This window comes from Streptomyces roseifaciens (genome assembly GCF_001445655.1).
GTDB lineage: Bacteria > Actinomycetota > Actinomycetes > Streptomycetales > Streptomycetaceae > Streptomyces > Streptomyces aureoversilis.
The window spans coordinates 282,779-340,449 of sequence record NZ_LNBE01000004.1; the positions used below are offsets into that span (position 1 = coordinate 282,779).

41 protein-coding genes and 4 pseudogenes (2 of these 45 running past the window's edge) are annotated in these 57,671 nt (G+C 73.5%); 18 read left to right on the plus strand and 27 right to left on the minus strand.

Going from position 1 to position 57,671, the window contains the following annotated elements:
- From AS857_RS37835 to AS857_RS18400, 6 genes are all read left to right on the plus strand, one after another.
- Positions 1-1,985, plus strand: the 3' portion of a protein-coding gene (locus AS857_RS37835) for a GTPase (RefSeq protein ID WP_245700287.1). Its footprint begins 241 nt before the window's first position; only the last 1,985 of its 2,226 coding nucleotides appear in the window; its start codon lies off the left edge, out of view; the stop codon is at positions 1,983-1,985.
- Between the two features lie 180 nt (positions 1,986-2,165).
- Positions 2,166-2,636 carry a single-stranded DNA-binding protein gene (locus AS857_RS18380; protein WP_058044398.1) on the plus strand — a complete coding sequence of 157 codons (471 nt, stop codon included), beginning with the start codon at positions 2,166-2,168 and terminating at the stop codon, positions 2,634-2,636.
- 268 nt (positions 2,637-2,904) lie between these two features.
- Positions 2,905-4,440, plus strand: a complete 1,536-nt coding sequence (locus AS857_RS18385) for a Cys-Gln thioester bond-forming surface protein (protein ID WP_058044399.1) — start codon at positions 2,905-2,907, stop codon at positions 4,438-4,440.
- A gap of 169 nt (positions 4,441-4,609) precedes the next feature.
- On the plus strand, positions 4,610-6,274 hold the full coding sequence (gene ettA, locus AS857_RS18390; protein WP_058044400.1) for an energy-dependent translational throttle protein EttA: 1,665 nt from the start codon (positions 4,610-4,612) through the stop codon (positions 6,272-6,274).
- 2 nt (positions 6,275-6,276) lie between these two features.
- Positions 6,277-6,738 carry an acyl-CoA thioesterase gene (locus tag AS857_RS18395; protein WP_058044401.1) on the plus strand — a complete coding sequence of 154 codons (462 nt, stop codon included), beginning with the start codon at positions 6,277-6,279 and terminating at the stop codon, positions 6,736-6,738.
- On the plus strand, positions 6,735-7,499 hold the full coding sequence (locus AS857_RS18400) for a DUF8010 domain-containing protein (RefSeq protein ID WP_058044402.1): 765 nt from the start codon (positions 6,735-6,737) through the stop codon (positions 7,497-7,499). Before AS857_RS18395 ends, AS857_RS18400 begins: the two co-directional genes overlap by 4 nt.
- Before the next feature lie 34 nt (positions 7,500-7,533).
- On the opposite strand, the gene AS857_RS18405 is transcribed toward AS857_RS18400, so the two are convergent.
- A complete protein-coding gene (locus AS857_RS18405; protein WP_058044403.1) occupies positions 7,534-7,938 on the minus strand; it encodes a globin in 405 nt (134 codons plus the stop codon).
- Positions 7,939-8,022: 84 nt separating this feature from the next.
- Between AS857_RS18405 and AS857_RS18410 the strand changes: the two genes are divergently transcribed.
- Positions 8,023-9,006 carry a methyltransferase domain-containing protein gene (locus AS857_RS18410; protein WP_058044404.1) on the plus strand — a complete coding sequence of 328 codons (984 nt, stop codon included), beginning with the start codon at positions 8,023-8,025 and terminating at the stop codon, positions 9,004-9,006.
- 29 nt (positions 9,007-9,035) lie between these two features.
- Here the strand turns inward: AS857_RS18410 and AS857_RS18415 are convergent, their stop codons facing one another.
- From AS857_RS18415 to AS857_RS18430, 4 genes and pseudogenes are all read right to left on the minus strand, one after another.
- Positions 9,036-10,094 carry an FHA domain-containing protein gene (locus AS857_RS18415; RefSeq protein ID WP_058044405.1) on the minus strand — a complete coding sequence of 353 codons (1,059 nt, stop codon included), beginning with the start codon at positions 10,092-10,094 and terminating at the stop codon, positions 9,036-9,038.
- Between the two features lie 136 nt (positions 10,095-10,230).
- A complete protein-coding gene (locus AS857_RS18420; RefSeq protein WP_058044406.1) occupies positions 10,231-11,610 on the minus strand; it encodes a vWA domain-containing protein in 1,380 nt (459 codons plus the stop codon).
- Positions 11,611-11,737: 127 nt separating this feature from the next.
- Positions 11,738-13,054, minus strand: coding sequence for a PP2C family protein-serine/threonine phosphatase (locus AS857_RS18425; protein WP_058044407.1), 1,317 nt, complete (start codon positions 13,052-13,054; stop codon positions 11,738-11,740).
- Positions 13,055-13,057: 3 nt separating this feature from the next.
- A pseudogene (locus tag AS857_RS18430) lies at positions 13,058-15,315 on the minus strand (serine/threonine-protein kinase).
- Here AS857_RS18430 and AS857_RS42395 point away from each other — a divergent pair.
- The gene (locus AS857_RS42395; protein WP_144440880.1) at positions 15,251-15,625 is read left to right on the plus strand and encodes a hypothetical protein; all 375 of its coding nucleotides are present in this window, start codon (positions 15,251-15,253) and stop codon (positions 15,623-15,625) included. The pseudogene AS857_RS18430 and the gene AS857_RS42395 sit on opposite strands and share 65 nt — an antisense overlap.
- A 10-nt stretch (positions 15,626-15,635) precedes the next feature.
- Here AS857_RS42395 and AS857_RS18440 read toward each other — a convergent pair whose 3' ends face one another.
- Positions 15,636-16,982 (minus strand): hypothetical protein, encoded by a 1,347-nt coding sequence (locus tag AS857_RS18440; protein ID WP_058044409.1) that lies wholly within the window; start codon positions 16,980-16,982, stop codon positions 15,636-15,638.
- A 71-nt stretch (positions 16,983-17,053) separates the two neighbouring features.
- Positions 17,054-17,968: pseudogene (locus tag AS857_RS37840) on the minus strand (glutamate ABC transporter substrate-binding protein); the annotation flags it as partial.
- Here AS857_RS37840 and AS857_RS42400 point away from each other — a divergent pair.
- Entirely contained in the window at positions 17,966-18,475 is a 510-nt protein-coding gene (locus tag AS857_RS42400; RefSeq protein WP_420823985.1) for a transporter substrate-binding domain-containing protein, read from the plus strand. The pseudogene AS857_RS37840 and the gene AS857_RS42400 overlap by 3 nt on opposite strands.
- Here AS857_RS42400 and AS857_RS18450 read toward each other — a convergent pair.
- From AS857_RS18450 to AS857_RS18480, 7 genes and pseudogenes are all read right to left on the minus strand, one after another.
- Positions 18,450-18,995, minus strand: a pseudogene (locus AS857_RS18450) (transporter substrate-binding domain-containing protein); the annotation flags it as partial. The gene AS857_RS42400 and the pseudogene AS857_RS18450 overlap by 26 nt on opposite strands.
- Before the next feature lie 214 nt (positions 18,996-19,209).
- Complete coding sequence (locus tag AS857_RS18455) at positions 19,210-20,601, minus strand: hypothetical protein (RefSeq protein ID WP_420823950.1); 1,392 nt, start codon at positions 20,599-20,601, stop codon at positions 19,210-19,212.
- Positions 20,602-20,836: 235 nt separating this feature from the next.
- The gene (gene melC2, locus AS857_RS18460; RefSeq protein WP_058044412.1) at positions 20,837-21,658 is read right to left on the minus strand and encodes a tyrosinase MelC2; all 822 of its coding nucleotides are present in this window, start codon (positions 21,656-21,658) and stop codon (positions 20,837-20,839) included.
- Between the two features lie 61 nt (positions 21,659-21,719).
- Complete coding sequence (melC1, locus tag AS857_RS18465) at positions 21,720-22,118, minus strand: apotyrosinase chaperone MelC1 (RefSeq protein ID WP_058044413.1); 399 nt, start codon at positions 22,116-22,118, stop codon at positions 21,720-21,722.
- A 522-nt stretch (positions 22,119-22,640) separates the two neighbouring features.
- Positions 22,641-23,633, minus strand: coding sequence for an N-acetylglucosamine kinase (locus AS857_RS18470; protein ID WP_058044414.1), 993 nt, complete (start codon positions 23,631-23,633; stop codon positions 22,641-22,643).
- On the minus strand, positions 23,624-24,877 hold the full coding sequence (locus AS857_RS18475; RefSeq protein WP_058044415.1) for a 6-phospho-beta-glucosidase: 1,254 nt from the start codon (positions 24,875-24,877) through the stop codon (positions 23,624-23,626). Before AS857_RS18475 ends, AS857_RS18470 begins: the two co-directional genes overlap by 10 nt.
- A gap of 65 nt (positions 24,878-24,942) precedes the next feature.
- The gene (locus AS857_RS18480; protein WP_058044416.1) at positions 24,943-26,124 is read right to left on the minus strand and encodes an ROK family transcriptional regulator; all 1,182 of its coding nucleotides are present in this window, start codon (positions 26,122-26,124) and stop codon (positions 24,943-24,945) included.
- A 159-nt stretch (positions 26,125-26,283) separates the two neighbouring features.
- Between AS857_RS18480 and AS857_RS18485 the strand changes: the two genes are divergently transcribed.
- The gene (locus AS857_RS18485) at positions 26,284-26,784 is read left to right on the plus strand and encodes an FBP domain-containing protein (protein WP_058044417.1); all 501 of its coding nucleotides are present in this window, start codon (positions 26,284-26,286) and stop codon (positions 26,782-26,784) included.
- A 78-nt stretch (positions 26,785-26,862) separates the two neighbouring features.
- On the opposite strand, the gene AS857_RS18490 is transcribed toward AS857_RS18485, so the two are convergent.
- Positions 26,863-27,939 carry a mechanosensitive ion channel family protein gene (locus tag AS857_RS18490; protein WP_058044418.1) on the minus strand — a complete coding sequence of 359 codons (1,077 nt, stop codon included), beginning with the start codon at positions 27,937-27,939 and terminating at the stop codon, positions 26,863-26,865.
- Positions 27,940-28,193: 254 nt separating this feature from the next.
- Between AS857_RS18490 and AS857_RS18495 the strand changes: the two genes are divergently transcribed.
- Positions 28,194-28,730: an HNH endonuclease gene (locus AS857_RS18495; protein WP_030366446.1), complete on the plus strand. Its 537-nt coding sequence runs from the start codon at positions 28,194-28,196 to the stop codon at positions 28,728-28,730.
- A gap of 87 nt (positions 28,731-28,817) precedes the next feature.
- On the opposite strand, the gene AS857_RS18500 is transcribed toward AS857_RS18495, so the two are convergent.
- The gene (locus AS857_RS18500; protein ID WP_245700304.1) at positions 28,818-31,754 is read right to left on the minus strand and encodes a glycoside hydrolase family 84 protein; all 2,937 of its coding nucleotides are present in this window, start codon (positions 31,752-31,754) and stop codon (positions 28,818-28,820) included.
- Between the two features lie 222 nt (positions 31,755-31,976).
- On the opposite strand from AS857_RS18500, the gene malQ reads away from it, so the two are divergent.
- The 3 genes from malQ to AS857_RS18515 all read left to right on the plus strand — a co-directional run bounded on the left by malQ (position 31,977) and on the right by AS857_RS18515 (position 35,548).
- A complete protein-coding gene (gene malQ, locus AS857_RS18505; RefSeq protein WP_058046890.1) occupies positions 31,977-34,058 on the plus strand; it encodes a 4-alpha-glucanotransferase in 2,082 nt (693 codons plus the stop codon).
- 109 nt (positions 34,059-34,167) lie between these two features.
- Positions 34,168-34,374: a hypothetical protein gene (locus AS857_RS18510; RefSeq protein ID WP_079110802.1), complete on the plus strand. Its 207-nt coding sequence runs from the start codon at positions 34,168-34,170 to the stop codon at positions 34,372-34,374.
- Between the two features lie 199 nt (positions 34,375-34,573).
- On the plus strand, positions 34,574-35,548 hold the full coding sequence (locus tag AS857_RS18515) for an acyl-ACP desaturase (protein WP_058044420.1): 975 nt from the start codon (positions 34,574-34,576) through the stop codon (positions 35,546-35,548).
- A 389-nt stretch (positions 35,549-35,937) separates the two neighbouring features.
- Here AS857_RS18515 and pepN (AS857_RS18520) read toward each other — a convergent pair whose 3' ends face one another.
- The 5 genes from pepN (AS857_RS18520) to AS857_RS18540 all read right to left on the minus strand — a co-directional run bounded on the left by pepN (AS857_RS18520) (position 35,938) and on the right by AS857_RS18540 (position 44,598).
- Positions 35,938-38,511 (minus strand): aminopeptidase N, encoded by a 2,574-nt coding sequence (gene pepN, locus AS857_RS18520; protein WP_058044421.1) that lies wholly within the window; start codon positions 38,509-38,511, stop codon positions 35,938-35,940.
- A gap of 146 nt (positions 38,512-38,657) precedes the next feature.
- Positions 38,658-39,686: an aspartate-semialdehyde dehydrogenase gene (locus tag AS857_RS18525; protein ID WP_058044422.1), complete on the minus strand. Its 1,029-nt coding sequence runs from the start codon at positions 39,684-39,686 to the stop codon at positions 38,658-38,660.
- Between the two features lie 155 nt (positions 39,687-39,841).
- A complete protein-coding gene (locus AS857_RS18530) occupies positions 39,842-40,129 on the minus strand; it encodes a carboxypeptidase-like regulatory domain-containing protein (protein ID WP_058044423.1) in 288 nt (95 codons plus the stop codon).
- Positions 40,130-40,180: 51 nt separating this feature from the next.
- Positions 40,181-41,098, minus strand: coding sequence for a trypsin-like serine peptidase (locus AS857_RS18535; RefSeq protein WP_058044424.1), 918 nt, complete (start codon positions 41,096-41,098; stop codon positions 40,181-40,183).
- A 194-nt stretch (positions 41,099-41,292) separates the two neighbouring features.
- Positions 41,293-44,598: a S8 family serine peptidase gene (locus AS857_RS18540; RefSeq protein WP_058044425.1), complete on the minus strand. Its 3,306-nt coding sequence runs from the start codon at positions 44,596-44,598 to the stop codon at positions 41,293-41,295.
- Between the two features lie 493 nt (positions 44,599-45,091).
- On the opposite strand from AS857_RS18540, the gene AS857_RS18545 reads away from it, so the two are divergent.
- The gene (locus AS857_RS18545; protein WP_058044426.1) at positions 45,092-46,840 is read left to right on the plus strand and encodes a TIGR03767 family metallophosphoesterase; all 1,749 of its coding nucleotides are present in this window, start codon (positions 45,092-45,094) and stop codon (positions 46,838-46,840) included.
- A gap of 4 nt (positions 46,841-46,844) precedes the next feature.
- On the opposite strand, the gene AS857_RS18550 is transcribed toward AS857_RS18545, so the two are convergent.
- Positions 46,845-47,900, minus strand: a complete 1,056-nt coding sequence (locus tag AS857_RS18550) for a hypothetical protein (protein WP_058044427.1) — start codon at positions 47,898-47,900, stop codon at positions 46,845-46,847.
- A 221-nt stretch (positions 47,901-48,121) separates the two neighbouring features.
- The gene (pepN, locus tag AS857_RS18555; protein WP_058044428.1) at positions 48,122-50,713 is read right to left on the minus strand and encodes an aminopeptidase N; all 2,592 of its coding nucleotides are present in this window, start codon (positions 50,711-50,713) and stop codon (positions 48,122-48,124) included.
- Between the two features lie 106 nt (positions 50,714-50,819).
- On the opposite strand from pepN (AS857_RS18555), the gene AS857_RS18560 reads away from it, so the two are divergent.
- The gene (locus AS857_RS18560; protein ID WP_058044429.1) at positions 50,820-51,458 is read left to right on the plus strand and encodes a DsbA family oxidoreductase; all 639 of its coding nucleotides are present in this window, start codon (positions 50,820-50,822) and stop codon (positions 51,456-51,458) included.
- 45 nt (positions 51,459-51,503) lie between these two features.
- A complete protein-coding gene (locus AS857_RS18565; protein WP_058044430.1) occupies positions 51,504-52,097 on the plus strand; it encodes a hypothetical protein in 594 nt (197 codons plus the stop codon).
- A gap of 102 nt (positions 52,098-52,199) precedes the next feature.
- Here the strand turns inward: AS857_RS18565 and AS857_RS18570 are convergent, their stop codons facing one another.
- The 3 genes from AS857_RS18570 to AS857_RS18580 form a co-directional block, all read right to left on the minus strand.
- Positions 52,200-52,838 carry a superoxide dismutase gene (locus AS857_RS18570; protein WP_058044431.1) on the minus strand — a complete coding sequence of 213 codons (639 nt, stop codon included), beginning with the start codon at positions 52,836-52,838 and terminating at the stop codon, positions 52,200-52,202.
- Positions 52,839-53,027: 189 nt separating this feature from the next.
- Positions 53,028-54,440 carry an amino acid permease gene (locus AS857_RS18575; RefSeq protein ID WP_058044432.1) on the minus strand — a complete coding sequence of 471 codons (1,413 nt, stop codon included), beginning with the start codon at positions 54,438-54,440 and terminating at the stop codon, positions 53,028-53,030.
- Between the two features lie 182 nt (positions 54,441-54,622).
- Complete coding sequence (locus AS857_RS18580; protein WP_058044433.1) at positions 54,623-56,017, minus strand: amino acid permease; 1,395 nt, start codon at positions 56,015-56,017, stop codon at positions 54,623-54,625.
- A gap of 281 nt (positions 56,018-56,298) precedes the next feature.
- Here AS857_RS18580 and AS857_RS37850 point away from each other — a divergent pair.
- A pseudogene (locus tag AS857_RS37850) lies at positions 56,299-56,802 on the plus strand (biotin transporter BioY); the annotation flags it as partial.
- A gap of 19 nt (positions 56,803-56,821) precedes the next feature.
- Here AS857_RS37850 and AS857_RS18585 read toward each other — a convergent pair.
- Positions 56,822-57,671 carry the 3' portion of an amino acid permease gene (locus AS857_RS18585; protein ID WP_058044434.1) on the minus strand. The gene runs 593 nt beyond the window's last position, so only the last 850 of its 1,443 coding nucleotides appear in the window; the start codon falls outside the window, past its right edge; its stop codon occupies positions 56,822-56,824.

Here is a 57,671-nt window from a genome sequence, read left to right on the forward strand (position 1 = left end):
CGCGCCCTCCCGCCGTACCCGTGCCGCACCCCGGCGCGGCCGTCCTGCGCCCCCGCCTGGACGCCCTGCGCGAGCTCGTCGGGCTCTCCCGGGCGCGGCTGGACCGGCGCACGCTCGCCGAGGCCGGGCGGGTCCTGGACGAGGCCGTCGCCCGGCAGCGCCACCCGCTCGACCTCACCGTCGTGGCCATCGCCGGAGCCTCCGGAAGCGGCAAGTCCACCCTGTTCAACGCGCTGGCCCGGGCCCAGCTGTCGGAGGCGGGCGTGCGCCGCCCCACCACCGCCGCGCCCGTGGCCTGCGTGTGGACGGAGGAGCCCGAGCGCGCGGACGGCGTCCTCGACCGGCTCGGCATCCCCGCCCGCTCGCGGAGGCAGCCCGTCCGCCCCTACGACCCGGCCCTGAACGGGCTCGTCCTGCTCGACCTGCCCGACCACGACTCGGCCAGCCCCGGCCACCGCGAGCAGGTGGACCGGCTCCTCGGGCTCGTCGACGCGGTGATCTGGGTCGTGGACCCGGAGAAGTACGCGGACGCGGTCCTCCACGAGCGCTACCTGCGGCCCCTCGCGGGCTACGCCGAGGTGTCGTTCATCGTCCTCAACCAGGTCGACCGGCTGGGCACGGACGCCGCCGACCAGGTCCTCGACGACCTGCGCCGCCTCCTGGACGACGACGGCATCGCCCTCGGCGAGCACGGCGAGCCCGGCGCCGAGGTCCTGGCCCTGTCGGCCCTCACGGGCGACGGCGTCGGGGAACTGCGCGAGATCCTCGGCAAGTTCACGGCGTCGCGGGGCGCGGCGCTGCGGCGCCTGACGGCCGACGTGGACGGGGTCTCGGCGCGGCTGCGCGGCGCGTACGTGGCGGACGGGCGGCCGGGGCTGACGGAGTCGGCGCGGCACGAGTTCGAGGACCGGCTGGCCGAGGCGGTGGGCGCCCAGGCGGCGGGGCTGGCCGCGGAACGCGCCTGGCTGCGGGACGCCGGACGGGCCTGCGGGACGCCGTGGACGCGGGCCCGGCAGTGGTGCGTACGCGGCCGCGCGGCGAGGAAGGCCGCGGGAGGGGCTGCGGCCGGGGCTGGCGGTACGAGTACGGGCACGAGGACGGGCACAGGCAGGGGTTCGGTCGCGGGTGCGGGTTCGGGCGCGGATCCGAAGGCGGGGGCGGAGGGGAAGTCCGGCGCGGCTGTCCCTGCGCCCGCATCCCCGTCCCTCTCCCTCCCCGCGGCTGCAGGGGCGGGCACGGACGCTGCCGGATCCGCCGCGCCCCCCTCCCGCGCCGTGTCCCGCCCGCTCGTGGAACAGGCCGTACGCGCCCTGGCCTACGAGGCGTCCGCGGGGCTCCCCGACCCCTGGGCCCTGGCCGTGCGCGAGGCGGCCCGGCGCGGGGCCGAGGGGCTGGCGGAGGCCCTGGACGCGGCGTCCGCCGCCGCTGCGGCCGCGATGGCCGGCGCCGGGGCGCCCGGGCGGCCGGGGATGTGGCGCACGGGCGCCCGCCGGGCGAGCGCGTGGTGCACGGGCGTGGGCCGCCCGGTCGCCCCGCCGGCGGCCGGCGGGGATTCCTCCGGGCGGACCGGTTGGCGCACCGGCGGGCGGCTCGTCGGCGGGCGGCGTGCACGCGGAGGCGGTGCGGCCCGGCCGATCCGGCCCGGGTGGTGGGCCGTGGCAGCCGCGGTGCAGTGGGTGCTGTCGGCGCTGCAGGCCGTCGCCGCGGCATGGCTGCTCGGGGTGCTGACCGGCAGCTGGGGCGGCGACTGGTGGGTGCCGGGGCCGCTGCTGGCGGGCGGCGTCGCGGGCGGGCCGGCCCTGGCCTGGTGCTGCCGCGCGATGGCGCGCGGGCCGGCGCGCCGGTACGGGCTGGAGACGGAGCGGCGGCTGCGCAACGCGGCCGCTGGCTGCGGGCGGGAGCGGGTGCTGGAGCCCGTGGCGGCGGAGCTGCTGCGGTATCAGGAGGTGCGCGCCCAGTACGTGATCGCGGCGGGCGAGGCGTGAGGGAGGCGGAGTTCTCCGTGTGAGCCCGTGAGGGTGACCCGGTTCTCCACAACCGGCTCCTGATCCACAGCCCCCGGCGGGATGCCGCGTGCGCAGGCAGCATGGCCTCACGAAGCACCGAGCACGAAGCACAAGGTGTGAGGCACGAAGCAGGTTCCGGAACGGGGGAGGGCGGTCCGTATGAACGAGACGCTGGTGACGGTCGTGGGAAACGTCGCGACGGAGCCGGACTACCGGGAGGCGGCGAACGGCTCGCCGTCCTCGCGGTTCCGCCTGGCGGCGACGGTGCGCCGCTGGGACCGGTCCAAGGAGGAGTGGACGGACGCGTACACGAGCTTCTACACCGTGTGGGCGTGGCGCGCGCTCGCGGCCAACGTGGTGGCGTCGCTGGACGTGGGGGAACCGGTCGTGGTGCAGGGCAAGTTGCGCATCCGCGAGGAGGAGCGCGAGGGGAAGCGGTGGCTGTCGGCGGAGATTGACGCGGTGTCGGTCGGCCACGACCTGAGCCGCGGGACGTCGGTGTTCCGCAGGGTGTCGCCGGCGAGGGCGCTGCCGGCGGAGCCGTCCGCTCCGGCATCCGCTCCGTCACCCGCTCCGGCCGTTCCGGATCCGGCGGCCGTCCCCGCCGGTGCGGAGCCGCCGCCCTTCTGAAATGGTCGGTTTGTCCCGGTGATTTATCGATATTGCCAGGTCAGGCCGCGTTTCCCGGTAACGATTCCGATTCGGATCGATTGAGCGGCCCCTCCCATGGGGATGGTGTCGCGCTCGCTCTTTAAGATCACGTTCACAGCAACGTGCCACGGGGGGCCGCGGCGGCGTCACTACGGCCGCGCGCGACGGCGTGCAACGGGGGCTTCTGAGTCGTGAGTTCGGTGGCGAGGCGCGCCGACTTGTTCTGCGTTCGCCCGGAAGGAAGTCGATGATTTCTGTCAGGAGGCGGGGAGCCGCCCGCCTTGCCGCAGCCGCCCTGGCGACGGGACTGGCCGCGGTGGGCACGATAGCCGCGGCGGGCCCCGCCGCCGCGGACGACGCGCCGCAGAACCCGGGGGGCGTCGCGGCCACGCTCGGCGGCATCACCGCCGGCTCGGGCGCCGTGGTGCACGACCGGCGCAAGACGGGCGAGGTCCCCGCGGGCCTGTTCGAGATGAAGGTCGACGGGGGCGGGACGCTGCAGACGTACTGCATCGACATCCTCACCAACCGGGTGGACGGCGCGCGCTACCGCGAGGTCGGCTGGGGCGAGTCGTCCCTGCACGCCAACAAGGACGCGGGGAAGATCCGCTGGATCCTCCAGCACTCCTACCCGCAGGTGAACGACCTCGCCGCGCTCGCCAAGGACGCCGGCACGGGCCCCCTCGACGCGAACACCGCCGCCGCGGGCACCCAGGTGGCCATCTGGCGGTACTCGGACGGCGCCCAGGTCGACGCCAAGGACCCGGCCGCCGAGAAGCTCGCCGACTACCTCTACAAGAGCGCGAAGGACGTCGACGAGCCCGAGGCGTCCCTGACCCTGACGCCGCCGGCGCTCTCCGGCAAGCCCGGCCGGAAGCTCGGCCCGGTCGCCGTGCGGACCACGGCGAGCAGTGTCACCATCACTCCTTCAGGTGATGCCGTGGCCCGGGGCGTGAAGATCGTCGACAAGGACGGCAAGCCCGTCGCCTCCACCGGCAACGGCGGCGAGTTCTACGTGGACGTCCCCGCGGGCGCCCCCGACGGCTCCATGTCGCTGAAGGCCACGGGCGCCGCCAAGGTCCCGGTCGGCCGGGTCCTCATCGGCGACCACACCACGACCCAGACGCAGATCCTGGCCGGCTCCAGCGAGAGCGCCGTCTCCGCGGGCGCCACCGCGCACTGGACGGGCAAGGGCGCCGCCCCGGCCCTGTCCGCCCGGAAGAACTGCGCCAAGGGCGGCGTCGACGTCACCGCCGACAACCAGGGCGACGCCCCCTTCACCTACGAGCTGGCCGGCAGGAAGCACACCGTCGCGCCCGGCAGGTCGGAGACCACCCTGGTGAAGGTCGGCGAGGACCGCGCGTACCGGTTCACGATCACGGGCCCGGGCGGCCTGTCCAGGACCTTCGCCGGGATCATGGACTGTGCGACCTCCGCCGCCACCGCGGCCGCGGCCCCCGCGGGCGGCACCGCGGGACCCGGCCCGGAGTCCGGTCCGGTGTCCGGCGCCGCGGGCGGCGGCGACGGCGGGGGCGGGGGCGCCGGGGACGACGGCGGCACCGCGGACGACGGCACCAAGGCCACCCTGGCCTCCCGCATGAGCCCGGCGTCGACGGGCGGGGGCTCCGGCAAGGCGACCGCCGTCCGGGCCGACGGGGACCTGGCCGCGACCGGCGGCAGCCACACGACGCCCACGATCGCGGGCATGGCGATCGCCCTGATAGTCGCAGGCAGCGGCGCGGTCTACCTCCTGCGCCGCGAACGGGCGGCCTCCGGGGACTGAGCGACCGGCGGGGCGCCGCGGGGCCTCAGGGCCCCGTGGTGTCCGCCCGGGATCGGGCCGCGTCCATATCGGGTTTCCGCCCCGGGCGTCCGGTGCGGCAAGATGGGTGTATCTGCCCTCACGCGGCGGAGCCGCACATTGGCCCTTCTCGATTGCCGGACGGTTTCTCTTGGCTGAGTACATCTACACCATGCGCAAGACGCGCAAGGCGCACGGCGACAAGGTCATCCTCGATGACGTGACGCTGAGCTTCCTGCCCGGTGCGAAGATCGGTGTGGTCGGCCCCAACGGTGCCGGTAAGTCCACCGTCCTCAAGATCATGGCGGGCCTGGAGCAGCCGTCCAACGGCGACGCGTTCCTCTCGCCCGGCTACAGCGTCGGCATCCTGATGCAGGAGCCGAAGCTGGACGAGTCCAAGACGGTCCTGGAGAACGTCGAGGACGGCGTCGCGGAGGTCAAGGGCAAGCTCAACCGCTTCAACGAGATCGCCGAGCTCATGGCGACCGACTACTCGGACGCCCTGCTCGATGAGATGGGCAAGCTCCAGGAGGAGCTCGACCACGCCAACGCCTGGGACCTCGACGCCCAGCTGGAGCAGGCCATGGACGCGCTGGGCTGCCCGCCCGCCGACTGGCCGGTCGTCAACCTCTCCGGTGGCGAGAAGCGCCGCGTCGCGCTCTGCAAGCTGCTGCTCGAGGCCCCCGACCTGCTGCTCCTCGACGAGCCCACCAACCACCTCGACGCCGAGTCGGTGAACTGGCTGGAGCAGCACCTGGCCAAGTACGCGGGCACCGTCGTGGCGATCACCCACGACCGGTACTTCCTCGACAACGTCGCCGAGTGGATCCTCGAGCTCGACCGCGGCCGCGCGATCCCCTACGAGGGCAACTACTCCACCTACCTGGAGAACAAGGCCTCCCGTCTGAAGGTCGAGGGCCAGAAGGACGCGAAGCGCCAGAAGCGCCTCAAGGAAGAGCTGGAGTGGGTCCGCTCCAACGCCAAGGGCCGTCAGGCCAAGTCCAAGGCGCGCCTCGCCCGTTACGAGGAGATGGCCGCCGAGGCCGACAAGATGCGGAAGCTGGACTTCGAGGAGATCCAGATTCCGCCGGGCCCGCGCCTGGGCTCCATCGTCGTCGAGGTCAACAACCTCTCCAAGGCCTTCGGCGAGAAGGTTCTCATCGACGACCTGTCCTTCACCCTGCCGCGCAACGGCATCGTGGGCGTCATCGGCCCGAACGGCGCCGGCAAGACCACGCTGTTCAAGATGATCCAGGGCCTGGAGACCCCGGACTCCGGTTCGATCAAGGTCGGCGAGACCGTCAAGATCTCGTACGTCGACCAGAGCCGCGCCAACATCGACCCCAAGAAGACGCTGTGGGCCGTCGTCTCCGACGAGCTGGACTACATCAACGTCGGCCACGTCGAGATGCCCTCGCGCGCCTACGTCTCCGCGTTCGGCTTCAAGGGCCCGGACCAGCAGAAGCCGGCCGGCGTGCTCTCCGGCGGTGAGCGCAACCGCCTCAACCTGGCGCTGACCCTCAAGCAGGGCGGCAACCTGCTGCTCCTCGACGAGCCGACCAACGACCTCGACGTCGAGACCCTCTCCTCCCTGGAGAACGCCCTGCTCGACTTCCCGGGCGCCGCTGTGGTCGTCTCCCACGACCGCTGGTTCCTGGACCGGGTGGCCACGCACATCCTGGCCTACGAGGGCGACTCGAAGTGGTTCTGGTTCGAGGGCAACTTCGAGTCCTACGAGAAGAACAAGATCGAGCGCCTCGGCCCGGACGCGGCCCGTCCGCACCGCGCCACCTACAAGAAGCTCACCCGGGGCTGATCGTGGCGCGTCACCTCTACTCCTGCCCCCTGCGCTGGTCGGACATGGACGCCTTCGGCCATGTGAACAACGCGGTCTTCATCCGTTACCTCGAAGAGGCGCGGATCGACTTCATGTTCCGCCTGGCGCCGGGGGAGGGGAGCACGTCGTTCCAGGGCGGGTCCGTCGTGGCCCGGCACGAGATCGACTACCTGCGCCCCCTGGTGCACCGGCATGCGCCGGTGACCGTGGAGACCTGGGTGACGCGGCTCGGCGCCGCGTCCCTGACCGTCGCCTACGAGGTCAAGGACGAGGAGCACGTCTACGTCCGCGCCAGCACCGTCGTCGTCCCCTTCGACTTCGAGGCGGGCCGCCCCCGGCGGATCACCGCCGAGGAGCGGATGTTCCTGGAGGAGTTCCGGGACGCGGAGGAGGCCGGCGGCGGGCGCGGCGACGGGTCCCCCAAGGAGGCCGTCGCCGTATGACGGGGCTCCAGCCTCCGACCGGGCAGCGGCTGCGGTTCGCCGATGCCGGGGAGACGGCCGACCTGGTCGCCTTCCTGGCCCGGCTGATCCACTACGACCGGGCCGCCGCGGTCCGGCTGCAGGCCGCCGGCGGGGTGCTCGGCGTCTTCGGCCGCCCGCCCTCCTTCGAGGTGCTGGCGGTCCGCACGGCCCGGCTGGCCCACGGCGGGGCGCTGGACGTCACCGTCTCGGCCGGGCAGCTCGCCGACGCCCTGGACGCGGCACCCGCCGCGCCCTCGGGCGAGCTGGAGATCACCGTCCCCGGCGCCGTCACCGGCCCGCCCTGGGCCGGGGTGCTGCCGCCCCGCGGCGGCTGGCAGCGCGTGGAGGGCCTTCCCGGCCAGGAGGCCCTGAGGAGGGCGGTCGGCGCGGCGGTCGCGGAGTTCCGCGCCCGCGACGAGGCGCTGCCCGAGCAGCGCCGCACGCGGGTCGAGCGCGACCGCATCGGCCGCGAGATCTGGTCCCGCACCCTCGGTGAGACGGGGCTGCCGCTGCGCGCGGTTCACGCCGCGCAGTCGCTGGGCTTCCTGCGCCCTGTGCGCGCCGGTGCGGGCTCCGTGAGCAGCTCGTCCATGCCGGGCGCCCGCACGGGCACGGCCCTGGCGCCCGAGGCGCCGGTGGTGCTCTTCGCCGCGGCCGGCTGGCTGCGGCTGACCACGCCGTACGGCTCCATCGCGGTACGGACGGGCGGGATCTCCGGGCTGACGGTCACGCCCGCCTGAGGCCCGGGCCCCGCCCGGGCCCGAGCCCGGGAGCTCAGCCCTCGGTGTTCACCATCGACGCCGCCGCGTACGTGAGGTAGTTCCACAGCTGCTGCTCCAGCTCCGGAGCGAGCTGCAGTTCGTCCACCGCGTCGCGCATGTGCCGCAGCCACGCGTCGTGCGCGGCCCGGTCGACGGTGAAGGGTGCGTGGCGCATCCGCAGCCGCGGGTGGCCCCGGTTCTCGCTGTACGTCCGCGGCCCGCCCCAGTACTGCATGAGGAAGAGCACCAGGCGCTCCTCGGCCGGGCCGAGGTCCTCCTCGGGGTACATCGGCCGCAGCAGGGGGTCGCCCGCCACGCCCTCGTAGAAGCGGCGGACCAGGCGCCGGAAGGTCTCCTCGCCGCCGACCTGCTCGTAGAAGGTCTGCTCCTGAAGCGTGCCGCGCGGAATCTCAATCACCCCTCCATGGTCTCAGACGGACCGGCCGAGGACCGGCGATGTAGGACCTTCGCACGAACCGCGGCCGCGGCGCACAGTGGAGGCATGGGCGCTACCCATCTCAAGCGCGACATGGAGCTGTCCTCGGCGCTGCGGACAGAGCTGGTCGAGAGGCTGCGGGCGGCCGGGGAGCTGACCGACCCCCGGTGGCGGCGCGCCTTCGCCGAGGTGCCCCGGGAGCTGTTCGTCCCCGTCTACTACGCCGGTGCCGTCGCCGGCCGCCGGCGCCTCTCCGGCGGCGACCCCGACCCCCTGGGCCACGAGAACTGGCTGGTCGGCGCCTACGCGGACGAGCCGCTCGCCACCCGCGTCCGGGACGGCGAGCTGATCTCCTCCAGCAGCCAGCCCTCCCTGATGGCCATGATGCTCTCCGCCCTGAACGTCCAGGACGGCCACCGCGTACTCGAGATCGGCACGGGCACCGGCTACAACGCGGCCCTGCTCGCCCACCGCCTCGGCGACGGCAACGTCACCACCGTCGACCTCGACCCGGAGATCACCGCCGCCGCCCGCGACCACCTCACCGAGGCCGGCTTCCACCCGGAGGTCGTCACGGGGGACGGCGCGCTCGGCTGCCCGTGGCGCGCCCCGTTCGACCGGATCCTGGCCACCTGCGCCCTCTCCCGGGTGCCGCCCGCCTGGATCGCGCAGACGCGACCGGACGGCCTGATCCTCGCCCCGCTCGCCACCGGCCTGATCGCGTTGCGGGTCGCGGACGCCACGCACGCCGAGGGAAGGTTCCTGCGCACCCCCGCCTACTTCGTCCCGCTGCGCGGCGGTGCGGCCGCGCCGGTGCCCCGGATCCGGGGCCTGCCCTGCCGGCTGCTGCAGAGCGAGCGCTTCCGCTTCCTGCTGACGCTGACCGCCGGTGCGCTGGACCCGGCGGACGCCCACGCCGTCTGGCGCGCCGAGGGCCGCCCGGGGCGCGAGCGCTTCGGCGTCTCGGTCGCGGGCGACGCCCAGTGGGCGTGGCTGGATCACCCCGAGGGCCCGTGCAGGTGGCCGCTGGGCGGTACGCGCCGGCCCTGACGGGTCCTGGAGCCGGCGCCCGCGGCCCGTCAGCCCCGGTGCAGAGTGATCGTCGTCCACGCCCCCACGTGCACCCGGTCGCCGTCCTGCAGCGGCACGGGCACGTAGGGCTGGATCGGCGTCTCCGAGCCGTTGATGGTGGTGCCGTTGGTGGAGTCCTGGTCGACCACGGCCCAGCTGCCGTCGGGCTGCTGCACGAACATCGCGTGCTGGTGCGAGACGCCGGGGTCCTCCGGCGGGCGCGACAGGTCGATGTCCGGCGACTCGCCGGTGCTGTGGCGCCGCCGCCCGACCGTGACCTGGGGCCCGTTCAGCGGCAGTTGCAGCTCGGGGGAGTACGCCGGGAGGTTGAGCCCGGCGGCCTCGGGGCCGCTGCGGTTCATCATCGCCATGAAGTACTCGCGGTCGGGCGCCACGACGGCCGTCCACCCGGCCGGCGCGTGCTGCTGGGGCGCTCCTTGCTGCCCCTGCTGCCCCGGCACCCCGCCCGTCGCCGCGTGCTCGTACCCGTAGGGCGAGGCGGGCGGCGCCGTGGTCGTGCTCGGCGGGGGCAGCATCCAGTCGCCGCCGGCCTCGTCCGCGTAGACCGGCTCGGCATACGGCGAGGACGTGTGCGTCTCCGGAGTGAGCGGCTCGGCCGGGCGGTTGATCCGCGACGGGCGCGAGCCGTAGTACTCGTAGGACTGCGGCGGCTGGGTGTGCTGCGGCGGGGGCGGCGGGGCCGACTGCAGCCCCTGCGGGGACAGCGGAGGCGGCGGGCCGAACGAAGCCCCCGTCCGGGTCAGGAAGTTGTACCGGCACTCCTCGCAGAAGGGTGCCTGCGCCTCGCGGGGCGTACGGCAGTGCGGGCACAGCTCCGCCTGGACGGTCGTGTCCCCGGTGTGCCCGCCGAAGCCGTAGCCGGGCGCGCCCTGCGGGCCGCTCGGGGGCGGCAGGGGCGCGCCGGTGGGCGGAGCGGGGGGAGGCGGCGGGACGGCACCCGTGGCTCCGGCGGGGCCGGGCCGGTCGGGCGTCCCCGACATGCGGTGGCCGCACACCTCGCACCAGTCCTCGGCCGTCGACTGGTGGCCGTTCGGGCAGGTCGGCATGTCGGTTGATCCCCCTCGTGTGCCGTTCGTTGCGGGTCGTTGCCGGCGGGGCGGTGCCCAGCCGGCGGTTGCTTCCCAGGGTCGGGGCGGACGGTCCGCGCCGCGGCACACTCTGCGGCCGCCACGCCTCCCGGCGCTACTTCTTCACCCGTACGGTTTTCGTCGAGCGCGTTTCGAGGGTCATCTGGGCCTCCGCCGTGACCTTCGCCTTCAGCCGCACAGTACCCGTCGCGGCGTCCACCACGTCCACCACCTTGGCGAGGAGTTTCGCGGTGTCCTCGTTGCCGGAGCGGTTCGCCAGCTGGACGGCGCGGCCGAGCTTGGCCGTCGCCCCGTCGATGTCGCCCGACCGGCGCAGGTCCAGGCCCTGCTGGATGACCCGGGCCAGCTCGGCCTGGCCGGTGTAGTGCGCGACCTGGGGGTTGAGGGAGGTGGACGCGGCGAGGTCGTCCGTCCAGACCGCCCGTACGAGCCCTTGCGCCAGGACCTGCGGCGAGGAGCCCGCGGGAGCGGGCAGCACCAGCGAGACGCGGGCGGCGAGCATCTCCTCGCCCACCGCGGCGGCGGGCACCCGCACGCACAGGTGGTAGTCGCGGGACTCGTCGCCCCAGGAGCCGGTGGGGTAGTCGCCGATGCGCGGGCCGGCGTCCACGCGCCGCTCGGTCAGCGTCTCCAGGGACGGTGCGACCTGCTTGAGGAACTGCACCTCGGCGCCCTGCGGCGTCCACAGGCGCAGGGCCACGTCCGCGACCTCCTTGCCCATGGCGCTCTCCATCATCCGCGTGAAGTCGGCGGACAGCCCGGCAGGGTCGGCGACGATGTCGGCCGTGCCCAGCAGCGCCGAGGCGATGCCGGTGACCTCCTTGACCTCCCAGTCGGTGCCCACCCCGCGTGCGTCACAGGTGAACCGGCCCGCACAGACCTTCAGCGAGGCGCGCAGGGCGTCGGGCTCCTCGTGCTCGTTGCGGCCGTCGGTGAGCAGGATGCCGTGCCGTATCGGCGCCTCGGACGACTCCAGCAGCCGGTCGGCCAGGCGCAGCCAGGTGCCGATGGCGGTGCCGCCGCCCGGGGTGAGCCTGCGCAGGGCGTCCTTGGCCTGCTGCCGGGTGGTGGCGTCGGCCAGCGCGAGCCGCCCGCCGCCGGGGTAGGCCTCCTTCGCCTGGTGGGTGCCGGCCACGACGGCGAAGGCCACGCCGTCGCGCAGGGTGTCGATGGCGGCCGCCGTGGCGGCGCGGGCGTTGCGCATCTTGGTCGGCGGGTAGTCCATCGAGCCGGAGCAGTCGACCATGACGACCACGGCCGCGTCGGGGCCTGCGGCCCGCTGCCCGTAGGACGCCGGGGACTGATGGGGCACCAGGGGAGTCCGGGAGGCGAGCGGCGCCTCCGCCATGGTCCCTCCGCCCGTGGCGGTGACCGTGACGATCGCGTTGACCTCGCGCCCGCCTTCCGGCAGATGGGCGTTCTGGTACACCTCGACCGTGAACCGGTGCTCGCTCGGCTTGGAGAAATTGGCCATCTGATCCGCTCCTCGGTACTCCGTCCGTGCCATGGACACCCGGGCGGACCGGCGCGCGGCACCGCCGGGCCACCGGCGCGCATCCCCCCTGCGGGCACCTCCGGCGGCAGCCGGGGGAGCCCTGGTCTCAGGCCGATCCTGCCCCCTCGGGCGACAGCGGGAACGGCAGTACGGCCACTGTTACGTTGTCGTGGCCCCCTCCGTCCAGGGCGTGGGCCAGCAGTTGCCGGGCGCACTCCAGCGGCCGCGTCCTGGCGTCCGGCGGGGTGACCTCGGCCATCAGCTCGGCGGACTCGGCGTAGTTCCACAGCCCGTCCGTGCAGACGATGACCACGCCCTTGCGGTCGGGGTGGAAGGACGCGGTGTGCGGCTCGACCTCGTAGGCGTCCGCGCCCAGCCAGCCGGTGATGGCGTGGGCCCGCTCGTCGGCGTACGCCTCGGCCTCCGTCAGCAGACCCGCGGCGACCATCTGAGCGGCCCAGGAGTCGTCCTCGGTGAGCCGGGCGGGCTGGGTGGAACGGTCCTCCGGCACCCAGTAGGCCCGACTGTCGCCGACCCAGCCGACCGTGAGCAGGTCGCCCGTGACGACGGCCGTCACGATCGTGCAGGCGGGGGCGTTCTCGTGGCGGTGCGGGTCGTGCTGCAGCGGCCCGCGTGCCGGCGCGGCCAGCGAGTTGACCGCCTCGGCCGCCCGCATGATCGCGTCATGGGTGGCCTGCCGCGGATCCCCTCCCTCCGGCAGGGCCGCGACCAGCACCTCCCGTGCGGCCGCGCACGCCGCGGCCGACGCCTCGTCGGGGCGGGTCGCGGACGACACGCCGTCACTGACGACGGCGACGGTGGCCGGGGCCCCGTCGGCGAGGGCGATGGCGGACACGGCGTACGCGTCCTCGTTCCGGTGGTGGCGCAGTCCGCGGTCGCTGACCGCTGCGACGCCTGGCAACTGGTGCTCCATGTGATCCCGTTCGCGCGGCTGTGCATGCCCGCAGTGTTCGCAGTACCCGTCCTTGTCGATCATGCCGGATCGGCACGACCCGCAGATCCGCCCGGTGCCCTCGGGAGCCGGGTGGGCGGCGCCCTCCTCGGGCGGCGCCCCGGAGACCTCGTGCGCCGCCTGCGCCGGGACCCCGCCCAGCACGGCCCCGGTGCGGGGGTCGGGCGCGCCGGGGGCCGCCGAGGCGTCACTTCCCGGTGGCCGCGCGGGCTGTGGCGGGCCGTCGTCCGAGGGCGCAGGAGGCACGAGGGGAGCCCGTACGGCCGCCCGGGCGCCGGGGTCGGGCAGCGCGAGCCGGTAGTCGGACGGGGCGTCGCCGTCGTCGGGGAGGACCGGAGGCACCGCCGACAGGTCGGCGCCGCAGCCGCCGCAGAAATTGTCGGCCGGGTCCAGCGGTTCCCTGCAGGCGGGGCACGCCGTCAGTTGTGAGGGGCGCGGCACTTGCGACATCGATCACACCCATGTCCTGGGGCGGAAACGGTTTGCCCGCTCCACCAGTTCGATCCGTTCCTCGCCGCGCTGGGCCAGCCGGGCGAGCACGCGGTAGCTGCGCTCCAGCCCGAAGCGCAGCTCGCGCTCGTCCAGGCCGCGGCCCAGCAGCGCGCCCGGGCGGGCGGCCTGGGGACCGCCGCCCGGGCCGGGGGAGCCCGACAGCACCCAGTCCAGCGCGCTGCCCAGCACCTCCGTGGAGAGCCGCTCGCGGCGCACGGCGTCCAGCCCGAAGTCCGCCAGCCGCTCCACCTGGCCCGCGGCGGCCACCAGGTCCTCCAGCAGCGGCTCCTGCGGCGAACGCCGCCGCAGCCGGGCCCGCACCGCCGCGACCCGCGCCGCGGTGTAGTGGATGGACGCCTCCGGCACGGACTCCAGCGCGCGCACGGCGCCCCGGCGGTCCCCGCCGGCCAGCCGCACCCGCGCCAGCCCGAACGCGGCGCCGACGAAACTCGGGTCGGTCACCCACACCAGCCGGTAGTACTCGGCGGCGTTGTCGAGCTGCCCGAGGACCTCCGCGCACACGCCGAGCGCCAGCTTCGGGGCGGGCTCGCCCGGGAAGGCGTCGTAGACCGCGTCGAAGGACAGCGCAGCCGTCTCCTTGTCACCGCAGACCAGTGCGTGGAGCCCGCGGTACCAGACGATCCGCCAGTCGCCCGGGTGGGCGGCTTCGAGGCTCTCCAGTGCATGGGACGCCTGCGCCTCCTCGCCCAGTTCCAGCTGGGCCCGGATCCTGCGCAGCCGCAGCTCCGTCGACTCGGCGGGCGCGGCCTGCAGCGCGGCGTACACCTCGGCGGGCTGCGAGGCGAGCAGCCCCGCCAGGAAGCCCGCGTTGGGGTCGCCGGGGGCGACGAGCGGCACCGGCAGGGCCAGCGCCGCGGCCCGGGCGTCGAGCGGGGCGACGGGCGGGGCGACCGGCGGGGCGACGGGCGGGGCCGGCGGGGAGGCCGGCCCGACGGCGGGCCCGGTGGTGGGCGGTGCCGGCGCTGCGGGCGTGGCGGGGGCTGCGGGCGTGCTTCCCGGCGCTCCGCCGGGCCGCCCAGCGCCGAGACCTCGCTGTCGGCCTCCTCGAACAGCCGGGTGTCCACCACCCGCAGCTCCGGCCCGAACAGCGTGGACAGCGCCGGCCGCGGCCGGCCCGTCTGCAGTGCGACGACCTCCCGCAGCACCCCCGTCAGCTGGTCGGCCATCTCCTCGGCGGAGGCGAACCGCCGCGCCGGATCGGGGTCCGTGGCCCGGACCAGCAGCCGGTAGAAGGACTCGTAGCGGGAGAAGACCTCGATGTGGTCCGGGTCGGGCAGGCTGTCCCGGAAGACGTTCGTGTAGCCCTGGAAGTCGAAGGTGAGCACGGCCAGCGTGCGGGCCACCGTGTAGAGGTCGGAGGCGACCGACGGGCCCACCTCGGCGACCTCGGGGGCCTGGTAGCCCACCGTGCCGTAGATCGCGCCGTCCTCGTCGTCCATCCGCCGGACCGCGCCCATGTCGATCAGCTTGAGCTGGTCCTGCTGCTGGATGGCGTTGTCGACCTTGAAGTCGCAGTACAGCAGGTGGCGGCTGTGCAGGTGGCCGAGCGCCTCCAGCGCCTCGATGCCGTACGCGCACGCCTGCTCCACCGGCAGCGGATCGCGCCGCCCGTCCGGCGTCCGCCGCTCGTTGGCGATCTCCTTCAGCGACTTGCCGCCGACGTACTCCATGACGATGTAGCCGTCGAGGCTGCCGGTGCGCTGGTCGAGGTGCTCGACGAAGTTGTAGATGCGGACGATGTTGGAGTGCTCGATCTCGGCGAGGAAGCGCCGCTCGGAGACCGCCACCGCCAGGGCGTCCTCGTCGCCCGTGTCCAGCAGGCCCTTGAGGACGACCCAGCGGTCCGACACGGCCCGGTCGACGGCCAGGTAGATCCAGCCGAGCCCGCCGTGCGCCAGGCAGCCCGCCACCTCGTACTGCCCGCGCACCACGTCCCCGGCGCGCAGCTTGGGCACGAAGGAGTACGGGTGGCCGCACTTGGTGCAGAAGCCCTCCGTACGGCCCGGCCGGTCGCCGCGCGCCCGGCCCACCGGCGCACCGCAGTCGCTGCGGCTGCAGAACCGCTTGCGCTCGGGCACCTCCGGGTTGGCCAGCACCGCCGCCCGGGGATCCGGACGCGGCACCTCCGGCACCTTGACCAGGCCCGCGCCCAGCCTGCCGCGCCCCGACGACGACGGCCCCGAGCCCGCGCTGCGCACCGACACCGACCGCGTGCTCGCGCCCTCGGACCCCGGCAGCGAGCGCGACAGGCGCCCCGACACCGACCGCCGCGACGACGAGGAACGCGACGACGAGCGCGACGACCGCGAGGAGGAGCGGGACGACGAGCCCTGCGACCCCGCTCTCGCACCGCCCTCCGAGCCGCTGCCCGGCGAGCCCCCCGCCACCCCCGTGGCGGGGGAGGAGACCGTCCCGTTCGGCGACACGACCGGCGCCAGGCCGCACGTGTCGCAGTACAGCTCGCCGCCGCCGACGTCCTCGTACGAACCGGCGCACCCCGGCCGCTGACAGGCCTCGCTCACGCTTCCCCCCTCCGTCCCGCGGGCTGCTCCCCGGTGCCCGGCCGCGCCGACAGCGCCTCGGCCAGCGCCTGCTGATAGCGCAGGACCGCCTGTTCGGCGGCCACCAGATCGCACGGCGCGCTCCACAGCATGCGCCGCGCCGCGTCGTACCGCTCGATGAGCAGGGAGTCCTCGGCGAGGCCGTGCCGGGCGGTCTTCGCCTTGTACGCGTCCAGACGGCCGCGCAGCTCGGCGCGGACCGCCAGCGGGGCCGTCACCGCCGTCAGCGACTCGCGGGCGCGCAGCAGCTCCTCCTCCGAGCGCTGCTCCAGGCCCTCCAGGAGCGGCGAGAGCCGGTGCCACCGGGCGTGTCTGCGGTGCTCGGCGGCGGCCGACAGCTGCTCGTAGAGGGCCGTCGGCGGGCCCGAGACCGCCGGCACCACGGACGCGGCGATCTTCGACAGGACCTCGACGCGCGCCTGCCGGGCCTCGTTCAGCGTGCGGTCCGCGCGCGAGAGGACGTCGCGCACGCGCATCAGCCGCCGCTCGGCGTCCTGCCGGACGTCCAGCACCGCCTCGACCTCCCGGCGGACGTCCTCCAGGGCCCGCGCGGCGCGGTCGTAGCGCGTGGTGTCCGGGCGGCCGCCGCCCGGGGCCGAGCTGGGCGAGGAGCCGGCCCAGAAGGCGACCGGATCGGATATCACTTCGTCCCGCAGCGCGGCCAGTTCCCGGGTGATCTGCTCCAGGTCGTCACCGGAGGGGTGCTCGCCGGGCCGGACGCCCACCGAGTGGGCGAGGGAGCGGGTGCGCCCGAGCTCGGCGGCGAGCAGGTCGATGCGGGCGGGCAGCGCGGACCACACGGCGTCGGCGATCACGACGACGTCGAGGGCCCGGGCGTACCAGCCGTTCATCCGGTCCAGCAGCTCCTGCAGGCTCAGCTGCTCGCTGAGGCGCGCCGTCACGCCCGCCGTGCCCACCGCGCCCGGCGGGAGGCCCGCCGTGCCGAGCGCGGCCGTGCCGTGGCCGGGCAGGGTGATGCCGGAGCCGCGCAGCAGTTCGGTGAGCTCGGACAGCTCGCCCTGGGTGGGCCAGCGGCGCCGGGCGCGCAGCTCGCGGGCGGCGGTCAGGGCCGCGGTGTAGGCGTCGAAGTACGCCCACAGCTGCCCGATGAGGGCCTCGGCGGCCGCCCACCGGCTCCTGGTCTCGCCGGTGAGCTCCGCCCCCTCCAGCAGGCGCCGCCCCGCATGGTCCTGGAGGGCGAGCAGCGAGGATTCGACGGCCTCGTGCTCCGCGCCGAGCCTGGCCAGCGCACGGTCCACCTCCTCGCGGGTCAAGGCCGGCCCGGTGGGCTCCGCGACCGCCATCGATCCCCTCTCTCCTGTCCGCGGCGGGCGCCGCGGGCGTGTCCGTTACGGCCGTGCTCCCCGGCCCGCCGTCAGTCCCGGTACTTGGGCGCCGGCGGGGCGGTGATGCCCTTCAGGTCGGCGGCGAGCCACTTGTCGTACGCCTTCATCCAGAGGCTTCCGGCGCCGCCCGCGCGGTAGTCCTCCAGCACCTTGTTGACCCGGCGTACCAGGTCCGTGTCCGCGAGGTTCATCGCCACGCCGTACGGTTCGGTGGTGAACGGCTTTCCGACGAGTTGCACGGACGGGTCCTGCGCCGCCTGGCCGGCCGCGAGGGCCCTGTCGTTGACCACGGCGTCGACCTCGCCGAGCTGGAGCCGCACCAGGCAGTCGAGCTGGTTGGGGACCGTCAGCAGGGAGGAGCCGTGCGGCTCTTCCCGCACCTTGATCTCGGCCGTGGAACCCTCCGCCGTACAGACCTTCTTCCCCTTCAGCGAGTCGTCGAACGCGGTCACCGGTGACCCCTTGGGGACCATCACCTGCTGCCCGGACTCGAAGTAGGCGGTGGAGAACGCCACTTGTCCGATCCGTTCGCACGTGATGGTCATCGTGCGGGCGACGATGTCCACCTTGCCCGTCTGCAGGGCGGATATGCGCCGGCTCGTGGGGATCGCGAGATAGGTGACCTTGCCGGGGTCGCCGAGGATGTCCTTGGCGACGGCCCGTACGAGGTCGATGTCGAAGCCGCTGAGCTCGCCGTCGGCGGGGTTGCGGTAGCCCCAGCGGTAGCTGTTCTGGTCGACGCCCGCGATCAGCCGGCCGCGGGCCTTGATGCGCTGCACGGCCGCGCCGTCGGCCCCGCCCGCGGGCCGCAGGCTCGCCTCGGGGTCGGTGCACTGCGCGGGCGCCGCGGCGTCGGGGGCGGGCGCCGCGGGTGCGGCGGCCCGGGTGCGGGCGCGGGCTTCGGCGCGCCGGGGGCGGGTTCCGCCGCTCCGGCTCCCGGCATGCCCGCCCCTGCGGGTCCCGGCGCTTCCGGGCCGGGTGGACCGGGGGCTTCCGGTACCGGGTTCGGCTCGGTGGGGCGGGGGCCGGGCGGGTGGGGCAGGGGGGGGGGGCGGCCCCCCCCCCCGTCCCCCCCCGCCGCACCCGCCGTGCCCTGCGTCGGAGACGCCCCCGTCACCGCCGACGGCGAGCTCAGCGGCTTCGACATCGACCTCGTACGGGCCGTCGCCAAGGACATCCTCGGCGACCCCGGCAAGGTCACCTATCTCGCGATCCCCACGAGCCGGCGCATATCCGCCCTGCAGACGGGCAAGGTGGACATCGTCGCCCGCACGATGACCATCACGTGCGAACGGATCGGACAAGTGGCGTTCTCCACCGCCTACTTCGAGTCCGGGCAGCAGGTGATGGTCCCCAAGGGGTCACCGGTGACCCCTTGGGGACCATCACCTGCTGCCCGGACTCGAAGTAGGCGGTGGAGAACGCCACTTGTCCGATCCGTTCGCACGTGATGGTCATCGTGCGGGCGACGATGTCCACCTTGCCCGTCTGCAGGGCGGATATGCGCCGGCTCGTGGGGATCGCGAGATAGGTGACCTTGCCGGGGTCGCCGAGGATGTCCTTGGCGACGGCCCGTACGAGGTCGATGTCGAAGCCGCTGAGCTCGCCGTCGGCGGGGTTGCGGTAGCCCCAGCGGTAGCTGTTCTGGTCGACGCCCGCGATCAGCCGGCCGCGGGCCTTGATGCGCTGCACGGCCGCGCCGTCGGCCCCGCCCGCGGGCCGCAGGCTCGCCTCGGGGTCGGTGCACTGCGCGGGCGGGGCTTTCGGCACGGGCGCGCCGGAACCGGCATGCGCCCCGTCCGGGCCCCTGCCATGCGCACCGCCTCCCCCTCGTCCTCCCGTACCGGTCTCACCGGTACTCCGACAGCCTGCGGCCCACGCCGACGACGGCACCGGCGGAGTACCGGTGAGACCGGTACGGGAGGACGAGGGGGAGGCGGTGCGCATGGCAGGGGCCCGGACGGGGCGCATGCCGGTTCCGGCGCGCCCGCCCCCGGCGCGCCGAAGCCCGCGCCCGCACCCGGGCCGCCGAAGGCGCCGCCCGTGGGCAGCACGGCCGCGGCCGCCGCGGCCAGGGCGCACACGGCGGCCGCCACCGCCGCCGGGCCGGCCCGCATCCGCAGCCGTTTCTCCGTCCGGGCCCCTGCCATGCGCACCGCCTCCCCCTCGTCCTCCCGTACCGGTCTCACCGGTACTCCGACAGCCTGCGGCCCACGCCGACGACGGCACCGGCGGCGCCGAGGACGGTCAGCACGGCCGCTCCGGCGGCGAGGCCGGAGAACGCGCCGCGCCCGTCGTCGGCCTCCTGCCGGAACTCGGCCTGCTCGTGGGCGATCGCGCGCTGCAGTTCGGTGTCCACGCGGTCGAAGGACGCGCCGGTGCTGTCCTTGTCGCCGATCACCTTGCGCAGGGCGTCGTCGTAGTCGCCGCGGTCGTCGGCGAGGGCGCGTGCCTGGCCGTGGCGCTGCTGCCACTCGCGGACGTTCTTGACGGCGGCCTCGACCGGATCGCGCCCCTCGGCGTCGTCGGCGAGCGCCCGGGCGCGCTCCAGCAGGGTGTCCGGCCGGGCCGGGCCCTGGCTGCCGCCGACGAGCCGGCCCATGCCGTCGCGGTAGCCGGTCTCGTAGGCGTCGTCGCCGTTCTTCCCGAGGACGGCGCCCCGGGCGACCATGGCGAGGTTCTCGTCGCCGCGGGCCTGGAGCGAGCCGATGCGGGCCTCGTTGAGCGCCTGCAGGGATTTCGCGCCGTGGGCGTAGGAGGTCTCCAGGCCGGAGCGGGCCACCGCGTGGCCGGCGACCAGCCACAGCAGGACGACGCCGGCGGCCGCGGTGGCGGCGAGCAGGCCGTGGTTGAAGACCCGGTTCGTCCGGAGGTAGTTGCGGCGCTGGGCCCAGGCGAGGGCGGCGAGCGCGACGGCGCCGAGGGCCAGGGCGGCCCACGGCCAGGACTTCGCGTCGTCGTAGTCGGAGCCGAGGCGGCCCGTCTCGGCCTCGTACAGGCCGCGGGCGGCGGGGAGCAGCTCCCCGCGCATGCGGTCGCCCGCGTAGCGCAGGTAGGCGCCGCCGAGCGGCAGGCCCTGGCGGTTGTTGGCGCGCGCGGCCTCCACGAGGCCGGTGTAGCGCGGGAGTCCCTCGTTGAGGGTGGCGATGCGGGCGCGGGCCGTGGCCGAGCCCTCGGCGTTCGCGGCGGCCTTCACCAGCAGCCGGGAGGCGAGCGCGATGTCTTTCTCGTAGCGCTGCCGGACCGCGCGCGGCTCCTGGCCGCCCGCGAGGAAGCCGCTCGCCGCGGTGGTGTCGGCGTCGGCGAGCGAGCGGTAGATGTCGGCGGCGTCGGCGCTGAGCGGCTGGCTGGTGCGGACGACGGAGTCGGCCGCGGCGGATCTGGAGGCGACCTGCCAGGCGGTGACCGCACCGAACGCGACGAGGACCACGGCCAGGACGGCGCCGATGACCCGCAGCCTGCCGGGCTCGGTGACCGCCGCGGCCCGCACGCGGTCCAGGGCCTCGCGCCAGGCCGGGCCGGAGGTGCTGCGGCCGGGCGCTCCTCGCGGCCCGCCGGCCGGCTGCGGCTGTGACACGTGACCTCCCCCTCGGTCGCTGAGGGCAGCCCGTTGCCCGGTGCCGGCCGGGAACAGGTGCCCGGCCAGCAGTATGGCCGCAAGGACTGACAAACACACCGGTGCCGGTGCGATCTTGTTCGGATCGCGATCTTCACCGGGGCCCGTGGCGGCCCTCGTTCCCCATCACGCCCGCCGGCCCGGCGCGGTTCCCCGCACCGGGCCGGACGCGTGTGCGCCTGTCGCGTGCCGTGCCTTACGCGTAGGTGTAGTACGAGCTGTGGTCGAGCATCTGGGCCGGGGTGACGTTGTTCCACGGACGCATGGTGTCGTTGAGGTCGACGACGTTCGTGGTGCCGGCGGCCGGCAGGTACGCGGACTGCGGGTGCATGCGCTGCCAGTCGGACCACAGCTTGTCGATGTGGGCGTGGTGCAGCCAGAAGACCGGGTCGTTGGGGGAGACGCCGGTGGCCATCTGGCCGCCCATCCACACGTGGACGTTGTTGTGGACGCGGCCCGCGCCGCGCCAGCCCTCGAGGTAGTTGCGGAAGCTGCCCTCGGAGGCGCTGTTCCACGGGGCCGTGTCGTAGACCGGCATGGCGAGGACGGCGTCCACCTGGGCGCGCGTGGGCAGCGTGCCCGCGGCGCCGATCTCGCGCTGCAGGAAGTTGCGGTTGTCGACGCTGACGTTGATGGTCCACTTGCCCGTGGAGTAGGCGAACGGGCCGGTGGTGACCTGCGCGTCACGGCTGCGGCCGTTGCCGCCCATGAAGTCGGCGCCGAAGATCGAGGCGTTGGCCGTGCGGTCGACGGTCCAGTCCCAGTAGGGCAGCGTGACCGAGGAGTCGATCTTCTGCAGCTCCTGCTCGAACTGGATCAGGAAGCGGCGGTGCCAGGGGAGGAAGGAGGGGGAGCGGTGACCGACGCGGTCGCCGTTGTCGGTGTCGCTCATGATGAACTCGTTGTGCGTCCGGACGAAGCCGTCGTACACACCGGTGCGCTTGAGCTCCAGCACGGCGTTGACGAAGTTGCGCTTCTCGGTGGCGGTCAGGTTCGCCTGGTTCTTGCGCACTGCCATGGGGTTCGTGTCCTCGTGAGTGGGAAGTGTGGGTCGGTGGGGTGCGTGCGGCAGTGGCCGGTCAGTTCATCGCGATCGGGACGAGCGTCGCGCCGCGGAGCGCGTCGACGGCGGCGCGGGTGAGCGCGAGCGGCTGGTCGAAGACCTGGTAGTGGTTCACCACGCTGATCCAGGAGCCGTCGGCGTTCTGCATGACGTGCAGTTCCTTGCCGTCCACGGTGACGGCGAAGCCGCCGTGGTGGGCCTCGTGGCCGCCCGTCACGGGCTTGCCGACGATGCGACGGCCCTTGTAGACCTCGTCGAACGCAGCGGGGCCGGTGCCGTGGCCGCCGTGACCGGTGTGGTCGGTGGTGTGACCGGTGTGGTCGGCCGCCTGCGCGCCGGTGGCGAGCAGCGCCACTCCGGCGGCGGCAGCGGCGGTTCCTCTGAGCACGACGCGTCGGCTGACGTTGGACGACATGGGTCGGTTCCCCCTCGATTGCGCGCCGACAAGGCGCGGAATGGACGATCAGTGGCGGAAGTTGTCACGAATGCAGCCGTAAATCCCTTTTGATGGCGGTTGCTTGTTGTATTTCGTGATCAATCCGTGCGGGCGGAGCCTCGCATGATCGAGGAGGGGTCGGAAAATGGTTGGCCGATTTTGGGACATTGGGTAAATGAATGGTCAACCACTGTCCTGGGAGAAATTTCTGACGAATGACGTTGTTGACGCCATGTCAGGAAACTCGTCCGTCGCGAGGGCCCCCGGCGAAAGATCTTCCGGTCCGGGGTGGGGTGTGGTGACGCCTCTCACGATGTGAACATGACGTGAAGAAGGCGGCGGTATCGCGGATTCCGGCCAGGGAATGACAGATTCCGCGATACCGGTCGCCACGCGGGAAACAGGCGCCAAACGGACCTCGTGCCGCCCGCCCCGCCTGCCTCGTGCCGCCCCCGCCGCCTGCCTCGTGCCGCCCGAGCCACCCGCCCCGCGCGGCTCGCCCTACGCGTCGCCGTAGTGCGCCCGCAGCCGGGCGTGAGCCGTCGCCGGAGCCCCTGCGCGGTCCAGCGCCAGCAGCGCCGCGCCCAGCACCGGCGGCGCCGTGACCACCAACGGCACCGCCTGCGGCGCCCGCGACGCCAGCAGCGCCAGCACCTGCTCGTGCAGCAGCGGGTGCCGGGCCGCGAGCACCCCGCCGCCCAGCACCACCGGCACCGCGGCTCCCAGCAGGCCCAGCCGTTCCAGTGCGACCGCGGCCATGGCGACGACCTCCTCCGCCTGCCGGGTCACGAGGGCGCGGGCGACCGCGTCGCCCGCGGCCGCCACCGCGAACAGCACCGGTACGAGCTCGTGCCGCCGCTCCGCCGCCACCCGGCCCAGGTGCAGCGCCTCGATCAGCGCGGGCATGCCGTCCAGGCCGAAGTGCGCGGGCAGCGCGCCGGCCAGCGCGGTCGGCCCGCCGCGGCCGTCGGCGGCGCGCGCCGCCGCCCAGAGCGCCTCCTCCGCCAGGCAGGCGCCGCCGCCCCAGTCGCCGGAGAGCCGCCCGATCGCGGGGAAGCGGGCCGTACGGCCGCCCGGCCCGAGCCCCGCGCAGTTGATGCCCGCCCCGCACACCACCGCGACGCCCACGGGCTCGCCCCCGTCGGGCAGGCCCGCCCGCAGCAGCGCGAAGGTGTCGTTGGCGACGGCGACCGTCCGCCCCCAGCCGCGGGCGGCGATCTCCGCGGTCAGCAGCTCCTCCTCCACCGGCAGGTCGCAGTTGGCCAGGCACGCGCTGACGTGGGCGGCGTACGGCGGTGCGGCCGCCCCCGCGGCAGCGGCGGCCCGCTCCACGAGCGCCGCCAGGCCGTCCACCGCCTGCCGCACGCCCGTCCGCGCCGGCTCGAACCCCCCGCCGCGCGAGGCCCCGAGCACGGCGCCGTCCGGCCCCGCCAGCACCACGTCCGTCTTGCTGTTGCCCGCGTCGACCGCGAGCAGTGCGCCGCTCACGCCCACGCGAGGTGCTCCCGGTTGTGCGCGACGAGGGCGTCGGTCAGCCGGTCGGCGTGGTCGAACTGCCCGACCAGCGGGTGCGCGAGCAGCGCCCGGAAGACCCGGTCGCGGCCCCCCTCGAGCGCGGCCTCCAGCGCCAGGTGCTCGTACGCCGTGACGTTCGCGACCAGCCCGGCGTACAGCGGCTCCAGCGGGCGTACGGGCAGGGGGTGCGCGCCCCTCGCGTCCACCGCCGCCGGCACCTCGATCACCGCGTCGTCGGGCAGGAAGGGCAGCGTGCCGTCGTTGAGGGCGTTGACGACCTGGACGTCCCCGGTGTCCCGCAGCAGCGACGCGGTCAGGGCGACCGCCGCCTCCGAGTAGAAGGCGCCGCCGCGCTTCGCCAGCAGCGCGGGTTTCTCGTCCAGCGCGGGATCGGCGTACAGGGACAGCAGCTTCCGCTCCATCGCGGCCACCTCGGCGGCCCGCGAGGGCTTGGTGCGCAGCTCCCGGACGACCTCGTCGTGCCCGTAGAAGTAGCGCAGGTAGTAGGAGGGGACGACGCCGAGGCGGTCCAGCACCGAGCGCGGCATGCGCAGGTCGGCCGCTACGGCGTCGCCGTGCTCGGCGATCAGCCGCGGCAGGACGTCCTCGCCGCCCACCGTCACCGACCGCTCCCAGGTGAGGTGGTTGAGGCCCACGTGCTCCAGCGCCACCTCCTCCGGGGCGACCCCCAGCAGCCGGGCGAACTTCCGCTGGAAGCCGATGGCCACGTTGCACAGGCCCACGGCCCGGTGCCCGGCCGCCAGCAGCGCCCGCGTCACGATGCCGACCGGGTTGGTGAAGTCCACGATCCAGGCGTCCGGGCTGCGCCGCCGCACCCGCTCGGCGATGTCCAGCACCACCGGGACCGTGCGCAGCGCCTTGGCGAGCCCGCCCGCGCCGGTGGTCTCCTGGCCGACGCAGCCGCACTCCAGCGGCCAGGTCTCGTCCTGCTGCCGGGCCGCCTGGCCGCCCACGCGCAGCTGGAGCAGCACGGCGTCCGCGCCGTCCACGCCCGCGTCCAGGTCCGCGGTCCAGGTGACGCGGCCGGGGTGGCCCTGCCGGGCGAGGATCCGCCGCGCCAGCGCGCCGACCAGCTCCAGCCGCTCCTCGTCCGGGTCGATCAGGACGAGCTCCGTCACCGGCAGCGTGTCGTGCAACCGCGCGAAGCCGTCGACGAGTTCGGGGGTGTAGGTGGATCCGCCACCCACTACTGCGAGCTTCACCCTTGACTCCTTTGCTGGTTGCCAGGTCAAAGCGGCGAACGGTGCACGCCGTGGCGGCGAACGGCTCACGCCGTGTCGAACACGGTCTCCCGGGCCGCCGCGAGTGCGGTCTGCAGCGCCCCGGCCAGGACCGGCCGGTCCTCCACGGTGCTCAGCCGCAGCAGCGGCCGGGGCAGGGCCAGGCCGGTGAGCTCGGCCTCCACCATGGCGCGCAGCCGCTCGCCGCCCGCCCGGCACACCGCGCCGGAGAGCACCACCAGTTCGGGGTCGACCACGGCGACGACCGCCGCGAGCCCGAGGGCCAGCCGCCTGCCCAGTTCGGCGTGGACGTCGTCGCCCGCGCCGGGTTCCGCCGCCGCGCGGGCGAGGGCCTCGGGGGCCGTACGGGCGTCGATGCCGTGGGCGCGGGCGAGCGCGACGACGGCCGGGGAGGCGACGAGCATCTGGAATCCGCCGCCGCCGTCGGGGCCCGCGGTGGCATCGTCCCCGCCGCGCGCGAGCGGTGCGCCCGGCAGCGGCATGTAGCCGATCTCTCCGGCGCCGCCGGTCGCGCCGCGCAGCAGGGTGCCGCCCAGGACGACGGCGGCGCCGACGCCCTCGTCCGCCCACAGCAGGACGTAGTTCGCGAAGCCCCGGGCCGCCCCGGCGTGCTGCTCGGCGACGGCGGCGAGGTTGACGTCGTTCTCGACGACGACGGGCGTGCCGGTGATCGCGGCGAGCTCGTCCGGCAGGGCGGGGGAGCGCCAGTCCGGCAGGTGCGGGGCGTAGCGCAGGAGGCCTGTGCGCGGGTCGAGGGCGCCGGGGGTGCCGATGACGGTGCGGTGCAGCGCGTCACGGCCGAGCCCGGCGGCGGCGAGGGCGCCGTCGACGGCCCGGGCGACGAGCTTCGCCGCCCCCTCGCCCTGCTCCGCGGACGCGCGGTGCTCGCCTGCCACCGTACCGGCGATGTCGGCGACGAGCGCGGTGACGCCCTCGGGGCCGACGGACAGCGCGGCGACGTGGGCGATGCCCGGGTCGATCTCGTACAGCCCGGCGCTGGGCCCGGGTCGTCCGGTGACGCTGCCGGTGCGGCGCACCAGGCCGGCGGTCTCCAGGCGGGTGAGCAGCTGGGCGGCGGTGGGCTTGGACAGGCCGGTCAGCTCGCCGAGGCGGGTGCGGGTGAGGGGGCCGTGCGCGACGAGCAGCTCCAGGGCGGCGCGGTCGTTCATGGCGCGCAGCACGCGCGGCGTCCCCGGGGTTCCGGCCATCTCGTCGTCCCTGACTGTTGGGGAAACCTGACTGTTAGGAAACTTTCCTATCGATGCCCGGGAGGCTAGGGAATCACAGGGCAGGGCGTCAATCGCCCGGGACGGCCCGGCCCGAAAATCATGCGACGATCCGCCCGAACGGTGTTAATTTCCCTGACCATGCAATCCCTCGCCGACAACGACATACGCGCGTCCTTCATCAACTGCTCCAAGGGGGAGGCGCGCCGGATCGCCCTCCCGCGCAACCTCTCGGAACTCCCCTGGGAGGACCTCGACTTCCTGGGCTGGCGGGACCCGGGTGCGCCGGACCGCGGCTACGTCGTCGCCGAGCGCGAGGGGAAGCTCGTCGGCGTGACCCTGCGGGTGCCGCAGGGCGGGCCGCGGAGCATGGCGAAGTCCACGATGTGCTCGCTGTGCCTGACCGCGCACCCGGGCTCGGGCGTCTCCCTGCTCGCCGCCCGGCGGGTCGGCCCGGCCGGGCGCGAGGGCAACACGGTCGGCGCGTACATGTGTGCGGACCTGGCCTGCTCGCTCTACATGCGCGGCAAGAAGGTCCCGCAGATGGCGATGCGCTACAAGGAGACGCTGAGCGTGGAGGAGCGGATCTCCCGCATGCTCGTGAACCTGGACGACTTCCTGGGCAAGGTCGAGCGCGGCTAGGCGGAGCGGCGCCGGGCCGCGGGCGGGGCTATGCCGCGCCGGCCCGGACCGCCCGGCGGCGGGGCCGCCGGGCCGCCGTCACTTGCCGAGGGCCGCGCCCGGCACCGCCGGCGGTATGGGCGTCGTGGCCTGGGACTGCGGGGACGCCGGGTTCGCCAGGGCGGACGGAGCGGCCACGGCCGCCATCGGGTCGGACCCGTCCGTCTCCAGATTCGCCTCCGGCGGGCGGCCCACGATGCGGATGCCCTCCGCGTCCAGCGCCTGCTTGATGCGCCAGCGCAGCTCGCGCTCGACGCCGAGCGCCTTGCCCGGCATGGTCTTGGCGGAGACCCGGACGACCACCGAGTCGAGGTAGGTCGCGCTCAGGCCCAGCACCTCGACGGGCTCCCACAGCCGCTCGGTCCACGGCTCGGCCTTCTGCATCTCCTCACCCGTGCGGACGAGGATCTCGCGGACCCGGTCCAGGTCCTCGTCCGAGCGGACCTGGACGTCGACGCCGGCCGTGGCCCAGCCCTGGCTCAGGTTGCCGATGCGCTTGACCTCGCCGTTGCGCACGTACCAGATCTCGCCGTCCGCGCCGCGCAGCTTGGTGACGCGCAGGCCCACCTCGATCACCTCGCCGGAGGCGACCCCGGCGTCGATCGTGTCGCCGACGCCGTACTGGTCCTCCAGGATCATGAAGACGCCCGAGAGGAAGTCGGTGACGAGGTTGCGGGCGCCGAAACCGATGGCGACGCCCGCCACGCCGGCGCTCGCCAGCAGCGGGGCCAGGTTGATCTTCAGCACCGACAGCACGGTCAGCGCGGCCGTGCCCATGATCAGGAACGAGGCGACGCTGCGCAGCACGGAGCCGATGGCCTCCGAGCGCTGCCGGCGCCGCTCGGCGTTGACGAGCAGACCGCCGAGCGCCGTGCCGTCGACGGCCGAGGCCGTGCGGTTCATGCGCGCTATGAGCTTGGTGATGGCGCGCCGGATCAGGGAGCGCATCACCACCGCGATCACCACGATCAGGATGATGCGCAGGCCGTTGCTGAGCCAGACGGACCAGTTCTCCTCGACCCAGCCGGCGGCGTCGTTCGCCGTCCGTTGTGCCTCGTCGAGAGAGACAGGACGGGGCGTCGTGTCTTCTGCGGGCGGGGCGGCGGACCAGAACACTGCGGGAACCCTTCGTGTGGGACGCCGGCCCGAGGTGCGGGCGGGCGGACTCACCACACTATCGGGGCAGAGGTGATCCTCCGTTGCTGTGTTCGAGATGCGACGGGTCTTGAGCGGGGGATGAACAGGATGTGTTCCAAAACACCCGTGACCCGTTACCCGGTCATGGTGGCGCTCCGACCAGGGGCCGGGGGACACTTGCAGGAGATCGTCCCGGCGCGAGCCACGCGCCGCCGGCGTACAAGGAGGCACCCGTGCCGCACGTCCTGGTCCTCAACGCGTCGTACGAGCCGCTCGGCGTCGTACCGCTCCGCCGCGCGCTCATACTCGTCCTCAATGAGAAGGCCGTCAGCCTCGAGGACACCGGCGCCTACATGCACAGCGCAACCTGCACCATCCCCGCTCCCAGCGTCGTCCGCCTCAAACGCTTCGTGCGCGTGCCCTTTCGGGGGCCCGTCCCGCTCACCCGCCGTGCACTCTTCGCCCGTGACGGCGGGCGCTGTGCGTACTGCGGTGGCGTCGCAACCAGCGTCGATCACGTGGTCCCGCGCAGCCGCGGCGGCCAGCACGCCTGGGAGAACGTGGTGGCGGCCTGCCGCCGCTGCAATCACGTCAAGGCCGACCGGCACGTCGCCGAGCTGGGGTGGCGGCTGCGTCACCAGCCCGCGCCGCCGTCCGGGCTGGCCTGGCGCATCATCGGCACGGGCCATAGGGACCCGCGCTGGCTGCCTTATCTCGAGGCATTCGGCGCGGAGGACGCGATGGCCCGGATCGACGGCATTTCCGCCTGACAGTCCCGGGCCATTTCCGTACCCCGGGCGCCGGGCAGGCTGAAGACCCAGCCGGTCCGGCGCCCGAGGACGGCGTGCGCGCCGTGCTCAGGGGCGGCCCACCGCGTAGGCCTCCACTCCCCGCAGGGCGTCCCCGGCCCTCCCGCCCTGCACCCGTACGAAGCGCGTGTCCGGCGCGTCCATGCGCACCGTCTCCGCGCCCCCCTCGCCGGAGGCCGCGGCCGCGTCCCGCCAGGTGCGGCCGTCCGCCGACACCTGGACGCGGCAGCGGGCCTCCTCCTCCTCGCCGTCCTGCCCGTCCCGCCAGTGCAGCACCAGCCGCCCCAGCCGTACGGGGCGGGCCAGCTCCAGCTGCCGGCCGCCGCCCGAGGAGCTCAGGGAAGCGCCGCGCGCCAGGTCCGGGCCGCCCGCCTGCGGGTACGCCCGTACGGTCAGGGTCCGCTCCTGGTCGCCGAGGCGGACCGGGACGGTGAAGGTACGGGCCGCGCCGCCCGCCGGGACCGTGAGCTCGATCCGGGCGGTGGCCACCCCGCCGCGCGCCACGGCCACCTCGGCGGGGGCCTTGACCGAGACGCCCTCGGGCGCCTTCACGACGAGCTTCTCGCGGACCTCCTCCGGCCGCCGGTTGATCATGCGCACCTCCACGGCCGCCGGGCGCCCGCCGAGCTCCGCGTCCGCCTCGGCGCGCGTGAGCTCCACGTCGGCCGAGGGCGTGTCCGCGAACCACGGGGCGATCTCGTGGACGGGCGGCGGCGTGCCGCCCCCCTCCCACACCACCCGCAGCGCGTCCGCCCGCATCCCCTTGCCGGCCAGCTGCGTCCAGCCGCCGTCCGACACGGCGCCCAGCGGCTGCCACCCCTTGGAGACGTCGCGCGCCCAGGCCGTGCCGCGCGCGCCCGGCGCGGGCGCGGTGAGCACGGTGACGGCCGTCAGCGGCCGCGGCCCCTCCAGCCGTACGGTCAGCGGTTCGCCCGCGGCCGGCGTGAGGGCGGTGGCCGGGTTCCCGTCGGTGGCCCGGCCCGCGGAGCGCACCGGCCGGTCCACGCCCGTCCAGCCGTTCGCGCGCGCCAGGGCCTGGTCGAGGAAGGGGGTGAGCACGCCCTTGCCGACCGTCACCGGGCTGTCCTTGATCCGCCCGCGCAGCCGCTGCACGTCCAGCTGGGCCCGCCAGGCCTCCGCGCCGTCGCCGCGGGCCTGGGCGAGCAGCATGTCCAGCGCCCGCGTCCCCGCCTCGCCGTGCCGCGCGAGCTGCTCCAGCCACGGGCCCACCTCGCCGCCGAAGGACCCCGACAGGCGCTGCTGCGCCTCCCGCATGGTGCCGAAGGCGGCCCGCAGCCGGCCCGCCGCCTCGTCCCGCGCCTTGGCGTCCGTCCCCGACAGGGCCGTCCAGAACGCGTCCAGCAGCGGGCGCAGGTACGCCGACTCGGTGCCGCCGAGCACCGACGAGGCGTCGTTGCCCGCCAGGGCCCGCAGCGCCTCCCGGGTGCGCGGGTCCGGCCCGGCCAGGTCGTCGACCGCGGCCCGCCAGGACTCCTCGGGGCGGTAGCCGCGCGGGTTCCAGGCGTAGTCGGCCGCCGTGAACAGCGGGATGCGCGAGACGGCGGCCTGCGACGAGGCGTTGGCCAGCAGCGCGGCGGAGCCCGTCGCGACGGCCGGCTCCCGGCCGGTGTACGGCCCGAGGAAGATACGGTCCTGCGCGAAGTCGTTGACCGGGTAGTTGTCCATCGTCACCAGCGGGTGACCGAAGGCGGCCCGGGCGTCGGACAGTTCGCCGCCGGTGATGGTCTTCGGCACCACCCCGACGCCCGTCCACGCCACCTCCACGCGCGGGTCGAGCCGCTCCGCGAGCACCCGCCGGAACGCCGTCCGCCCGTCCTGGTAGTACTCGGTGGGCAGCAGCGACAGCGGGGCCGCCTCCGCCCCCTTCGCCGCCAGGTGCGCCGCCAGCGCGCCCGCGACCTTCGCCTGCGCCTTCGCCGCCGCCTTCGGCCCCGAGCCGAACTCGTCCGCGTCCGCCCCGCAGTGCCACTCGCTGTAGCTCACGTCCTGGAACTGCAGCTGGAAGGCGCGGAAGCCCAGCGCCCACATGCCGTCCACCTTGCGCTTGAGGGCCCGCAGGTCCTCGGCCGAGGAGAAGCACATCGACTGCCCCGGCGTCACCGCCCAGGCCAGCGTCACGTGGTTGCGGCGGGCCCGCTCGGCCAGCGCCCGGAACTCCTCGCGCTGCGCCGCGGGGTAGGCGGCGCGCCAGCGGGCCTGCCGGTACGGGTCGTCGCCCGGCGCGTACAGATAGCGGTTCTGCTTGGTGCGGCCCATGAAGTCCAGCTGCGCCAGCCGCTGTTCGCGCGACCACGGCTCCCCGTAGAAGCCCTCGGACAGGCCCCGCACCGCCGTGCCCGGCCAGTCGCGGACCACCGCCCCGGCGAAGCCCTTCGCTCCGCCCCGCTCCACCGTCAGCTGCCGCAGCGTCTGCGCCGCGTGGAAGAGCCCGTCGGATCCCGCGCCCGCGAGCGCGGCCGTCGGCCGGCCCGCCACCTGGCCCGTCGCCAGCCGGTACCCGCCGGCCGGCAGGTCCCCGGCCCCGGGCGCGCCCAGCGCCCGCAGCGCCTCCTCCGCGCCCTGCCCGCCCGCGTAGACGATCAGGCCGCGCGGGGGCGGCGTGCCGCCCGGGGCCGCGTCCACGACCGTCCGCGCGCCCGCGGCGTGCAGGACGTCGCGCAGCGCCTCGACCGCGTACGGGTCGGTGCCCGGCTCGGCCATCAGGGTGACCTCGTCGCCGACCTGGGCGTACGAGCCCAGCGCGCGCGAGGCCTGCGGCCGCGGCCACACCGGCGGCAGGGCGCCCTCGGCCTGCGGATCGGGTGCGGCCGCGGCGGCGTCGCCGGGCCGCGGCGCCGCGACGGTGCCGGGCGCGCCCGCCAGCAGCCCGCCCAGCAGGGCCGCCGCGAGGACGGTGACCCCGGCGCGCCGGGGGCGCACGGGCCCGTGGCCGCCGGGTGAGGAGTCGCTGCCCCGGAAGTGCACGGCCGTCTCCCTCGCCCCTAGGTGCTCCCGACGGGGGCGAGCCCATCACCAGCCGCAAGGCGTGTCAACGCACGTGACCGAAGTGCCTGTATTGCCCGGCGCGTCGACGGCGAAAGCCGAACGTCCGCGGGTGAACGGGAATTCGAGTGGTGTCCCGCGGCCCGGCGGCGGGTACGGCCTTCGGCACCGACACCTGCGGAGGTGGTGATGGCCGAGGTGCAGATGGCCAGAGCGCGGCTCGCCGTACTGCACGGCATCGCGACGTCGTACAGCCCCGCCCCCGGCCGCAGCGTCGGCGTGCCGGAGGAGACCGTCGTCGCCGTCCTCGCCGCCCTCGGCGTCGACGCCTCCACGCCCGCCTCCGTGGGCGAGGCCCTGGCCGCCCACGAGGACGCGGCCCGCCGCAGGCTGCTGCCCGCCACGGTGGTCCTGCGCACCGGGCGCGGCGCGCTGCCCGCCCTGCCGCCGGGCACCGAGATGTGCGTGGAGACGGAGAACGGGGACGTCGTCGTCCTGGACCCCGCTGCCGGGGCCGCCCCCGGCGCACTCCCGCTCGGCACGCACCTGCTGCGCGCCCACGCCCCCGACGGCCGGTCCGCCGCCGCGTCCCTGATCGTCGCTCCGGACCGGCTGCCCGCCCCGCCCCGGCGCGGACACGGCTTCCTCGTCCAGCTCTACTCCCTGCTCTCCGCCCGCTCCTGGGGCATGGGCGACCTCGGCGACCTGGCCGCGCTCGCCGACTGGTCCGGCCGCACCTTCGGCACGGACTTCGTCCAGGTCAACCCCCTGCACGCGGCCGTGCCCGGCGCGGGCGGCGCCCCCACCGACCCCTCGCCCTACCGGCCCTCCTCCCGCCGCTTCCCCGACCCCGTCCACCTGCGCGTCGAGGACGTGCCCGAGTTCGGGCTGCTCACCGGCGAGCGCCGCGAGCGCGCCGCGCAGCTCCTCGGCCGGGCCGCCGCCCTGCGCGACGCCGTGCTCCACAAGGGCGAGCTCATCGACCGCGACGCGGTCTGGGAGGTCAAGCGGCGCGCCCTGGAGCTCGTCCGCACCGTGCCGCTGGGCCCCGCCCGCCTCGCCGCGTACGAGGCCTTCCGCGCCGGGCAGGGCCGCGCCCTGGAGGACCACAGCACCTGGTGCGCGCTCGCCGAGGTGCACGGGCCGGACTGGCGCACCTGGCCGGGCGGCCTCCGCGACCCCCGTTCGGCGGACACCGCCCGCGCCCGCGCCGACCTGGCCGACCGCGTCGACTTCCACAGCCGGCTCGCCTGGCTCACCGACGAGCAGCTCGCGGCCGCCCAGCGCACCGCCAGGGCGGCCGGCATGCGCGTCGGCCTCGTCCACGACCTCGCCGTCGGCGTGCACCCCTCGGGCGCGGACACCTGGGCGCAGCAGGACGCCTTCGCCGAAGGCATGTCCGTTGGCGCGCCCCCCGACGCCTTCAGCCCCCGCGGCCAGGACTGGGGCCTGCCGCCCTGGCGCCCCGACGCCCTGGAGGCCTGCGGCTACCGCCCCTACCGCGAGCTGCTGCGCGGCCTGCTGCGGCACGCGGGCGGCCTGCGCATCGACCACGTGATGGGCCTGTTCCGCCTGTGGTGGGTGCCGCAGGGCGCGGAGCCCACCCAGGGCGCGTACGTCCGCTACGACCCCGAGGCGATGCTCGGCGTCCTCGCCCTGGAGGCCCACCGGGCCGGGGCCGCGGTCGTGGGGGAGGACCTGGGCACGGTCGAGCCCGGGGTCCGCGAGGCGCTGGCCGAGCGCGGCGTGCTCGGCACGTCGGTGCTGTGGTTCGAGCGGGACTACCGGGACCACACGGCCGGGGACGCCGCACCGCTGCCCCCCGGCCGGTGGCGCACCGGCTGCCTGGCCACCGCCACCACCCACGACCTGCCCAGCACCGCCGCCCGGCTCACCGGCGACCACGTCGCCCTGCGCCACCGGCTGGGGCTGCTCACCCGCCCGCTCGACGAGGAGCGGCAGGAGGACGCGCGGGAGGTGGGCGAGTGGCTGGAGCTCTTCCGGCGGCTCGGCCTGCTGCCCGAGGGGCCCTGCGACGAGGAGACGGCCGTCCTGGCCGTCCACCGCTACCTGCTGCGCACCCCCGCCCGCCTCGTCGGCGTCTGGCTGCCGGACGCCGTCGGGGACCGCCGCCCGCAGAACCTCCCCGGCACCTGGGACCAGTACCCGAACTGGCGGCTGCCGGTCGCCGGCCCCGACGGGCGCCCGCTGTCCCTGGAGGAGCTCGCGGCCTCGCCCCGGCTGCGGGCCCTGATGGCGGAGGTGGGAGCGGCGGCGGGGCCGTAGTCCCACCCCCGGGCGCGCGGGTCTCTTATGCTCCCGATATCTTGAGGCCGTGAGCTCTAAGAACAAGAACGCCGTGCGAGCCGGTGCCATCTCGGCCGGCACGCTGCTGATGCTGCTGATGTCGTCCCCCGCGTTCGCGCTCACCCGCGACGACGGTGACGACCCGGGTCCGGGCCTGAGCATGATCAATACGCTCGGCCTCTACGTCGCCGCGCCGATCGTCCTCTTCCTGGTGATCGCCGGCCTCACGATGGTCGCCGCCAGGCACTCGGACAACCCGCACACCGTCGACACCCACCACCCGCGCACGCGCTAGCCTGCTCGATCTTCTTCAGCCCGGTGCCCCGGTCCTTCTGGACCGGGGCACCGGGCTTTTTCGCGTGCGTTCCCGTGTGTGTTCACGCGTGTGTTCCCGGCCTCATTCCGGAGCGGCTGATTTCGCTTTACGGCCCGCTTAACCTACGGTGTCGTAACCTACGGAACCGTAAGTGTGATCATTCCCCCAGGAGCTGTCCGTGACCATCGCCCCCCTCCGCCACCACGCCCGGGCCGTATGGAGCGACAGCCGCCTGCTGTACGCCCTCGAAGAGGTCGTCGAGACCGAGCTCAACCGGCACCTGAAGGTCGCCAAGGAGTGGATGCCGCACGAGTACGTGCCCTGGAGCGACGGGCGCAACTTCGACGGCATCATGGGCGGGGAGGCCTGGGCGCCCGAGCAGTCCAAGGTCACCGACATCGGGCGCACCGCCCTCGTGGTCAACCTCCTCACCGAGGACAACCTCCCCAGCTACCACCACGAGATCGCCCAGCTCTTCGGCCGCGACGGCGCCTGGGGCACGTGGGTGCACCGCTGGACGGCGGAGGAGGGCCGGCACGGCATCGTCATGCGGGACTACCTGCTGACCTCGCGGGCCGTCGACCCCGTCGCCCTGGAGCGGTTCCGGATGTCGCACATGAGCGAGGGCTTCGAGTCCGACAACCGGCACAGCATGCTGCACTCCGTCGCCTACGTGGCCTTCCAGGAGCTCGCCACCCGCATCTCCCACCGCAACACCGGCCACCACTCCGGTGACCCCGTCTGCGACCGGATGCTCGCCCGCATCGCCACGGACGAGAACCTCCACATGGTCTTCTACCGCAACCTGCTCGGGAAGGCGTTCGAGCTCGCGCCCGACCAGACGATGTCGGCGGTCCGCGACGTCGTCGTGAACTTCCGGATGCCCGGCCACGGCATCCCCGGCTTCGAGCGGGCCGCGGCGCAGATGGCGATCGGCGGGATCTACAACCTCCGCATCCACCACGACGACGTCCTCCAGCCGGTCCTGCGCTTCCTGAAGGTCCTGGAGATCACCGGCCTGGGCCCGGAGGGCCTCCGCGCCCAGGAGGAACTGGGCCTGTTCATGAACGGCCTCGACGACCAGGCCACGAAGTTCGACGAGCGGCGCGCCGCGCTGCTGGCGCGCCGCGCCGCGAGGGCGGAGCAGGCCTGAGGCGAGGCCTCGCACCCCGGCGCCCGGGGCCGTCGGCCCCGGCGTCTTCCGGGGGCCCCGGCCTGCAGGCCCGGGAATCTCCTCCCGCCGCGGCGGTGAGAAACCCCCGCGGTGCAGCCCGGCGGTGCCGAGCTCGGCTGGGCCGGGTCCGGTACCGCCGGTGTACGCCGTTGTGGCTGAGCGCCGTCGCGGCGGTTCTGTGAGGCCGGGCCTCACGACCGAGAGCGCGGGCCGCAGGGTTGGCAGGCCCCGGCATCTCCTCCCGCCTCGGCGCGTTCTGTGAGGCCGGGCCTCACCGCCAAGGCGCGGCAGGCCCCGTAAACGACCGAGGGTGCCCCCGGCTCGGTCCGAGCCGGGGGCACCCTCGTCCGCGTTTCGCGCAGCGCGCGCTAGCTCGCCGCGGCCGCGTCGGCCGCCTGGGCCTTGAGCGCGCGCTCGACGCCCGAGCGGGACTCCATCACCAGGCGCCGCAGCGCAGCGTTCGGCTCGGCGGAGGACAGCCACGCGTCCGTCGCGTCCAGGGTCTCCTGGGAGACCAGCAGCGCGGGGTACAGCCCGATCGCGATCTGCTGGGCGATCTCGTGGCTGCGGCTCTCCCACACGGACTTGATCGCCGCGAAGTACTTCTCGCTGTACGGGGCGAGCAGCTCGCGCTGGTCGGCCTGGACGAAGCCGCCGATGACGGCTTCCTGCACGGCGTTGGGCAGGGCCGCCGACTCGACGACCGACTTCCACGCCGCGTCCTTGGCCTCGGCCGTGGGCTGCGAGGCGCGCGCCGCCGCGGCGTACCGCTCGCCCGCCGAGGTCCGGTCCCGCTCCAGCTCGGCCGCGATCGCGGCCTCGTCCGCGCGCCCGGTGGCCGCGAGGCGGCCGAGCAGGGCCCAGCGCAGCTCGGTGTCGACGGCGAGGCCGCCGATCTCCTCGGTGCCGTCGAGGAGGCCCTGCAGCAGGGCGAGCTGCTCGTCCGTACGGGCGGTGGCGGCGAAGGCCCGCGCCCAGGCGAGCTGGTGGTCGCTGCCCGGCTCGGCCGACTTCAGGTGGGCGAGCGCAGCCTCGGTCCACTGGGCCAGGCCCGTCGCACGCCACTCGGGGGCGGCGTAGAGGTCCAGGGCCAGCTTGACCTGCCGCTGCAGCGACTGCACGACGCCGATGTCCGACTCCTTGGCGATGCCGGAGAGGACGAGCGCGAGGTAGTCGCGGGCGGCGAGCTCGCCGTCGCGCGTCATGTCCCAGGCGGAGGCCCAGCACAGGGCGCGCGGCAGGGACTCGGTGAAGTCGCCGAGGTGGGCGGTGACGGTCGCGAGCGACTGCTCGTCGAGACGGACCTTGGCGTACGACAGGTCGTCGTCGTTGAGCAGCACGACGGCCGGCCGGGGCTTGCCGACGAGCGCGTCGACGGGCGTCAGCTCACCGTCGACGTCGAGCTCGATCCGCTCCTTGCGGACGAGCTTGCCGCCCTCCAGCTCGTACAGGCCGACGGCGATCCGGTGCGGCCGCAGCGTCGGCTCGCCCTTGGCGCCGGAGGGCAGGGCGGGGGCCTCCTGGCGGACGGCGAAGGAGGTGATGACGCCGGAGGCGTCGGTCTCGATCTCCGGGCGCAGGATGTTGATGCCGGCGGTCTCCAGCCACAGCTTCGACCAGGTGGTCAGGTCGCGGCCGGAGGTCTCCTCCAGCGCGCCGAGCAGGTCGGTGAGGCGGATGTTGCCGAAGGCGTGCGCCTTGAAGTACGCCTGGACGCCGCGGAAGAACGCGTCCTCGCCCACGTAGGCGACGAGCTGCTTGAGGACGGAGGCGCCCTTGGCGTAGGTGATGCCGTCGAAGTTGACGAGCACGTCGTCCAGGTCGCGGATCTCGGCCATGATCGGGTGGGTGGACGGCAGCTGGTCCTGCCGGTACGCCCAGGTCTTCATGGAGTTGGCGAAGGTCGTCCACGCGTGGGGCCACCGCGAGCCCGGCGCGGAGGCCTGGCAGGCGATCGAGGTGAAGGTGGCGAACGACTCGTTCAGCCACAGGTCGTTCCACCACTCCATGGTGACCAGGTCGCCGAACCACATGTGGGCCAGCTCGTGGAGGATCGTCTCGGCGCGCCCCTCGTACGCGGCGTCCGTCACCTTCGAGCGGAAGACGTACTGGTCGCGGATGGTGACCGCGCCCGCGTTCTCCATCGCGCCCGCGTTGAACTCCGGCACGAACAGCTGGTCGTACTTGGGGAAGGGGTAGGGGTAGGCGAACTTCTCCTCGAACCAGTCGAAGCCCTGGCGCGTCACCTCGAAGATGTGGTCCGCGTCCAGGAACTCGGCCAGCGAGGGGCGGCAGTAGATGGCCAGCGGAATGCTGCGGCCGTCCTTCTCGTACGCGCTGTGCACGCTGTGGTACGGGCCGGCGATCAGGGCCGTGATGTACGTGGAGATCCGCTGGGTCGGCTCGAAGCGCCACACGTTGTCGGCGGGCCGCTCGGGGGTCGGCGAGTTGGAGATGACCGTCCAGCCCTCGGGGGCCTTCACGGTGAAGGTGAAGACGGCCTTGAGGTCGGGCTGCTCGAAGGAGGCGAAGACGCGCCGCGCGTCGGGCACCTCGAACTGGGTGTAAAGGTAGGCCTGCTGGTCGACCGGGTCGACGAAGCGGTGCAGGCCCTCGCCGGTGTTGGTGTACGCGCAGTCCGCGACGACCTTCAGCTCGTTGCGCCCGGCCACCAGGCCCGGCAGCGCGATCCGGCTGTCCGCGAACACCTCGGCCACGTCGAGCGCGGTCCCGTTCAGCACGACCTCGTGCACCGTGGGCGCCACCAGGTCGATGAACGTCTCCGCGCCCGCCTCGGCCGCGTCGAACCGCACCACGGTCTCGGAGCGGTAGGTGCCCCCCTCCTGCGCGCCGGAGAGATCGAGGTCGATCTCGTACGCGTCGACGGTCAGCAGACGAGCCCGCCGCTGCGCTTCTTCGCGGGTCAGATTCGTTCCAGGCACCTGGGCATCTCCTTAACTTCGCGACTTTCCGGCCATCCTTCCACGCCGGGTGCCCCGGGCGGGCCGGTGTTTTTCCGCAAGCGAAACGTCCGCGCCACCCGGCCCGGAGCGGGCGGGGTGGCGCGGACGTACGGAAAAGGGGTCGGTCAGCCCTTGAGCTCGGCGGCGACCAGCTCCGCGATCTGCACCGCGTTGAGCGCCGCGCCCTTGCGGAGGTTGTCGTTCGAGAGGAAGAGCGCGAGGCCGTGCTCGACGGTCTCGTCCTCGCGGATGCGGCCCACGTAGGAGGCGTCCTTGCCGGCGGCCTGCAGCGGGGTGGGGATCTCGGAGAGCTCGACGCCCGGGGCGTCCTTGAGCAGCTCGTACGCGCGCTCGACGCTGACCGGACGCTCGAAGCGGGCGTTGACCTGCAGCGAGTGGCCGGAGAAGACGGGGACGCGGACGCAGGTGCCGGAGACCTTGAGGCCCGGGATCTCCAGGATCTTCCGGGACTCGTTGCGCAGCTTCTGCTCCTCGTCCGTCTCGAAGCGGCCGTCGTCGACGATCGAGCCGGCCAGCGGCAGCACGTTGAAGGCGATGGGGCGCTTGTAGACGCCGGGCTCGGGGAACTCGACGGCCTCGCCGTCGTGGGCGAGCTCGGGGGCCCGCTCGCCGACCGCGCGGACCTGGCCGTCGAGCTCGGCGACGCCGGCGACGCCCGAGCCGGAGACGGCCTGGTAGGTGGTGGCGACGAGGGCGGTCAGACCGGCCTCCTCGTGCAGCGGCCGCAGCACCGGCATGGCGGCCATGGTGGTGCAGTTCGGGTTGGCGATGATGCCCTTGGGGCGGTCCTTGACCGCGTGCGGGTTGACCTCGGAGACGACGAGGGGGACCTCGGGGTCCATGCGCCAGGCCGAGGAGTTGTCGATCACGACGGCGCCCTGTCCGGCGACCTTCTCGGCCAGCGCCCGGGAGGTCGCGCCGCCGGCGGAGAACAGCACGATGTCCAGGCCGGTGTAGTCGGCCGTGGCGGCGTCCTCGACCGTGATCTCCGTGCCCTGCCAGGGGAGGGTGGACCCGGCGGAGCGCGCCGAGGCGAACAGGCGCAGCTCGCTGACCGGGAACGCCCGGTCGGCGAGGATCTTGCGCATGACTCCGCCGACCTGCCCGGTGGCTCCGACGATTCCGATCCTCATGAGGGCTCCCTACTCATGTACATCACATGCAACATGCAACCTGCTGCCAGGGACGTCGCGCCTGGCACGCCGGTTCCATCATGTGGTCACACCCGCCCCAAAAGTCCAATCCTTTGACCGGTGTGCGGGACGGGGCCGGGCGAAGCGGGAAATCTTCAGCCCAGGCGCAGGTCGGCCCGGACATCCTCCGGGCGGGCGGCGGGAGCGGCGGTGACGTGCACCCGGGCGGTCGCGGTCCCGCCGTCCGCCCGGCACAGGAGGGTGTAGGCCCCCTCGGCCGGGGCGGTGAGTGCGAAGCGGCCCTCGCCGTCGGTGACGGCGGCGACCTCGGGCAGCGGCACCGGCCCGTCGGCGAAGGCCACGCGGGCGCCGGCGACGGGCGCGCCCGCGGCGTCGCGGACCGTGCCGCGGATCACGCCGGCGGGCGCGGAGGGGTCGTTCATACGGATCGGGTGTTCCCTCGGGTGGTCGGCCGGGTGGTCATACGGATCGGGTCACGCCTTCCAGGCCACGAAGTTGTTGTAGACCGGCGTGGTGATCCGGGTCCCGGAGTTCACCCGGGCCCCGCCGTACGCGTGGACGGCGACCCCGTACCGGTCGTTGCCGATGATCCGGTAGACGGAGCTGCCGCTCTGCCCGCCGAAGGTGTCGATGTCGTAGTACACCTTGCGCGGGCCCACCGAGTCGATGCGGCGCGCGTCGTACCAGAGCGTGGCGTACGGCTTGTCGGCCGGATAGCCGGCGATGTTGCCGGTGACCTGGAGCAAATCCGCGTCGGACCAGACGCCGAAGCCGAACCAGCCGGTCTGTGCGCCGAGGTCCGTCGGCAGGATGATCGCGCCGTAGTCGAAGTTCTCGTCGCCGCTGCCGGTCCAGCCGGTGACCGACCGGAAGCTCGTGCTGACGACCGGGCCGTAGCAGACCGTGCCGCCGTTGCGCCCGGGCCACACCTTGATGCTGCGGACCCAGCCGTCCCGCCCGGGCACGCCGCTGTTCTTGATGAAGACGACGTGCCCGGCGGTGGCGACGGTGTGCGGGCCGATGAACCAGCCGGTGCCGAGCCAGCTGCTGCCGTCCGCGGCCGTGATCTCCAGGAAGCAGTGCACGCGCCACGGGTAGACGCAGGTGTTGGTGATCTGCACCCGGTCGTCCGGCCCGTGGACGGTCTCCGGGCCGGCGGGGGGCCCGAACGAGGCCTCGCCGATGTCGGGGACGAGGCCGCCGAAGGCGTCGTCGGCCTCGGGCGGCTCCGGCAGCCGGTAGCCCTCGACGGGCTCGGTGCCGGTGGAGCTGCCCGGGGCGGGCTTGCCGCCCGCGCCCGTGCCGGGCAGCTGGACCACGGGTTGTCCGTCGGCGGGCAGCAGGCCCGCCGCGGGGTCGCTGGAGACGGGGGTGTGGGGGTCCTGGGGCATGGCAGAAACCGTCCCTTCGACGGCAAGGTCCGCAGACCGCATCGAATAGGGCGTAAGCGCACCCTGTGCTCGAATTTCCTCCGGGAATCCGGGCCACGGTAGGAGCGCGGAGGAGCGCACGATTGGGATCTCGAAGCGCGGAAGGGGCGGGCGCCCATACCGTGCGCCCGCCCCTCGTCATTCCGTACGTACGGCTAGCCGACGACCTTCTCGATCTTCACGCTGCCGTTCCCCGCGACCGTCCCGGCCGCGTTGACCAGCTGCACGTCCCCGAAGAAGGAGCGTCCCTCCGGAGCCGCGCCCGCCACCACGACCTCGGCCGCGACCTGCGCGGACTGCCCGGCGCCGAGCTTGACGGCGGAGCCGTCGGCGACCTTGATCTCACCCAGCGAGGGGGCGAAGTACACGTCGCGGTAGTCGTACGCGGTCGAGCCCGCGGGCACCGAGTAGCCCGTGACCTCGACGGTGTACTCGCCCGCTGCCGGCTTGGCCAGGCTCACGAGCTCGTCGGAGCCGCCGCTGGTGGAGGAGCCCACGGCCCTGCCGTCCTTGTAGACGGTCAGGTCCAGGTCGGCCTTGGCGTCGGCGGCGGCGCCGATCGCGGCGTCGAAGCGGGTGACGCCGGCCCCGAGCGTGACCTTGGTGACCTGCTTCTCCCCCTCCTTGATCTCCGGCCGGGCGATCTTCGAGGAGCCCAGCTGCCCGCCCTTGAGCCTGCCCTCCAGCGCCGCGAAGCCGTTGACGGCCTTCCAGGAGACGGCGGCCGGGGTGCCGACCTTCGCCTCGGCGACGGTCTGCGTCGCCGGGTCGAAGGTGACGCCGAGCGCGGTGGCCGTCAGCGTGTAGGGGTTCTCCAGCAGCGGGGAGGTGCGCCGCGACTCGACCTCGATCTCCCAGACGCCCGGCAGCGGGTTGGCGTAGCTGCGCAGGTCCGGGCGGCAGGTGTTGGCCGGGTTCGGGTAGTTCGGGTAGCAGTTGACCGTGGAGGTCGGGTCGACCGGCACGCCGTAGGGGTTGATCGCGATGAACCGGGTCTGGCTGTCCTTGGCCAGGTCGCCGAGCGCGACCTCCAGCGTCTTCGCGCCCTTCGGCACGCTGACGAAGTACGAGGTGGTGGCGTTGCGCACGGCCTTGGCGGCCTTCTTGACCACGTAGGACGGCGCGGCGACCGGCTCGGCGGCGACGACGGTCGTGAGGACCTGCTTGTCGATGCCCTCGGTGCGGTCGTCGTCCACGGTGAGGATCGCGCTGTGCAGGCCTGCCGTCCTCGGCTTCGCCTGGACCTTGACGGTCACGGGCTTGTTCAGCGGCAGCTTGACCTCGTCGTCACCGGCGAGCTTGAAGGTGCCGTCGTTGTTGCGCCACTTCAGCTCGTGCCACACGGCCTTGTCGGGCCCGGAGGTGCGGGTGACCGTCACGTCGTAGGTGCGGCTCTCGCCGGCCTTCGGGCCGCCCTCGCGGTCGTAGAGGCCGGTGCCGAAGCCGGGGGTCTTGAGCGCCGGGGAGAGCGCGGTGGAGACGGGCGCCTTCACGGTGTAGTCGTGGGCGGTGGCGCGGTGGCGCAGCGCCTCCCAGGCGTCCTCGATGTTGATCAGGCCGGCGCCCTGCTCGTAGGCCTGCGCGCCCTTGATCTGCTTGGCGGTGCTGGTGAGCGCCGTGCGCAGGTCGGCCGGGGTGAGCTTCGTCTTCTTCTGCTTGGCGGCCGAGATCAGCAGCGCGGAGGCGCCGGCGGCCTGCGGGGAGGCCATCGAGGTGCCCTGCAGCATGCCGTAGCCGGGCGGCAGGTCGTAGCCGGCCTCCTTGACGGGGGCGCCGGGCTCCCAGGTCGGCGTGGTGTTGACCGAGGCGCCGGGGGCGGTGATCGTCGGGGTGAAGCCGCCGTCCTCGCGCGGGCCGCGGGAGGAGAAGGGCATCATCGCGTACTTGGTCTTCACCTCCGAGCCGTAGTTGGCCGCCCAGGTCTCCTTGGAGACCGACGCGCCGACGCTGATGACCTTGTCGGCCAGGCCGGGGTCGCCGATGGTGTTGGCGCCGGGACCGCTGTTGCCCGCGGAGATCACCAGCTGCACGCCGTAGGTGTCGATGAGGCGCGTGTAGAGCTCGGAGCGGGCGTTGTTGCCGTCGTTGAGCGCGGGGAGGCCGCCGATCGACATGTTGACGATGTCGACGCCGCGGTTGACCACGAGGTCGATCATGCCCTCGGTCAGGGCGACGTTGGTGCAGCCGCCGCTCCAGGTGCAGGCGCGCGAGGAGACGAGCTTGGCGCCGGGGGCCGCGCCGTTCATCTTCCCGCCGAAGAGGCCGTTGGCCGCGGTGATGCCCGCGACGTGCGTGCCGTGCTCGGACTCGATGACGCCGATGCTGACGAAGTCGGCCTTCTTGCCGACCCAGTCGCCGCCCTTCGGGTCCATCGGCACGTCCTTGCGGATCTGCACGACGAAGGGGATGCGCTCGGCGATCGCGGTGTCGGGGTCGTCCTTGCCGAAGTACCCGACCTGGAAGCCGTCCTTGTACGGCTTGAGCTCCTCGTCGTTGCCGAAGTCGGCGTCGTCGCCGAGGTCGACGCGGACGGTGCCCTTGGCCTTGTCGTAGAGGACCGCCCAGGAGTCGGTGGTGTCGCCGTCCCGGTTGAGGTCGCCCTTCATGTCGCCGCCGGCGGTGGCGTTCTCCCGGAACAGGGCCACCTGGTACGGGCCGTTGCCGGGCACCGTGTAGCTGCGGCCGTTGAAGGAGAAGGACGGGCCGGAGACGTCGGCCGTCATCGGCAGCCAGGTGCCGTCCTGGTCGGTGAGCGGGTCGGTCGCGGTGACCCAGTCGACGATCTTGCGCTCGCCGGTGGTGGTCCTCTGCAGCGCCGGGTGGCCCAGGTCGATGCCCGAGTCGAGGATGCCGATGGTCACGCCCCGGCCGTCGGCCCCGGGGTGGTCCTCGACGAAGTCCACGGCGCCGGTCTCGAAGGCCGGCTGGTAGGGGTTCTTCGCCGGGGTGTCCTTGCCCGGCGCGGGGAAGCTGCCGGCCTTGGCGCCGCGGGCGCCCTCGGCGGCGTCGGCGCGCGGCGTCGGGTCCGGGAGCTTGATCTCCTGCCGGAGGTCGATGCCGTGCACCGAGCCGAGCTTCTGCGCCTCGGCGATGGCGGCGTCGGCCTTGGGCGTGGGGACGGTGGCCCGGACGTAACCGAGCTTGTCGTCCGTGCGGCCGACCGACGCGCCCTTGATGGCACCGAGCTTGCCGGCGACCTGACCGGTCTGCCCGGGCGCGGTGGCGATCATCATCGTGACCGTCTTCTCGCCGCCGGCCTTGGCCCCGGCGAGCAGGGCGGCGTCGTGCGAACCGAGCTTGTCCGCGGGCGATTTGACCGGGCCCGGAGCGGGCAGCGGGTCGTCGGCGAAGGCGGGCGCGGCGCCCGCGGCGGTGAGGGCGGCCACGAGGGAGGCCGCGACGGCTATTCGGACGGAGCGTCTCGCGCCGCCGGGGCGCGTGTTACGGGATTCGGGGGTCATGTCCATCCCTGGTTTGACGTGAAGTGCCGCTGAACAGCGGGCGTCCGGAAATCGGAGCCGGATGACCGATCACTTTTATGGAAGTGACGGGGGTTTGGGGAGAGTTGTCGGAGAGGGAACGTAAGGATGGCGTAAACCCGCCAGGCGCCAGTCGGGAGGAAGCGTGACGGAGGCCGTGAAGCGGTCAGCGGCGTTCCCGCAGCTCAGAGGCTGTAGGGCAAACGGACTACAGCTCCGGCCCCAGAACCTGCCCAGTGTTCCACCCGAGAGTGAACGCTGAGTGAGCGTCAGTCCGCCAGGGGACGAGTGCTGTATGTCCGTTCGCATTCGCCAAGATCGATGTGCGGTGATCGGCGGCGGCCGTTGCGGCCGCGTTCACGCCCAGGTCACCCCCGCTGCCAACGATCCTCGGTAGGAAGGATCGCTGCCGGCAACGCTCCGCAGCCCGGAGCCCGCTCCAGCCCGCTTCGCGTTCGCACTCGGGGAGACCGCTATGCACCGCAGATCAGACAGATCCGCAGACGCCCGCCTCGACCGCCGTACGTTCCTCGCGGCAGCGGGGGCCGTGACCACCGCCACCGGCATCGGCCTGGCCCTGGGGGCGGACCCGGTGCCGGCCGTGGCCCAGCCGCCGGATCCGAGCACGTCCGGGGCGGCGCAGGCCGCCTCGGCGAGCGCGGACGCCGCGGCCGTGGCCGGTCCGAACGGCGCCGGGACCACCCTCGTCTCGGTGGCCGCCCCGCGCGGCGCCTCCGGCTACCGCAAGCTCGGCGACGGCCCCGGCTGGCCGCGGCAGGTGCGCGGCGAGCTGGCGGGGGCGCAGCGCGGCCGCGAGGACCGGCGCACGACGCTGGCCTCCTTCGTGCAGTTCACCGACCTACACCTGACGGACGTGCAGCACCCGCTGCGCTACGAGTTCTTCCGCTCCGGCGAGCCCGGCGCGTGGCGTCCGCACGAGGCGCTGACCCTGCCCGGCGTGGTGTCGCTGATCGAGCGCGTGAACAAGCTTCGGCACGGGCCCGCGACCGGTGCGCCGCTGTCCTTCGTCATCACCACCGGGGACAACGGCGACGAGAACGCACGGATCGAGGTCGAGTGGTTCCTCACCGCCATGAGCGGCGGCCGCATGAACCCCAACACCGGTGACCCGCGCCACTACGAGGGCGTCCAGAACAGCGGGCTGAAGCTCTTCTGGCAGCCCGAGAGCGCCCTGCGCGACCAGGACAAGCAGGCCGGCTTCCCGCGCATCCCCGGCTACCTCGGCGCCGCCACCCGCCAGGTCAACAGCCCCGGCCTGAACATCCCCTGGTACTCCACCTACGGCAACCACGACGGCCTCTCCGGCGGCTGCTACCCGGCCGCGGGCACCTTCATCGCCGAGGCCGCGACCGGCAACAAGAAGCTCCAGACCATCTCCCCCGCCGAGGCCAAGTGGCTGATGGAGGGCGAGTCCAAGGGCGTCGACCCCAAGGGCAAGCGGATCGAGGAGCTGCTGAAGGCGCACCGGAAGGAGATGCGTACCGTCACCGCCGATCCCCGCCGCGTGCCGCTGACCTCCCGGCAGTACGTGGCCGCGCACCTCGACGCCCGCTACAAGGGCCGCGGCCCCGTCGGCCACGGCTACACCCGCGACAACCTCGACTCGGGCGACCTCTACTACTCCTTCAGGATCTCCGACAAGGTCATCGGCATCAGCCTCGACACCACCGACCCCGGAGGCCACTACCAGGGCTCGCTCGGCACCGGCCAACTGCGCTGGCTGGAGCGCACCTTGAAGCGCTACGCGGACAAGTACGCGCTCGTCTTCAGCCACCACCCCAGCTGGAGCATGGACAACCTCACCCCCGACCCCACCCACCCCGGCGAGGACCGCCACGACGGCAACGAGCTGATCGCCGTCCTCCAGGGCCACAACAACGTCCTCGCCTGGATCAACGGCCACAGCCACCGCAACCGGATCCGCCCCCGCGGCACCTTCTGGGAGATCGCCACCGCCTCGCACGTCGACTACCCGCAGCTCGCGCGCGTCATCGAGATCGCGGACAACCACGACGGCACGGTCTCGCTGTTCACCACGCTCATCGAGTCCGCCGCCCCCTACCGCACCGACCTCGGCGACCTCTCCCAGACCGGACTCGCCTCCCTCTACCGGGAACTGGCCTTCAACGCCCCCGGATCGGATGTCTCCCTGGCCGGCGCGCCCGCCGACCGCAACACCGAGCTGCTGCTCTCCCGGCGCTGAGCCGTCACCGGGGCAGCACCACCAGATACGCGGCAGGGTCGCGGTCGGCCGACGCCATCAGGGCGGTACGGACCACCGCGGCCTGCTGCTCGGGGGTCTCGCGCAGCTTCTTCGGCGTGATGTGCACGACCATGACCCCCAGCCGCTCCAGGTGCTCCCGCTTGCGGAACTGCGCCGACCACACCGCGTCGTCGTCCTGGCGCGGCGTCCGCGAATCGATCTCCACGGCCACGCTGTGCTCGGGCCAGAACGCGTCCACCCGGCCCAGGCACGGGCCTCCCGGCAGCCGCAGGTCCACGTTCCACAGCGGGGCGGGCAGCCGGTGGTCGCGCACCAGGTCGTAGAGCCGGCCCTCGGCGACGGCCCGGCCCTCGGCCAGCAGCGTGTCCACCGCGTCCACCACGTGCGCCCGCGCCAGCAGCCGCGCCCGCGTCAACTCCTTGACGACGGCGGCCGCTTCGCAGTGCCCGCCGCGCACCGCCTCGGCCAGCAGCCGGCGCACCGTGGAGGCGTCGGTGAGCTGGGCGACGGTGTCCGCGACCGCCCGCGCGACCGGCGCCACGGGCACCCCCGTCAGCATCTGCGGGTGCGGCAGGGCGTGGGCCCGCACGATCCGTACGAAGCCGGACGCCCGCAGCCGGCGGGTACGCGGCACGAGCACGTCGATGTGGTCGAGGGCGAGCAGCGGCGGCACGGAGGTGAAGCGGTGCAGGGCCAGCGCCGCCGCACCGGTGATCATCGCGGAGCCGTAGGGGCCGGCCGCCGCCTCCCGGGCCGCGGCGGTGGCGGTGGCGGGGCCCGGCTGGACGGGCGGGCCCTGGGTGCGCGGGACCGTGTACAGCAGGGCGGCGTGCAGCCGCTCCTCGCTGGTGGCGGGCCCCGTGCGGAGCAGGAAGACCCCGGGCAGCAGCTGCTGCCAGGGGCCGCCGGGGCGGCAGCGCTCCCCGGCGGCAGGTCCGGACACACCGTGGTCGCGCAGCTGACGTGCTGTCATGACACGGTGACGGACGTCGGAGAGGTGGTGCAGGGGGCGCGGGGAGAGGGGAGTGTCGGAGTTCATGCCGGGCACGTTCCCGCGCCCGCGGTGGGCCCTAACCCGGTGTTACACGCCCGTCGACAATTCCGGACAACGCCGCCCTAAAGTACGGGTGTTCGACGGTCGCCCCGGCTATCGGCCCGGGAGGGGCGACACCCCTTCTCGCGCTGCCGAAGGCGGCCTCCTGTGTCCGCCCCGGCTGCGGGAGCACCCCGCAGCCGGACCGTACCCCCGTACCCGCGGCCTTAGTCCGCGACGGCGTCCCGTTCCTGCGCCCGCAGCGCACGGGCGAGGTCGTCGCGAGCCTCCAGCACGAGCCGCCGCAGCGCCGCAGGCGCGTCCGCGTGCTCCGCGAGCCACGCGTCGGCCGCACCGAGGGTGCGGGAGTCGTCCTGCAGCATCGGGAACAGCCCCCGCACGACGGCCATGGCGTACTCGATGGACCGCTCGCGCCAGATGCCCTCGATCACCGCGAAGTAGCGCTCGGCGTACTGCGCGAGGAGCTCCCGCTGCCCGGGCTGGTCGAAGCCCGCGATGGTGGCCTCGGCCAGGGCGTTGGAGAGCTTGTCGGAGGCGACGACCGCCTGCCAGGCCTCCTCCTTCACCCCGGCGGAGGGCCGGGAGGCCAGGCAGCGGACGCGGTGCCGTTCGCCGGAGGCGGTGTTGTCGCGGGCGAGCTCCGCGCCGATCGCCGCCTCGTCGGCCGCGCCCTGCGCCGCCAGCGCGGCCAGGAACGCCCAGCGCAGCTCCTGGTCCACCTCCAGCCCGTCGATCTTCGCGGTCCCCTCCAGCAGGCCGCGCAGCAGCTGCAGGTCGGAGGGGGAGGAGGCGAGCTGGGCGACGAAGCGCGCCCACGCCAGCTGGTGGCCGCTGCCGGGCTCGGCGAGCCGCAGCTCGCGCAGCGCGCCCTCGGCGAGGAGCCGGCCGCCCTCCTCGCGCCACTCGGGCGCCGCGTAGTGCACGAGGGCCGTCCGCGCCCACGCCTGCAGCATCTGCAGCACGCCGACCTCGCTCTCGGCGCCCGCGAACCGCTCCACGAGCGAGAGGAAGTCGCGGGCGGGCATCAGCCCGTCGCGGGTGAGGTTCCACAGCGCCGACCAGCACAGGGCGCGCGCGAGCGGGTCCACGAGGTCGCCGAGGTGGGCGCGCAGCGTCGCCAGCGAGCCCTCGTCGAAGCGCACCTTGCAGTACGTCAGGTCGTCGTCGTTGACCAGGATCAGCTCCGGGTGCTCGGCCCCGGCCAGCTCGGCCACGACCGTGCGCGGGCCGGCGACGTCGACCTCGGTGCGGGCGTAGCGCACCAGCGCGCCGCCGGCGTCGCGGCGGTAGAGGCCCACGGCCACGCGGTGCGGGCGCAGCTCGGGGTGCTCGGGCGAGGCCTCCTGCAGGATCGCGAGCTCGGTGATCCGGTCGGCGGCGTCGTACGTGGCGAGCGGCGTGAGCGAGTTGACGCCCGCGGTCTGCAGCCAGGAGCGCGCCCAGGCGCCCATGTCCCGGCCGGAGGTCTCCTCCAGCACCTCCAGCAGGTCGGTCAGGCGGGTGTTGCCGAAGGCGTGCCGCTTGAAGTAGCGCCGGGCGCCCTCCAGGAAGGCGTCGCGCCCCGCGTAGGCGACGAGCTGCTTGAGCACCGAGGCGCCCTTGGCGTAGGTGATGCCGTCGAAGTTGAGCTTGGCCTCCTCCAGGTCGTGGATGTCGGCCGTGACCGGGTGCGTGGAGGGCAGCTGGTCGGCGCGGTACGCCCACGCCTTGCGCCGGTTGGCGAAGGTGATCCAGCCGTGGTCGAAGCGGGTCGCCTCCACCATCGAGAAGGTCCCCATGAAGTCGGCGAAGGACTCCTTCAGCCACAGGTCGTCCCACCACTCCATGGTGACCAGGTCGCCGAACCACATGTGCGCCATCTCGTGCAGGATGACGTTGGCCCGGCCCTCGTAGGACGTCTGCGTCACCTTGCCGCGGAAGACGAACTCCTCGCGGAAGGTCACCAGGCCCGGGTTCTCCATCGCGCCGAGGTTGTACTCGGGCACGAACGCCTGGTCGTACTTCCCGAACGGGTACGGGTAGTCGAAGTTGTCGTGGAAGAAGTCCAGGCCCTGCTTGGTGACGGTGAAGATGTCGTCCGCGTCGAAGTGCCGGGCCAGGCCCTTGCGGCACAGCGCGCCCAGCGGGATCTCCAGGACGGTGCCGTCGGGCAGCTTGCGGCTGTAGTGGTCGCGGACCACGTGGTACGGGCCGGCGACGACCGCCGTGATGTACGTGGAGATCGGCAGCGTCTGCGCGAACCGCCAGGTGGCGGCGGACGGCGCGACCGGCTCGGGCTCGCCCACCTGTGCGCCGTTGCCCAGCACCGTCCAGCCGGCGGGCGCGGTCACCGAGAGGGCGAAGGGCGCCTTGAGGTCCGGCTGCTCGAAGTCGGCGAAGACGCGGCGGGCGTCGGCCGGCTCGTACTGGGTGTAGAGGTAGACCTCGCCGTCCTCGGGGTCCTCGAAGCGGTGCAGGCCCTCGCCGGTCCGGCTGTAGGCGCACTGCGCGTCCACGACCAGGACGTTCTCGGCGGCCAGGTCCGTGAGCGCGATGCGCGAGCCGTCGAAGACGGCGGCCGGGTCCAGGGCGCGGCCGTTCAGGGTCACGGACGTCACGGCGGGCGCCAGCAGGTCGGCGAACGTCGCGGCCCCGGGCTCGGTGCAGCGGAAGCGCACCGTGGTGACCGACCGGAACGTCCGGTGCTCCTGTCCCGCCCCCACCGCGGACCGAAGGTCGAGGGCCACCTCGTAGCCGTCCACGGCCAGCAGCCGGGCCCGCTCGCGGGCCTCCTCGCGGGTCAGGTTCTCACCGGGCACGTCGGGACTCCTTCGGCTGGATGATGTGTCTCTGGCAACAGCGGAATCATGGCACGGGGTGTCTTTGTTGAAACGGCGACCGAATGGCCCTTCTGAGGAGATCTACGTGACTGCCGTGGAGAAGACCCCCGCCGACTTCTGGTTCGACCCGCTGTGCCCCTGGGCCTGGATGACCTCGCGCTGGATGCTGGAGGTCGAGAAGGTCCGCCCGGTCGAGGTGCGCTGGCACGTCATGAGCCTGGCCGTCCTCAACGAGGACAAGCTCGACACGATGGACGAGCGCATGCGCACGATCATGCGGACCGAGGCGTGGGGCCCGGTGCGCGTGTGCATCGCCGCCGCGGCCAAGCACGGCGAGCAGGTCCTCGGCCCGCTCTACACGGCCCTCGGCACCCGCTTCCACAACCAGGGCCTGCCCCGGGACCACGCGACGATCGTCGCCGCCCTGGAAGAGGCGGGCCTGCCGGCCGAGCTCGCGGACGTCGCCCGCTCGGACGCCTTCGACGCCGAGCTGCGCGCCTCGCACGAGGAGGGCATCACCAAGGTCGGCCAGGACGTCGGCACGCCGATCATCGCGGTGCCGGGCGCGGACGGCGAGCAGATCGCCTTCTTCGGCCCCGTCGTCACGCCCGCCCCCAAGGGCGAGGCCGCGGCGAGACTGTGGGACGGCACGCTGCTGGTCGCCTCGACGCCGGGCTTCTACGAGATCAAGCGCACGCGGACGCAGGGCCCGGTCTTCGACTGAGCCCTCCGGCGGGCGATCCGACCCGGCGTCCCTTAATGTCCCGGTATGGGGCAGACCGATCTCACCCCGCCGCTGGGCTTCGACGGGGGCCGGGCGGACGGGGACACGCCGGCCGCAGGCCACTACGCGGAGCTGCCCGTACGCCCGTACGACCTGCTGCTGCGCGCGGGCTGCCGGGCCCTGGTCCCGCTGCGGTCCGCACTGGGCCTGCGCCGCGCGGCGGCGGCCCTGCGCCACTACCTGCGCGGCAACGGCGCCGCCCACCGCGTGGACGCGGAGGCCCTGCTAGCCCTCCCGGCCGTGCGCTCCGCCGCCGGGGAGCAGCTCGACCGCTGGCGCGCCGAGGCCCTGGAGCGGTGGCGCGACGGGCCCCGTACCGCCGCGGCCTACCCCGCGGACAGCGGCTGGCGCGAGGTGGAGCTCCCGCGGACGTGGGGGAGCGTGGACTGGCGGCTGGCACTGCACGCCTTCGAGTACAGGCTGACGGGGACGGTACGGGTCGCCGCCGACGGCACGGCCTCGGCCGACTACCGCTTCGCGGTGCACACCTGCTGGGACGCGGGGCGGTTCGCCCGGCTGCACGACGTGGGGCTCGCGAAGGGGTTCACGGTGACGGGCGAGGCGTTCGGCCACGCATGAACGAGAGTGAGAAGGCCCCCGCGGTGCGGGGGCCTTCTCCGCCTGCTCCGTGAAGGGTGAGAAGACGATCACGAGCAGGACAGCGGTGAATTCCTTACGGAATTACGGAACCAGCAGCAGGTTGCCGCGCTGCTTGGCGGCCTCGAAGCGCTTCGCGACGTCCTGCCAGTTGACGACCGCCCACATGGCGTCGATGAAGTCGACCTTCTGGTTCTTGTACTGCAGGTAGAAGGCGTGCTCCCAGGCGTCGAAGACCAGGATCGGGACCGAGCCCTGGCCGACGTTGCCCTGGTGGTCGTAGACCTGCTCGACGATCAGCTTGCCGCTGATGGGCTCGTAGGCGAGGACGCCCCAGCCGGAGCCCTGGGTGGTCGCGGAGGCCTTGGTCAGCTGCGCCTTGAACTTGGCGAAGGAGCCGAAGGACTCGGCGATGGCGTCGGCGAGCTCGCCCACGCCGTCCTTGTCCAGGGGCTCGCCGCCGCCGTCGCCGGACATGTTCTGCCAGTAGATGCTGTGCAGGATGTGACCGGAGAGGTGGAAGGCCAGGTTCTTCTCCAGGCCGTTGATGGCGCCCCACTGGTCCTTGTCGCGGGCCTCGGCGAGCTGCTCCAGGGTGTCGTTCGCGCCCTTGACGTACGCCGCGTGGTGCTTGTCGTGGTGCAGCTCGATGATCTTCGCGTCGATCGTCGGCTGCAGCGCAGCGTAATCGTAGGGAAGTTCAGGAAGTGTGTAGATGGCCATGCCGAGCCCTCCGACTGCTTATTGCAATTAACTTGCAGGTAGACGCTACCAGCAAGAACAACTGACGGGCCGTAAGGGTCGGCGATCTCCTACGAAAGACCGAGGCGGGCTAGGTCCTGAAGATCAGGACCCAGCCCGCCTCGTGGGGGGTGTGGGTGGTGGCCGAACGGTGCGGTCAGCGGACCGCGGTCAGTGCTTCGCGGCCGTCATGCGCTGCCGGACGTAGCCGATGAGGGCGAGGGCGCCCGTCAGCCCGGCGGTGAAGTACAGCTGGACGCGGGTGTCCTCCTCGCGCAGCATCAGCGAGAGGACCGCCACGATGCCGGCCAGGGCCACCCAGGTCAGACCCGGGAAGAGCCACATCTTCACCACGAGCTTCTCCGGCGCCGAGCGCTCCAGCTGCCGGCGCATCCGCAGCTGGGTGACGGCGATGAAGCCCCACACCACGAGCACCGCGGCGCCCGTCATGTACAGCAGCCACTTGAAGACGGTGTCGGGCCACCAGTAGCTGAGCAGGACGGCGAAGAAGCCGAAGGCGGAGGAGGCGATCACGGTCAGCCGCGGCACGCCGCCGGTGACCTTGGCCAGGAACCGCGGGCCCTCGCCGCGCATGACCAGGGAGTGCGACATCCGGGAGGCGCCGTAGATGTTGGCGTTCATCGCGGAGAGCAGGGCGACCAGGACGATGACGTTCATGATCTGCCCGGCGGCCGGGATGTCGAGGTGCTTGAGCACCGCCACGTAGGGGCCGTCCGTCAGGAGCGCCTTGTCGTTCCAGGGCAGCACGGTGACGATGACCAGCATCGAGCCGACGTAGAAGAGGGCGATCCGCCACATCGCCGTGCGGACGGCCTGGGCGACGCCCTTGACCGGGTGCTCGGACTCGGCCGCCGCGATCGTCACCGTCTCCAGGCCGCCGTAGGCGAAGACGGAGGCGAGCAGGCCCACGACCAGGCCGTTGGCGCCGTTGGGGACGAAGCCGCCGTGACCGGTGAGGTTGTCGGAGCCCGGGGCCTCGGTGCCCGGCAGCGCGCCGAAGATGGCGAGGACGCCCAGGAGGAGGAAGACGCCGATCGCGGCGACCTTGAGCGCCGCGAACCAGAATTCGAACTCGCCGAAGTTGCTGACCGCCGCGAGGTTCGTCCCGCAGAAGACGGCCATGAAGATCAGCACCCACATCCACGAGGCCGTGGAGGGGAACCAGGACTGCATGATGTGGGCCGCACCGATCGCCTCCACGGCGATGCCCACACAGAGCTCGACCCAGAACATCCAGCCGGCGGCGAAGCCAGCCCAGGGGCCTATCGCCTTCTCGGCGTGCACGGAGAACGTGCCCGAGGACGGGTTGGCCGCGGCCATCTCGCCCAGCATCCGCATCACGAGCATCACGAGCAGTCCGGAGACCGCATAGGCGAGCACGATGGCCGGACCGGCCGCGGCGATGCCCGCGCCGGAGCCGACGAAGAGGCCGGCGCCGATGACGCCGCCGAGGGCGATCATCGACAGATGGCGCTGCTTGAGGCCGTGCGACAGATCCGTGCCGCCCGGCGCCTGGTCGCTGACCGCGCGCTCGGGCGCGGAGGTCGCAGAAGTCCGAGTCATGGTCGTGTGTGTCCCGTGGGGTGAGAGCGGAAAAGTTGCCTCAGTGTGGGGGTCATGTTCGCCCAGGACAACACCTGTGACAGGGCTGTCCGATATTCAGACGGCGGTATGACTGTCCGTGCCTGACATCTCGCCAGAAGAGGAAGGAAATCAGCCGCCCGGAGCGCTCCGGGCGGCCGTGATCAGCCCGCCCGGCGCAGCCGGAGCTCGCGCACCCCGGCCACCAGGAGCACGGCACCGGTCGCCGCGGCCGACCACATCAGCTGCGGCCGGGCCCCCTCGTCGGTCAGCATCAGCACCAGCACCCCGGCCATCCCGGCCAGAGCGACCCAGGTCAGATAGGGGAAGCACCACATCCGCAGGGCGAGCCGCTCGGGCATCTCCCGCTCGATCCGGCGCCGCAGCCGCAGCTGCGAGACGGCGATCAGACCCCAGACGAAGAGCAGGACCGCACCCACGGCATTGAGCAAGTACCGGAAGATTGAATCCGGCCACTGGAGGTTGAGTATCACCGAGGCGAAACCGAACGCGACCGAGGCCAGCACGGCCCGGCGCGGCACGCCGCTGCCGGACACCTTCAGCAGCGCCTTGGGGGCCTCGTCGCGCTCGGCGAGCGAGAAGACCATCCGCGACGAGCCGTAGAGGTTGGCGTTCAGCGCCGACAGCAGCGCCACGAAGACCACGATGTTCATGATCTGCCCGGCGGCCGGGATGCCGATGTGGTCGAGCACGGCCACGTACGGGCTCTTGCCCGGCTCCATGGACGACCACGGCAGCAGGGTGACGATGACGATCATCGAGCCCACGTAGAAGAAGAGGATGCGCCACACGGCGCTGCGCACCGCACGGCCGACGGCGCGCGCCGGGTCGTCGGACTCGGCGGCGGCGATCGTGAGGACCTCCAGGCCGCCGAAGGCGAAGACGACCGCGAGGACGCCGGAGACGACGCCGCTCACGCCGTTGGGCAGGAAGCCGCCCTGGCCGGTGAGGTTGGTGAAGCCCACCGCCTCGGTGTCCGGCAGCACGCCGAAGACCGCCAGCAGGCTCAGCGCCAGGAAGAGGACGATCGCGCCGACCTTGAGCGCGGCGAACCAGAACTCGAACTCGCCGAAGTTCTTCACGGCGGTGAGGTTGGCGGCCGTGAAGACCACCATGAAGATCAGCACCCAGGCCCACTGCGGGACGCCCGGCACCCAGCCGTTGGCGATCTGGGCCGCGCCCGTGGCCTCCACGGCCAGCACGACCACCAGCAGGAACCAGTACAGCCAGCCGACGGTGAAGCCGGCCCAGCGGCCCAGCGCCCGCTCGGCGTGCACCGAGAAGGCGCCCGAGGCGGGCATGGCGGCGGACATCTCGCCGAGCATCCGCATCACCAGCATCGCGAGCGCACCCGCGATCAGGTAGGAGACGATGATGCCCGGACCCGCCACGGCGATTCCGGCGCCGGAGCCGACGAAGAGGCCGGCGCCGATGACGCCGCCCAGCCCGAGCATCGTCAGGTGCCGCTGCTTGAGCCCGGCCGACAGGGGTTCTTTCTCGGCCGCGAGGGAATCCGCGGCGGGGGGTGCGTCGTGCATGGGTTCGTACTCTCGGATCCGCGCGAAGGGCGCTGGCGATCTTCGCGCGGAGCGCAAAGGGGTATAGGTGACTCCACATTCTCCCGGTAATGCAGTCCGAGCCAAGCCTTACCGAGCTCCAGTGACAAGCATCACGCGATATTCCGCCCGCGCCGGGAACCACCCGGGGAAGTCTCCAAGCCGGAAGGCTCGCCTTTGTCATTGCCGCGCGATGTCCCTTCGAGTGCCCTCGGCTAACGTCACAAAGTCACTTGTCCCCACCACTTATCTGCGGAGTGAAGATGGCCACCGCCGCTGCCTCTGTTCCCCGGACCGGTACGGTCCTCGCCGATCTGCTCCCCGCCTCCACCGCAGGGCGCGCCCGCGTGCGCGATGCGGCCCTGATCCTGGGCGGAGCCGCCCTCACCGGCCTCGCGGCGCAGATCGCCGTCCCCGTCCCCGGCTCCCCGGTCCCCGTCAGCGGCCAGACCTTCGCGGTCCTGCTGGTCGGCACCGCCCTCGGTGCCCGCCGCGGCTTCCTCTCCCTCGCCCTGTACGCCGTCGCGGGCGTCGCGGGCATGCCGTGGTTCGCCGAGGCCAAGTCCGGCGCCGCCTTCCCGTCCTTCGGCTACGTCCTCGGCATGCTGCTCGCCGCGACCGTCGTCGGCGCCCTGGCCCGCCGCGGCGCCGACCGCTCGGTCCTGCGCACCGCCGGCACGATGGCGCTCGGCTCCGCGATCGTCTACGCGGTCGGCGTGCCGTACCTGGCCCTCGCCACGAACATGCCCTTCGCCGACGCCGTCGCGGTTTTTGATTTTGTTGAGGCTAGCGCCCGGCGTTCGCGCGGTGGCGGCGGTCCAGGACCAGGCCCAGCGCCACGACGATCACACCCACCAGCACGGAGGCGAGCACCGTCTGCCGGTTGTCACCACCGGTGTAGAGCATGTAGCCCAGCACGAAGGTGATCATGCCGATGGTGGCCCACGTCAGGTACGGGAAGAGCCACATCTTCACCGTGAGCTTCTCCGGCATCTCGCGCAGGATGATGCCGCGCATCTTCAGCTGGGTGAAGCAGATCACCAGCCAGACGAAGAGGGCGACGGCACCCGAGGCGTTCAGCAGGAACTTGAAGACGGTGTCCGGCCAGACGTAGTTGAAGATCACCGACACGAAGCCGAAGACGACCGAGGCGAGGATGGCGACCTGCGGCACGCCCCGCTTGTTGACCGTGGCGAAGGACTTCGGCGCGTCGCCGCGCTGGCCGAGGGAGAAGGCCATGCGGGAGGCGGTGTAGAGGCCGGAGTTCAGGCAGGACAGAACGGCCGTCAGGACGATGACGTTCATGATCTGGCCGGCGTGCGGGATGCCGATCGAGTCGAGCGCCGCGACGTAGCTGCCCTTGTCCGCGATCTCCTTGCTGTCCCACGGGAGCAGGCTGACCACGACGAAGATCGAGCCGAGGTAGAAGACGGCGATGCGCCAGATGACGCTGTTGGTGGCCTGGCGGACCGCGCGCTGCGGGTCCTCGGACTCACCGGCGGCGAGCGTGACGATCTCGCTGCCCATGAAGGAGAAGACGACCATCAGCACACCGGTGAGGATGGCGCCCGCTCCGTTGGGCAGGAACCCGCCGTGTGCGGTGAGGTTGTCCAGACCCGCGCCCGGGTTGTCCGAG

Bases quoted from the DNA above. Each gene is read 5' to 3' on its own strand.
- AS857_RS18380 (WP_058044398.1), top strand. From the start codon at position 2,166: ATGAACGAGACGCTGGTGACGGTCGTGGGAAACGTCGCGACGGAGCCG.
- AS857_RS18385 (WP_058044399.1), top strand. From the start codon at position 2,905: ATGATTTCTGTCAGGAGGCGGGGAGCCGCCCGCCTTGCCGCAGCCGCC.
- AS857_RS18400 (WP_058044402.1), top strand. From the start codon at position 6,735: ATGACGGGGCTCCAGCCTCCGACCGGGCAGCGGCTGCGGTTCGCCGAT.
- AS857_RS18410 (WP_058044404.1), top strand. From the start codon at position 8,023: ATGGGCGCTACCCATCTCAAGCGCGACATGGAGCTGTCCTCGGCGCTG.
- AS857_RS18415 (WP_058044405.1), bottom strand. From the start codon at position 10,094: ATGCCGACCTGCCCGAACGGCCACCAGTCGACGGCCGAGGACTGGTGC.
- AS857_RS18420 (WP_058044406.1), bottom strand. From the start codon at position 11,610: ATGGCCAATTTCTCCAAGCCGAGCGAGCACCGGTTCACGGTCGAGGTG.
- AS857_RS18425 (WP_058044407.1), bottom strand. From the start codon at position 13,054: ATGTCGCAAGTGCCGCGCCCCTCACAACTGACGGCGTGCCCCGCCTGC.
- AS857_RS18440 (WP_058044409.1), bottom strand. From the start codon at position 16,982: ATGGCGGTCGCGGAGCCCACCGGGCCGGCCTTGACCCGCGAGGAGGTG.
- AS857_RS42400 (WP_420823985.1), top strand. From the start codon at position 17,966: ATGCCCGCCCCTGCGGGTCCCGGCGCTTCCGGGCCGGGTGGACCGGGG.
- melC2 (WP_058044412.1), bottom strand. From the start codon at position 21,658: ATGGCAGTGCGCAAGAACCAGGCGAACCTGACCGCCACCGAGAAGCGC.
- melC1 (WP_058044413.1), bottom strand. From the start codon at position 22,118: ATGTCGTCCAACGTCAGCCGACGCGTCGTGCTCAGAGGAACCGCCGCT.
- AS857_RS18480 (WP_058044416.1), bottom strand. From the start codon at position 26,124: ATGGCCGGAACCCCGGGGACGCCGCGCGTGCTGCGCGCCATGAACGAC.
- AS857_RS18485 (WP_058044417.1), top strand. From the start codon at position 26,284: ATGCAATCCCTCGCCGACAACGACATACGCGCGTCCTTCATCAACTGC.
- malQ (WP_058046890.1), top strand. From the start codon at position 31,977: ATGGCCAGAGCGCGGCTCGCCGTACTGCACGGCATCGCGACGTCGTAC.
- AS857_RS18510 (WP_079110802.1), top strand. From the start codon at position 34,168: ATGCTGCTGATGTCGTCCCCCGCGTTCGCGCTCACCCGCGACGACGGT.
- AS857_RS18525 (WP_058044422.1), bottom strand. From the start codon at position 39,686: ATGAGGATCGGAATCGTCGGAGCCACCGGGCAGGTCGGCGGAGTCATG.
- AS857_RS18530 (WP_058044423.1), bottom strand. From the start codon at position 40,129: ATGAACGACCCCTCCGCGCCCGCCGGCGTGATCCGCGGCACGGTCCGC.
- AS857_RS18535 (WP_058044424.1), bottom strand. From the start codon at position 41,098: ATGCCCCAGGACCCCCACACCCCCGTCTCCAGCGACCCCGCGGCGGGC.
- AS857_RS18540 (WP_058044425.1), bottom strand. From the start codon at position 44,598: ATGACCCCCGAATCCCGTAACACGCGCCCCGGCGGCGCGAGACGCTCC.
- AS857_RS18545 (WP_058044426.1), top strand. From the start codon at position 45,092: ATGCACCGCAGATCAGACAGATCCGCAGACGCCCGCCTCGACCGCCGT.
- AS857_RS18550 (WP_058044427.1), bottom strand. From the start codon at position 47,900: ATGAACTCCGACACTCCCCTCTCCCCGCGCCCCCTGCACCACCTCTCC.
- AS857_RS18565 (WP_058044430.1), top strand. From the start codon at position 51,504: ATGGGGCAGACCGATCTCACCCCGCCGCTGGGCTTCGACGGGGGCCGG.
- AS857_RS18570 (WP_058044431.1), bottom strand. From the start codon at position 52,838: ATGGCCATCTACACACTTCCTGAACTTCCCTACGATTACGCTGCGCTG.
- AS857_RS18575 (WP_058044432.1), bottom strand. From the start codon at position 54,440: ATGACTCGGACTTCTGCGACCTCCGCGCCCGAGCGCGCGGTCAGCGAC.
- AS857_RS18580 (WP_058044433.1), bottom strand. From the start codon at position 56,017: ATGCACGACGCACCCCCCGCCGCGGATTCCCTCGCGGCCGAGAAAGAA.